Raw genomic sequence first — 57,671 nt, forward strand, 5'->3', positions numbered from 1 at the left:
CCCGATTTACCCGATCATCGAGACCACTTTTACGCGGCGCCGCCGTCGCATCTGACCGCGTTGCCCGCCAGCATCGATTTGCGCGGCCAGTGCCCGCCGGTGTACGACCAGGGCCAGCTAGGCAGTTGCACCGCCAATGGCATCGCCGGAGCCATCCAGTTCGATCGCAAAAAGCAGGGCGCCAGCAACGACTTTGTGCCGTCGCGCTTGTTTATCTATTACAACGAACGCGTGATCGAGCATTCCGTGGCGTCCGACAACGGCGCGCAAATCCGCGATGGCATCAAGAGCGTGGCCAAGCAGGGCGATTGCCCGGAAACCGAATGGCCCTATGTGGTCAGCAAATTTGCCGACAAACCATCCGCCAAGTGCTACACCGACGCCCTCAAATACAAAGCCGTGCAATACCAGCGCGTGCAACAAACCTTGGCGCAAATTAAAGGCTGCCTGGCCGAAGGCTACCCGGTGGTGGTCGGCTTTACCGTGTACGAGAGCTTTGAGAGTGACGCCGTCGCCAAGGACGGCGTGGTGCCCATGCCCACCAGCAGCGAAACCGTCATCGGCGGTCATTGCGTGTTGCTGGTGGGTTATGACGATGCCGATTCCACTTTCTGGTTCCGCAATTCCTGGGGCGATGCCTGGGGGCTGCAGGGCTACGGCAAGATGCCGTATGCCTATATGGTCGACACCAGTTTGTCTTCGGATTTCTGGACCATCCGCACGATTGCGGCGTAAGCGCAGCAGGCAGGGCGGGCTGCGTTCAGTCCCGCAAATCCGCCCATGCCAGCTCAAAACGCGCCAGATACTTGCGCAGGCGATCAGCATCGTTGGGCTGCTTTTTGCCTTCGCGCGATACGGCAAACAGCATGCGGCCCGCCTCGGACAAACTGCTGGCCCGGCGACACACGCGCACCACAGCTTCCAGCTGCGCACGGTCAAACAGGTCCAGCTGTGCGCTGCGTTCACCGAGCAAATCATCGAGCTCGGAAGCGCCGGCCGCGCTGCCCCAGCCATGCTGCAGCCGCGCAATTTCCTGCGCCACATTCTGCTCATCAATCCGGCCCGCATCGGCCAATGTGGCCATACGCGTTACCGATGCGCTCAGCTCGCGGAAATTGCCAGACCAGCGCGCCTGGGCGGAGGTGGCAAAATCCAGATAGCGGCGACGCGCTTCCACGTTAAAGCGCACTTGCTCGCCGTGCTCCCGCGCAAAGCGCGCCAGTTCGAAATCGAGGTTAGGTTCGATGTCTTCGGAGCGACCGGCCAGACCGGGCAATTCATAAGTCCACAAATTAATCCGCGCATATAAATCCTCGCGGAATTTGCCTTCGGCCACCCAGCGGCGCAAATCTCGATGCGTGCCCGCAATCAACTGAAAATCGCTTTCAACTTCGCGATCACCACCAAACGGAAAGAAGCGTTTTTCTTCAATGGCCTTGAGTAACATCGCTTGCTCATCCAGGCCCAATTCGCCGATCTCATCGAGAAACAACAAGCCGCCATCGGCTGCCCGCAGCAAGCCTGGGCGTTCGGTTTGCGCGCCGGTAAAAGCGCCTTTAACGTGGCCAAATAAAGCCGACATCGCACTATCGCCGCGCAAGGTGGCGCAATTAACTTCCACAAAACGGCCGCTGATTTGATGGCGCGCTTTTTTTAATTCATACACTTTGCGCGCCAGAAACGATTTGCCCGCGCCTGTCGGCCCCACCATCAAGATCGGCGCTTTGGAGCGCCCGGCAACATGCTCGATCTGCTCGATCACCCGATTGAAATGCGCATTGCGCGTGGCAATGCCGGACTTTAAAAACGACACCGTCTCGGCCGCATCGCGCTTGAAACGCTGCGCAATCTTGTTATAGCGCGACAAATCCAGATCGATGATGGTGTAGCTACCCGCGGCATTGCCGGTTTCGGCTTTGCGCGGCGGCGATGTCTGGATTAACCGGCCCGGCAAATAACGCGCTTCGGCCAGCAGAAACCAGCAAATTTGCGCCACGTGCGTGCCGGTGGTGATGTGGATCAGGTAGTCCTCGTTCTCGGTATCAAATGGGTAATCGTGGGCGAAATCATGCAGCGCGCTGTACACCTCCTCAAAATCCCAGGGATTACGCAGGTTGATTTCTACGCGACGGGTTTCGGTTTCGGGCGAAACGCTATGTAAATCGTTGCAGGTGCGCTCGGCCAGCCCGCGGCTGCGCTCGTCATGCAGTAATTCCAGCCGGTGCACGATCAGATCTTCTTGCTGACCCAGGCTGATGGTCGGCCGCCATTTCTCCCAGCGCTGACTACCGCGCCCGACATGGTCGAGCACGGTGCCGATAAAGCCAATGACGACGGTCTTGCGCATAGGGTTTATCCAGAAAGATAAAAAACTAGCTCAAAGTATATATAAATCACCGAGCGACTGGCCAGATTGGGTGCAATGAGTGGTGAGGTTTCCAATATTAATCCATTAAAAAACAATGATATAAATTAATTTATCGGGAGGTGGTCAGGCCTTGGCACGCCGATTGCAAAGTAGCTGGCATCAAAACGAAATCGCTGTGAGTACTGAAATGGCCAACCTGCAATTGTTCAACGCGCTGACTGCCAGCCTGCCGCAGACCAATACGCTCAACCGGAGCAACGCCGCGGCTTATGCCTATAAGCCAGAACACAAACTGGCGCAGTTGGTGATGACCGGTTGCCTGAACCAGACCTTCTATGCACAGGCCGAATTGCAACTGGCGGACGTGCTGACGTTGTGTGCTGGACTGGATGCGCGTTTTATCGCACAAGCTGCCATATATGGTCGTCAGCGTGGCCACATGAAAGACATGCCCGCGCTACTGCTGGCGGTGCTTTCACGCAAAGACGCGGCGCTGTTTGCGCAGGTGTTCGATCAGGTCATCGATAACGGCAAGATGTTGCGCAACTTTGTGCAGATCATGCGCAGCGGGGCCACCGGGCGTAAGTCGTTGGGCTCGCGTCCCAAGAAGGCAGTGCAGGCGTGGCTGAACCGTGCCACCGAAGCGCAATTGTTAAGCGCAAGCATCGGCAGCGCGCCCTCGCTGGCGGACGTCATCAAGATGGTCCACCCCAAGCCGCAAGAAGCCTGGCGCGAGGCGTTTTTTGCCTGGGTATTGGGCCAATCTTGTAATCGCGCGGCGCTGCCACCGCTGACCCAGCAATTGCTGGCCTTTCGCGCCGATACCGCGCTGGAGATGCCGAACGTGCCGTTCCAGTTATTGACCAGCTCGGCCCTGAATAGCGCGCAATGGGGGCGACTGGCCGAACGTATGGGCTGGCAAGCGTTGCGCATGAATCTGAACACGCTGGCACGGCAGGGCGTCTTTGTGCAGCCCGGCATGATCGACATGGTTGCGGCGCGCCTGGCGGACCCGGAACTCGTCGCGGCGGCGCGGGTTTATCCCTATCAGTTGCTGGCCGCATGGCGTATGACCGGGGGTGAGATTCCGGCGCAAATCAAAAACGCTTTGCAGGATGCGCTGGAAATCGCGTTGCGCAATGTGCCCGCGCTGCAAGGCCATGTGGTGGTGTGTCCGGATGTTTCGGGATCGATGTCGAGCCCGGTCACCGGTTGGCGGCCCGGCGCGACCACGGCGGTACGTTGCATTGATGTCGCCGCCTTGATGGCAGCGGCGGTGCTGCGCCAGTGCCCGCAAGCACGTGTTTTGCCATTTGAAACCAAGGTGGTGCAAGTGCGGCTGAATGCCCGCGATAGCGTGCTGACCAATGCCGAAAAACTGGCCGCAATCGGCGGCGGCGGAACGCGTTGTTCGGCTCCGCTGGCGCAGTTGGTTAAAGAAAAGGCCGTGGTCGATACCGTCATCCTGGTGTCGGATAACGAATCGTGGATTGATGCGCGCCGTCATGGCGCCACCGAGACCCTGCAACAGTGGCAGCAGATTAAACACCGCAATCCGCAAGCGCGCTTGATCTGCATCGATATGCAACCGTACGGGACGACGCAAGCGCAAGAAAGCCCGGACATCCTGAATGTGGGAGGCTTTGGCGACGCGGTGTTTGATGTGGTGGCGCAGTTTGCGGCGGGCAGTTTTGGTGCCGGGCACTGGGTCAACGCGATCAAGCGGACCCGCCTGGCCGGGGACGCCTGAAGTTGAGTAATCCGGCACGAATGTAAGACGGGTCTACATCTCCGAACCTTGCTGGAAGGTAATCCAGCCCGCACTGCGGTGCGCGCTGACTCGCTTGTTTTGTCGTGCCACTGTTTTATCCGCGCTGCTTGCGGCGTGGCCAGGTTTTTCGGCGAATGCGAACGGAACTACATCCTCTAACGATCGAGATACGGGTTCAAATCCCGTCGGCTCCAGCACTGTGGGGCCGTAGTTCAACGGTAGAACACGCCAACGTTTCGTTCATTTTGTCGCCGATCCTTTTGACCGGGTTTTGCGGTGAATGCGGTTGGAACTACATCGGGTAGAGCGCTCGCGGCAACGCGGGAGGCGCAGGTTCAAGTCCTGCTGAGTGCATCGACTGATAGATGCGCAAGATAGCTCAGTGCTTTTCTGTTTCAACGTCTTTGTCATCGCACCGTTTTTTAACCATCCATAAACATCATTTAAATGGCCCCGTCGTTAAACTGGACGGCGGGGCCGGGGGCCAGCAAAGGCCACATTAAAACGAGAGATAACAATGAGCACCAACGATTATCAAGTGCTGCAAGTCAGCGGCGGTAAGCCCATCAAACTGTGGACCAACGGCGTGCCGGTGGAAGACGCCGCGCAAAAGCAGCTGTTCCAGACCTCAAAAATGCCGTTTATTTTTGATCACATTGCAGTGATGCCGGATGTCCATCTGGGTAAGGGTTCGACCATCGGTAGCGTTATTCCCACCCAGGGCGCGATCATCCCGGCGGCGGTGGGCGTGGATATCGGCTGCGGAATGATGGCGGCGTGCACCACGCTGACGGCCAAAGACCTGCCCGATAACCTGGCGGGGTTGCGTAGCGCCATCGAAAAAGCGGTGCCGCACGGACGTACGCCGGGCGCGCGCGATAAAGGCGCGTGGTCCACGCCGCCCGAAACCGTCGATAGCATGTGGGCCGATTTGTTGCCCGGTTTCAAGCGTATTACCGATAAATATCCGCGCCTTAAAAACACCAACAACTACAAGCATCTAGGCACCTTGGGTACGGGTAACCACTTTATTGAGGTATGCCTGGATGAGGCGGACCGCGTGTGGTTCATGTTGCATAGCGGGTCGCGCGGGGTAGGTAACGCCATCGGCAACTTGTTTATCGAACTGGCGCAGGCCGATATGCGTCAGCACATCGCCAATCTGCCGGATAAGGACCTGGCGTATTTCGAAGAAGGCAGCGAGCACTTTGATGATTACGTCGAGGCCGTCGGTTGGGCGCAGGACTACGCACGCCGTAACCGCGCCGTGATGATGCAGAACGTGATCGACGCGGCGCGCACCGTGATTACCAAGCCGTTTGACGCCAGCATGGAAGCGGTAAATTGCCACCACAACTATGTGCAGAAAGAAAAGCACTTCGGCGCCGAAATTCTGGTCACGCGTAAAGGCGCGGTGTCGGCGCAAAAAGGGCAGTTGGGCATCATTCCGGGTTCGATGGGCGCCAAAAGTTTTATCGTGCGCGGGCTGGGTAACGAAGAGGCGTTCTGCTCGTGCAGCCATGGCGCAGGTCGCACCATGAGCCGTAACGAAGCCAGACGTCGCTTTACCGTGGACGACCAGATCAAAGCCACGCAACACGTTGAATGCCGCAAGGATAGCGATGTGATCGATGAAATTCCGATGGCGTACAAGGATATCGACGCGGTGATGCAAGCCCAGAACAGTCTGGTGGAAGTCGTGCACACATTGCGGCAAGTGGTGTGCGTCAAAGGATAAACGCGGTGGGCAAGGCTGCCTTGCTACAGCTTGCCCGGAGGCCATGATTAACGTTTTATCAGATCCGATCGCCCCGGCCATAGGCGCTTGCCAAGGCGGGGCAACATACAAAAGCAAAGCCAATGACAACAACAAAAACTGAATATCTGGAGCTGGATGGCTCCGTGGGCGAAGGCGGTGGGCAGATTCTGCGTACCGCGCTCACTTTATCGATGCTGACCGGCACGCCGATCCGCATCAGCAAAATCCGGGCAGGACGGCAGAAGCCGGGCTTGTTGCGCCAGCATCTCACCGCAGTGCAGGCGGCCGCGGCGATTTGTGGGGCGACGGTGGAAGGGGCCACGCCCGGATCGCAAGCGCTGACGTTTGCGCCTGGCCCGATACGCGGCGGCGATTATCGCTTTGCCATCGGTAGCGCGGGCAGTTGCACGCTGGTGCTGCAGACGGTGCTGCCGGCCTTGTGGTTTGCCGATGCGCCTGCACGCATTTGCGTGAGCGGCGGCACGCATAACCCTAAAGCGCCGCCCGCAGATTTTCTGATTGATGCATGGCTGCCGCTACTGCAGCGCATGGGCGTGCAGACGCAGATCGAGTTGGTGCGGCATGGGTTTTATCCGGCCGGTGGCGGCGAGGTGGTGGCGCACACGCAGCCGGTGCCTGCTTTGCAGCCGCTCGACTTGTCGACGCGTGGCGCGCACGTCGCCCTCAATGCCGTGGCCATGGTGGCGGGCGTGCCGGTGAGCGTTGCGCTGCGCGAGGTGGAATGCCTACGTGCGCGCTTGCCCGAGGTGACGGCTGCACACCGCGAGTTGTCAGATCGGATGGGGCCAGGCAATGCGGTGCTGGTGCGCGTACAGCACGAAAATGTCACCGAGCTATTTACCGGCTTCGGCGAAAAAGGCATCGCCGCTGAACGCGTGGCCGACCGCGTGGCGCAAGAAGCTTTGGGCTATCTGCGCCAGGACGCCGCAGTGGGCGAATATCTGGCCGACCAGTTGTTATTGCCGCTGGCGCTGGCGCGCGGCGGCACGGTGACGACCACGCATGCATCCAGCCATCTGACCACTAACGCGCAAGTGATCGAGAAATTTCTGGATGTCAGCATCCAGATTGAGCCCGAGCGGGGCGGCTATCGCATCACCGTCGCTTGATGGCTACACCGCATAACGCTGCTTGCGCTCCGCCGTATACGCCCACCAAGCCTGCGGTTCCGCGCCATCCATAAAGCGGGTCACCGAGATAAACGTATCGATCATGCATGGGTCATGGCGCGTGGCCGTGGCCGCGCACAGTTCGTCGTACAACGCGTACGGATCGCGGCCGCGCAGTTGCTCAGGCTTGTCGATGCCCAGCAAACGCAAATCTGCGGCGACCGCCGGGCCGACGTTGGGCAGATCAGTCAGTGTTTGCAGACGGCTGCGATTTACTTTGCTGGGGTGCATGGGCGGTTCCGGCGGCTTGCTGGTCAGATGCCATTAGCATAGCGCGGCCCACTGTCTGCGTTCCACTGGCCCGCGCGCCACGTGGCGTTTAGCAGGCGGTGCTGGCGCAATGCCTGTGGCATAGTCGCCATCCGGACCCACCCAACGAGCCTTTATGCGCCGCCCCTTATCTGTCCATGTCTTTCTGGTCTGCCAGCACGAGCAGCAATTGCAATATCTGATTTTGCATCGCAAACCGCGGCCGGAGCTGGATTTGCCCGCGTTCCATCAAGGCGTTTCTGGCGCGTTGGAACACGGCGAGCAGTTTGCCGATGCGGCCTTGCGTGAGGTGCGCGAGGAAACCGGTTACGCGCTGGACGAAGTATGGCCGACTGGCTATGCCCACGCGTTTGCGATCAAACCGCAATGGCGCGCGCACTACGGGCCGGGGCCGCAGCAAGTGGAAGAACACGTGTTTGTGGGTGATGTCACCGGCCGTGGCAATCCGGTGTTATCGGAGGAGCATGGCGCTTGGCAATGGCTGACGTTGCAGCAGGCACTGTCGTTGCTGGATTACGGCCATGTCCGCGAATGTCTGCTGCAGGCCGACCAATTCCTCAGCACGCAACGTGTGCCCACTGCCTGACGCATCCCCGCATTTGCTGCACCGCACGGCAGCCTGAATTGTACTTTCTCCGATACGACGGTTGCAGACAGTTAAAGTAAGCAATAGTGTTTGAATTCGTCAGGAGTAAAGGTCATGAGCAGATGCACACATTGGCTGGTACGGCTGCTGTGGTTGTCGTTGTTAATGGTCAGCACGCGGGCGATGGCCGGGCAGGTGCCACGGCAGATCAGCTTTACTTTCTTCGAGCACTTTATTAATTGCTGCCATGTGCCGGCGCCGAATCCGTCGTGGCAAGAAACCTTTGTCTCCAGCGACCCCGCCGTCGATATTCCTGCGGTGACCACCTTTGATGGCGTGGCGCGGTTTTCTTTTGATGTACAGCAAAACGACATCGTTATTCGTTTTCTCGGCGACGCGCATGACTGGCCGGTGGCTGATCAGCAATATCCCTTTATCGTGTTGTGGGGCTTGGGCTATTACAACGACATCAGCGTGACCACCAACCTGGTCGACGCGGGCAAAGACTGGATTCTGTTCAACCGCGACCCGGGTTATATGGGCATTGGTTGGGGCGGCACCACGCAGGCCGGTGACTATATCGACATCCGCTTGTTGCCCGTCCCGGAGCCAGAAACGTGGGCGCTGCTGGGTGTGGGTGTAGTGGGTTTGCTGGCGGCGCGCGGTCGGCGTAACCGTGCGATGCGGCGGCAGGCCCAGGCAGAATGGACGAGCGCCGCGATATCGTAGTTGGCAGGGCGCGGTTTCACGGCTTAAATGCCAGCATCATTCACTGCGCTCAGCCTTCAACATGCCAAACCGCCGTCTTACCCAAGCTCTTCGTCAAACCTTGCTCGCGGGTTTTTTGTCGTTAACCGTGCCGTTGGCCGCCCAGGCCGCAATGCCGAGCGCGCAGCACAGCACGCTGGCGCAGCCGGTCAAGGTGATGATCATTTCGATGTTCGGGCCGGAAGGCAAAGTGTGGCTGGACCATCTGGGCCCATGGCGCGCGGTGGCGGTGCCGGGCTTGTCGCCCGATTACCCCGAGGTGCATTGCAACGCGCAGCAAGTGTGTGTGATGACCACCGGCATGGGCCACACCAACGCGGCGGCGTCGTTGATGGCATTGACGTTCTCGGACCAGTTTGATCTGCGTCGCACTTACTTTCTGATTGCGGGCATTGCCGGCATCGACCCCGCGCAAGGCACGCTGGGCTCGGCGGCCTGGGCTAAATATCTGGTCGATTTCGGCATGCAATGGGAAATCGATGCGCGCGAGAAACCGGAAGACTGGCCCAGCGGCATGTTGGGCATCAACACGCATTCGCCGTCCGAAAAGCCGCCGCTGGACTATCGCACCGAGACATTTACCTTGAATGCCGCGCTGGCCGAACGCGCTTATACGTTGTCGCGCAACGTCAAACTGGCCGATAGCGCCGAGGCGCAAGCGGCGCGCAGCAAGTTTCCCGAAGCCCCCGCCAACCAGCCACCCAAGGTGATCCAGTGCGATACGCTGGCGGGCGATACCTGGTGGTCGGGCAAGTTGATTGGCGAGCGCGCCCGCGTGTGGACCAAACAGATGACCGATGGCAAAGGCACTTATTGCACCACGCAGCAGGAAGACAATGCCACCTACGAGGCCTTGAAGCGCGCCGCCAGCACCGGCCGCGTCGACCTGAACCGCGTGGCGGCGGTGCGTACGGGCTCGGACTTTGACCGTCCTTATCCGGGCCAGTCTGCGGCAGAAAACCTGCTGGATTACGCCAAACAAGGGGGCTTTGTCCCGGCCATCGATAATCTGTATCGCGCTGGCAATCCCCTGGTGCAGGACATCACCACGCGCTGGTCCGAATGGCGCAATGGCGTGCCGGCACAATAGCAACAAGGCGCGGCGTGCCGAAGACCGCCGCAGCGTTCAGGCGGTGGCCGTGGGGCGCGTCGGCGCGTTGGGGTGCAACCAACGCGCGGGCAACAGGCTGCCCGCGCCATATAAACCGATGCTGGCCAGCAGGCACACGCTCTTGATGCCGCCTGCAATCACGGATAGCGCCAGCCATAGATAATCCCAGCCTTGCGTTGGTACATGCGCGGCTAATGCGGTTAGCGGGATTTCGGCCACGGCGGCGAGGGCGGTGGCGGCGGGCAACCAGCCCAGCCATTGCCACATCGCGTATCCGCCGTCGCCGGGCTGGCGCAGTCCCAACCACAGGGTAAAGCCGCGCGTGCTCAGCCGCGCCAGCAAATAGGCGATGCACAGCAGGAGCAGCGGTTGTCCTAGCCAATGCCAGGTGGCGCTTTGCGCCAGCCAGCGGACGGGGTCGGCGCAGGGTAATAACAACGGCGTCCAGCTGCCAAATACGCCTTCGCTGCCGGGGCGATACGGCGTGCCGCCGGTTACGTACAGCAACAGCAAAGCCAGTACCGCCGCGATGATCAGCTTGGCGCGTGAGCGGCGGTGTTCCCAGATGCTATGGATTTCCGCGCCGAGCGGCAGCGGTTGCGGGATGACCTCAATCGGCACGCCTTGCGTGGTGCGCGGTTGCATATTGCGCGGCGTCATGCCCGCCAGCCCCCACCATGCGGTGGTGAACAGGGTGTCATGGCGCAGCCACGCGGCAGGCGGGCGTGCACGGCGCGCGGGCGTGGGCATACCGCAGGCGGCCAGCTCTTCGATCATCCAGGCGAGGGTGTAATCAGACAAGCCGGCCTCGGGCAGCGCATAGCTGCCGCCCACATCGCAATGCACGCCCGGAAACCAGCGTTGGCGCAAAGTGTGCTCGGGCGTCGTGATATCGCCGGGCTCGTCGTATAGCCGTGGCAGAAAGGTAAAGCGATGCTCATCCAGCGATAGCGCATGCCGCACGTGCCGAAAGCGTTTGCCCAGCACGGTGGGTGGGCTGGGGTTTTTTTGTGCCAGAAACGGAATCGCGCCCACGGATTCCACCGTATCCCACACGCCGATGAATTCGATCCACGCATCGCGGCTTTCACGCGTGGTGAAGTGGTCACGCACCTGGCGCGCCAGCGACTCGCGCGTGGGGGGCTCTTCCTGGCGTGCGGCGGCGGCAACGCCGGTAAGCCGCGCTGCAAACTTGCCGCGCCGCTCGGCCTGACGCAGGCGCCATTTCTGCACCAGGCCGGTAATCATGCCGCGCTCGCCGCCTGCGGGATGGGGCGCATTGGGCGCTGCGCCCGGGGCGGAGAAATAAATGTTCAGCAGCGTCGGCAACATCACATCGTGTTGCGCGCGCAATACGCCAAACAGATTGACCATGCCCGCAATGGCGCGCGCGGTAAACGCACCGCGGGAAAAGCCAAAGCAATAAATCTGATCACCCGGTTGCCAGTGCTGCATCAAAAAACGATAACCGTCGGCGATGTTGGCGTAGATGTCTTTGCCCAAGGCCAGTTGCAAGGTGCGATTGCAGGTGTCGCGCAGCCAGCCCGTCAAATCCACCGGGGGTGCGCCGCTCAGCGAACCGATGCCGGGGTCGTAATACAGCAGATAGGCCGGGTTGTCGGCTTGGGCCGTGGCAAAGCGTTCATACAGTTGCAGCACATTGGTGTCGCCATGATGCGCGGTCAGCGTGTTGTTGGTGCCGTCGCAAAACAGCATCAGATGGCGCGCGGGCGGCGGCAGGGCGGGGGCGTCCGTAACAGGGTCGAGATCAGGCATGGTGGGCTCCCGCTGGCGATATGGGCTGTCATCAGCGTAGACAGTGTGGCGCGCGCAGGCGGGCGCGCTGATAGCCGGTGGTATTGGCTGCGGCTTTATGCCACGATGCCCACGTTTACGAGGAAATCCTCACAAATCCGGAGCCTGCATGCCTACCTCATCCGATCACGCCATTGCCAGCGGCTTTGCCGGCCGCCCGCGCGCGGTGCAATGGCTGGCGCTGGTGCTGCTATCCATGCTGCTGGCGGGGGGATTGCTGCTGCTGCAACTGCCCGCTGCCTTGCTGTTGGGGCCATTGGTGGCGGGCATCATCATCAGCGTAGCCGGCGCAAAGCTGCAGGTGCCTGCTGCGGTGGGCGCGCTGTCACAGGCGCTGCTGGGCTGCATGATCGCGCACATGTTGCCGGGCTGGTCCGCCACCACTGCGCTGGCCGCGCACTGGCTGTTGTTTGTGCTGGGCGTGCTGGCGGTGATTGGCATCAGTGCGGCGTTGGGTTGGGCGCTTAGCCGGCTCGATATCCTGCCCGGCACCACAGCCTTATGGGGTCTAAGCCCCGGCGCCGCCACGGCGATGACCTTGATGGCCGAGGCCTATGGCGCCGACGTGCAGATGGTGGCGTTTATGCAATATGTGCGGGTGCTGCTGGTGGCGTTGATTGCTTCGCTGATCGCGCATAGCCTGGGTTTGAACGCCTCGCATGGATTGGCGGGCGGCGACTGGTGGGCGCCCGTGTCGTGGCTGGCGCTGGCGCAGACGCTGGCGGTTGCCGTGGTCGGCATCGTGCTGGCGCATGGGCTGCGCTGGCGCGTGGGTGCCTTGCTGCTGCCACTGATACTGGGCGCAGCCTTGTCGCAAACGGGCTGGGTGCATCTGGCGATGCCACCGTGGCTGATTGCCTTGCTGTATGCCGCGATTGGCTGGCGCATCGGCCTGCGCTTTACCTTGCCGCTGCTGCGCCATGTGGCGCGCGCGTTGCCGCGCGTATTGGCCAGTTCGCTGGCGCTGATTGCCGCGTGCGGCGGGCTGGGCATGTTGCTGGTGTGGTTTGACGGGGTCGATCCGCTGACGGCGTATCTGGCCACCAGTCCGGGCGGTGCCGATACCGCGGCGATTATCGCGGCGTCCACCTCTATCGACGTGCAGTTTGTGATGACGATGCAGATGGCGCGTTTGCTGGCGGTGCTGTTGCTGGGGCCGCCGTTGGTGCGTTTGCTGGCGGCACAGATCGAGCGGCGTCGCCACGCGCGCGCCGGTGCTGGCGCTTAAAACCGCAGGGTACCCAGTTGGCGTTGCAGATCAGTCGCAACGCCGGTGAGATGCTGCATGCCCTGCACCATACGGCTGGTGCCCTGCATGCTTTGCTGCGCACCTTGATCCACCCGTTCCAGCTGCGTACGCATCGCCGTACTGGCTTCGTCCTGCGCGCTGACGGCGTGGCTGATGGTGGTCATTTCGCTACTGACTTGCCCGGCGGCGTGGCTGATGCGGGCCAGCAAACCGGCCACGGTGCTGCCGTCATGACGACATTCCAGCACGCGTTGCGACGCAGCCTGCATTGCATCCAGCGTAACGCGGGTGCGGTCGCGGGTGGCATCCAGAATGCGGCGGATGTCCTGGGTGGATTCGCTGGTCATGCTGGACAACTTGCGCACTTCGTCGGCCACTACGGCAAAGCCGCGACCCGCCTCACCCGCGCGGGCTGCTTCGATGGCGGCATTCAGCGCCAGCAGATTGGTTTGCTGCGCGATCGCTTCAATGCCGCTGGCGGCGGCGACAATCTGGGCGATGGTGTCCGTCAGCGCGTGCAGGGCGACATCGGTGGCTTCGAATTCGGCGTTGAGCGCATCCAGCCGTTGCAGCGTGGCGTTGCCTGCGGCGTGGGCCTCGGCCACCGTGCTTTGGGTTTGGGCGGCGATGGCGCTGGCTTCCCGCGCCCGATCACCCACTTGCTGCGCCGTCTGTTGCAACACGCCGCTGCCCGCCACCATCTGCTGCAGCAAGGCGGTCTGCTGGCCCGAATCAGTATGGATGGCGTCGGCCAGCGTGGTCACTTCGGCGGCGTCCTGGCGCGAGGTTTCCGCGGCGGCGCGCGCTTGTTGCAGCGTGCGCGTCAGATGCTCCAGAAACTGGTTGAGCGCGCCGCCCAGATGGCCGATTTCATCTTCGCCGCGTGGCATACGGCTGGTCAGATCGCCTTGCTGCAATTGCGCGCTGACCCGCGCCATGGCGTGCAAGCGCCGCTGCAGCACTCGCCAGAACCACAACAAGCTGCCCATCAATACAAACGCGGTCAGCGCCAGCGGCGCCAGAATCTGCACCGACATGCGCCGGATATCACGATCAAATACCGCGGTGGCCTGTTCGCCCGCCTGGCTGGCCGCCTGGCTGATGCCATTGAGCGTTTGCAGCAGCGGTTCCAGTTCGTTATGCCAGGCTTGATCGGGTATGCCCAGCGCATCTTGCGGACTGGTGCCGGCGATCTTGACGGCGCTTTGATACTGGTTGAGAAAGTTGGCCCAGTGCCCGGCTAGCGCGGCTTGCAGCTGTTTTTGCTGCACGTCGTTCAAAGCCACCGCTTTGCTGGCCTGGCTGACGTCGTGTGCGGCTTGTTGCAGGGTTTTGTCGGCATCGGCGGCCAGGGGGTCCAGCCGTGACGCGGTCAGCATCACCGCGCGCATCTGGCCCAAGGCGGACACCGTGTGCTGCGCCTGGCGATAGCCATCAAAATCATGCGCCAGCGCATTGACCAGCGTACCAAACCAGATGCCCAGGCCCAGCAAGGCGAGGGCGGCGAAAGCACTGACAAGGCGTAATTGAGTGGCGAGTTTCATGACGGCAGGCAGGGCTGATGACGGCCGCGAATTTATGACATTGGAGTTTCAATTTCATGACGACGCGCACGCCGACGTCAGTTTGCGCACTATTTACGATATGGAATTACGGGAGAGCAAAGCATGCAGCTGACAGGACAATGCTTGTGTGGCGCGGTGCATTTCACGGTGGAGGACGCGCTTGAATACGCGGGCTATTGCCATTGCACGCGCTGCCGCAAACGCAGCGGTTCTGCCTTCAATACGTTTGGCGGAATCCGGGTCGATAAATTACAGATCACCCAAGGTGCGGCCGAAGTCTTGCGCCAGGATGAATCGGACGAAGGCTATGACGCCTTGTGTGCGCGTTGCCATTCGCCGCTGTTTGCGTTGGTGCGCAATCGCGAATACGTGCATGTGCGGCTGGGCTCGTTGATGGATAACCCCAGTCGCCAGCCCGATCACCACATCTATGTGGCCTGGAAAGCGCCGTGGTATCAGATCACCGACAATTTGCCGCAGTTTGCCGAGCTGCCTTCGGACTGACGATTACGCCGTGGTGTTGAGCACGCTGCCAGTCTGAAACCCCGGTGGCACACTGCCGCCGTTGTTGTACACGCTATAAGCGTTGTTGGCGCCGGTGACGGCATTGGCGCCATCGCCATTGGCCGCGTTCTGCACCGCCGTGGTGGCGGGCGTGGCGCTCTGCGCCGCGATATCGGTGGCGCGTGCGGCTGCGGCGGCGGTTACGCTGTTGGTGCTGTTGGTGTCGTTGTCGTTGCTGGCCGGCGCGCGGGCCACTTGTTGCTGTTGCTGCTGCAACAACTGCTGGTAATAGGCCTGGCTGGCGTTGGAATACGGGCTGACGGTTGGCATGTGAATACTCCCAAATGCGCACAATTTTGCGTGTCTAAACCCAGCCTGGCTGGCCAAGCCCTTGTCTGTCAAACAGTTACGGTCGATTTTGCGATAACTGGCAGGGCGCTCTGTACGCTAAGTATCGGCTAAGTCGGCCTCAAGACAATCGAGAATGATTCCTGTTGCCGCATAACAGGTGCAAAATACGCCCTTGGATTTCTGTCGGACTTGCTCATGTTTTCAACGATGTTGATTGTGTTTCGCGAGATTCTCGAAGCCGCGCTGGTGGTTTCGATTGTCATGGCCGCCACGCGCACCGTGCCACGCCGTGGCTTATGGGTGGGGCTGGGCGTGCTTGGCGGCACCATCGGCGCGGGCCTGGTGGCCGTGTTTGCCGAGGTCATCTCCAACTGGGCCTCGGGCATGGGCCAGGAAGTCTTTAACGCCGGCATCATGTTTGTGGCTGTGCTGATGCTGGCCTGGCATTGTATCTGGATGAGCCGCCACGGCCGCGAGATGGCGCAATCGCTGGGCTCGCTGGGTAAAGCGGTGACGGCGGGGTCTACCTCCATGACGGGTCTGGCGCTGGTGGTGGGCATCGCGCTATTGCGCGAAGGATCAGAAACCGTCCTGTTTTTATATGGCATTGCCGCCGGCCAGCAGGGCCAGGGCATGCAGATGACCATCGGCGCGCTGATTGGCCTGGCGGGCGGCATCGGCGTAGGCGCGGCGCTTTACTTTGGCTTGCTGCAGATCAACACCCGCAAGCTGTTTGCCGTAACCAATGCCTTGGTGCTGTTGCTGGCCGCCGGTATGGCCAGCCAGTGCGTCGGCTTTCTGATTGCCGCCGACTGGGTGCCGCCCTTGGGGGATGCGTTGTGGGATACCTCGTGGTTGCTCACCGACGACAGCGTCACCGGCAAGATGCTGCATGCCGTGGTGGGCTACACCGCGCGCCCGGCGGGCATCCAGTTGCTGGCCTGGGTGGGCACGCTGCTGATTATCTCGACGCTGGCTCGCACCATCGGCAAGCGTAAAGCCTGAACCGCACACTATTCCAATCAAATTCATAACGTTAACCAACCTGAGACCAAGCGCAATGCGTAAATTCATTCTGGCAAGTGCTGTCGCTGCTGTATGTCTGTCGGCCCCGTCTTTTGCGGCCGAATACCCGATCGGTAAACCGCTGCTGAAGGGCGGCATGGAAATTGGCGCGGTGTATCTGCAGCCGATCAAGATGGAACCGGAAGGCATGATGCGCAAAGCCGAAGAATCGGACATCCATCTGGAAGCCGATATCCACGCACTGAAGAACAACCCGAACGGTTTTGCCGAAGGCGAATGGATGCCGGCGTTGCTGGTCAAGTACGAAATCACCAAGGTCGGCAGCAACACCAAAATCGCGGGCGACATGATGGCCATGGTGGCAAGTGACGGCCCGCATTATGGCGACAACGTTAAACTGGCCGGCCCGGGCAAATACAAGCTGCATCTGACCATCCTGCCGCCGTCGCAAAACCCGATGGCGCATTTTGGTCGTCACGTCGACAAAGAAACCGGCGTGGGCGCATGGTGGGCGCCGATCACCAATGACTACGAATTTACCTTCGCAGGCACCGGCAAGAAGGGCGGCTACTAAGCCGTCATCCCGTGCAGTATCGCCGGGATGTGTCTACATCCCGGCTTTGTAGTTTTAAAGCAGGAAGAAACAAACAATGCGTCGATTATTGTCCGCTGTAGCCGTTGGTTTGCTGGTGGCGCTGGCTCCGCTGGCCCACGCGGAAGACCCGTACGAAGTCAAAATCGAGTTCAAGGACGGCAAAGCCAATCCGTTAAACCTGACAGTGCCTGCGGGCAAAAAAATCCGCATTGTGGTCACCAACGCCGGCACGCAACCGGTGGAATTTGAAAGCACCGATTTACGCAAAGAAAAAGTGTTGGGGCCCGGCGTGACGTCGTCGGTCATCTGCGCGCCCATGCAACCGGGCACCTACAAGTGGTTTGATGATTTCCACCCCAATACTGCCAAGGGCACCATCGTTGCACGCTAAGGACACCCCATGAGCGTCACGCTGCTGTCTTCCCGTTTTCTTGCCCGCGCCGGCGACTGGCTGGCGCGGCATCGCGGCACGCTGATCGGCCTGCAATGGCTGGTGGTGGTGTTTTACGCCAGCTTGCTGATCATCCCCACGCTGCTACCGTTGCCGGATTCGGACGCGCGCATCCTCAATAACCTGACGGTGTTTGCGCAGTTTCTGTTCTGGGGCATCTGGTGGCCGTTTGTATTGCTGAGCATGGTGTTGCTGGGCCGCGCCTGGTGTGGCGTGCTGTGTCCGGAAGGCGCGCTCAGCGAATTTACCAGCCGCTTTGGCCTTAACCGCGCGATGCCGCACTGGCTGCGCTGGTCCGGCTGGCCATTTGTGGCGTTTGCCGGCACCACCATCTACGGCCAGATGGTCAGCGTGTACCAATATCCGCAAGCGGTGCTGGTGGTGCTGGGCGGCTCTACCGTCGCTGCCATGATCATTGGCCTGATCTACGCGCGCGACCGCCGCGCCTGGTGTAAATATCTGTGCCCGGTTAACGGCGTGTTCAATCTGCTGTCGCGGCTTGCGCCGATTCATTTCCGGGTGGATGTGGATGCCTGGAAAAACAGCTACCACAGCCATAAAGTGATCCCGATTGTCTGTGCGCCGATGGTGCCGATCCGCAATATGCAAGGCAACGCCGAATGCCATATGTGCGGCCGCTGCAGCAGCCATCGCGACGCCATCACGCTAAGCCCGCGCTCGCCCAATGCCGAAATCGTGCGCGTGGGCCCGCCCAAAGAATCGATGTGGCAAACCGCGCTGCTGTTGTTTGGCATGCTCGGCATCGCCATCGGCGCCTTCCAGTGGACCGTCAGCCCGTGGATGGTCACCCTCAAACAAGCCTGTGCCGAGTGGTTGATCAACCACGACATCATGTGGCCGCTGGAAAAATCGCTGCCGTGGTACGTGTTTACCAACTATCCGCTGCACAACGATGTGTTCACCATTCTGGATGGCACGCTGGTGGTGGCCTGGATTGTGGGCGTGGGCGCGCTGATGGGCTGTGTATTGTCCGCGCTGCTGGCGCTCGGCAACGGCGCGCTGGGTAAATGGGATAACAAACGCTTTCAGCATCTGGCGCTGGCGCTGGTGCCACTGGCGGGCTGTGGCTTGTTCCTGGGCCTGTCGGCCACCACGGTTAGCCTGCTGCGCCCCGAAGGCGTCAACCTGACCTGGGTGCAACCGCTGCGCTTTACGCTGCTGGCAGGGGCCAATCTGTGGACCGGCGTGCTGGCGCTGGGCATCGTGCGGCGTTACGCCGCCGGTAACGGGCAACGAGTACTGGCGTGGCTGTCGGTGGCGATCGCCTGCGCCGTGGTGGATCTGACCTGGTGGTTGATGTTTGGCGGCTGGACCGTGGTGCAATGGGGCCACTGCATGCCGGGCGCGCGGGTGTGTTGAGCGCACGACACTGAACATCGTATTCACCGGACAAATGCCGAAGCCGCCTGGTCGCCGCTTCGGCATTTTTTTCGAATCGCTAATAAAAGCATGCCGGACAGGCAGAGCGCGAAGATTGTTTAGTTATTTGCGTTTGACAAATTAAACTGGTTTTCACTAAATTACTTTGGAAGGAGGTTTTTTTAGTGAAAAGTAAATATTTTCAGAATGTCAAGGATTCTCACCTTCGTCATATCATCGATTCACAACAGACCTTCGATTCCTTGCTCGATGCGGAGCGCGCGCTCCATTCGTACAAGGGGTCAATGCTGTGGCGTGACGTCGGACCGTACACCTATTTGATCAAACGAGACACCAAGGGAGGGCAGACTAGCCTCGGCAAGAAAAATGAAGAGACGCTCGCAATCTACGAAGCTTTCCAGCGTAACAAGGCGGAAGCAAAAGCCTCTGTGAATGACTTGACGCAGGCATTGAATGAGAGGCAACGGATTAATAAAGCGCTCGGTATCGGTCGCGCCCCCCAGATACTGGTCGATGTGCTGAATCGTATACGCGAAGCGCGTCTGGATGACCACATCCTCATCGTCGGCACCAACGCGATGTATGCCTATGAGGCGCAAGCAGGTGTGCGATTTGATGACTCAACATTGGCGACCACCGATGTGGACTTGCTGTGGGATAGTCGAAAACGGCTAAGCGTCTGGCACGCCGAAGATATTGGCGAGGACGGCTTGCTGGGTATCTTGAAGAAGGCTGACAAGTCGTTCGCCTTGATGGAAGACCAGCGATATACCGCCAGAAACGCCAGCGGCTATATGGTGGATCTAATTAAACGCAAGCGTCAGTGGCTTGAACTTGATGAGGCCGAAGAACAGCAAATAATCAAATCAGATCATGATTTTCGTGCCGCAAAAATTGAAGGGCTGACATGGCTTTTGTCGTCGCCGCGCTTTCGCGAAATGATCATCTCCGAAAAAGGCGAACTCGCATACATGGATACGATAGACCCACGCGCCTTTGCCATCCACAAGCATTGGCTGGCCTCGCGGCCCGGCCGCGATCCGCGCAAAGCGCGGCGCGACAAGATGCAATCGTTGGCAGTTCGTAGTCTTGTTGAACATTGGCTGCCCCACCTGCCGTTTAGCGGCATGCATGCCATACCCGAAAGTTTGCGTGCGGCTTTTGCAGAGGGTTAAGCCTTTGGCTGGCTGCCCGCCAGCCCCCACGCCCACCAATCGATACATGGCAACCCGCTTTAGACTACGCTCTGTTCTAAGTCCCTGTTGCGAGTTCGCCCCCTGATATGAAGCTGGCTCTACGCCCCTCCGCACCGTTGTTCTGGCCCGTCGTCGGTTTTGTCGCGGGCGTGGTGTTGACCTTGTTTGTGGCGTGGCAGGTGCAGCAGCACAACTTGCGCGCGCAGGCGCAGGCGATGCAGCAGGTGGCGAGCCAGATCAGCGACACGATGGCGGAGCGGCTGTTGCGCTATCAGTTTGGCTTGCGCGGCGCACGCGGCGCGGTGGTGACGGCGGGCGAGAACGGCATTACGCGCGATATTTTCCATCGCTATAGCCAGACGCGCGATCTGCAGCGCGAATTCCCCGGCGCGGGCGGTTTTGGCTTTGTGCGACGCGTGCCCGCCGATCAGCGGGAAGTATTCCTCGCCACCGCGCGCACTGATGATCCCGATTTCAATATCCTGCAGATGGCTCCGCACGCGGGTGATCTCTACGTCATCCAGTACGTCGAGCCGGTGGGGCGCAACCGTCAGGCGATCGGGCTGGATATCGCGTCAGAAGACAATCGCCGGGACGCGGCGCTGGCCGCATTGCAGACCGGCGAGGCGCGCTTGACCGGGCCGATTACGCTGGTGCAGGCAGCGGGCAAGCCGCATCAATCATTTCTGTTTTTGCTGCCGGTGTTTCGCGGTGACGGCACCATGCCGTTGACTCAGGCGGGCCGGGAAGCGGCGTTGTTTGGCTGGTCTTACGCGCCGTTGTCGATGGATGAGGTGTTGGTCAATCTGGGCCTTGATCCGCATGCTGCGCAATTGACCGTGGCCGACATTACGCAATCGCCGCAGGCCACGGCGTTCTACAGCACGGCGCTTGCGCCCGATGCGGGGGCGGCGGTGGACTCGATCGATCTGCAACAGGGATTTTATGGACGGCAATGGCGGCTTAGCCTGCATGTCTACCCGGCATTTGCCGACGGATTGAATTTGCTGCAGCCGGTCTGGGTCATCCTGGTGGGCGTGATGCTCTCGGTGCTGAAAGGCCTGCTGATCTGGACGTTAACGCAAAGCCGTCAGCGCAAATCTCTGCTGCGTTCCGAGCAAGCACGCCGCGCCGCCATCGTGGAAAGCTCGATCGACGCAATTATCGGCAAGGGGCTTGATGGCAAGGTCACCAGCTGGAATCAGGGAGCGGAGCGTTTGTTTGGCTATCGTGCTGCGGAGGCCATCGGTTGCAATCTGCCCGAGCGACTGGCCGAGCAAGAAGCACAAGAACTGCAGATCCAGCGCCGCGTGGTGGCGGGTGAGGCCATCCCGGCGTTCGAAACCGTGCGCCGCCATCGCGATGGCCGCATGCTGGATGTGTCCATCTCGTTGTCGCCGGTGCGCGATGCCGACGGCAAGATCATCGGCATTTCCAAAACCGTGCGTGATATCAGCGAGCAAAAAGCCACGCAAGAGCAGATCCGCCAGCTCAACAGCAATCTGGAAGCGCAGGTCAGCGTACGTACCGAGGAGCTGGCCACGGCCTTGCGCGAGCGCAATGTGCTGTTGCAAACCATTAACGAGCAGTTGTTGTATTCGGTGAGCGACCCCGACGGCCGCATTCTTGAAGTCAACCAGCGTCTATGCGAAGCCAGCGGTTATACGCGCGAAGAACTGATCGGCCAGAACCACCGTATTTTTAACTCCGGCGTGCATCCGCAAGGGTTCTGGGCCGGGTTGTGGCACACCATTTCGCACGGCCAGGCGTGGCGTGGCGAGATATGCAATGTGGCCAAAGATGGCTCTTTGCGCTGGTTTAATACCGTGATTGCGCCGTATGCCGATGCCGATGGCGTGATCGAACGCTATGTGGCGCTGCGGGTGGATGTCACCGACCGCAAGCTCAGCAATATGGAAGTGGACCGGCTGAATAACCTGCTGGGCAGCGTGCTGCGCGCGGCGTCGGAATACTCGATTATCGCCACCGATCTGGACGGCATCATCACCGTGTTTAATGAAGGCGCCGAACGCATGCTCGGCTATCGCGCCGACGAGCTGGTGGGCAAGGTAACGCCCGAGCTGCTGCACGTGCGTGAAGAAGTGGAAATGCGCCGGCACAAATACGAGCTGGAACTGGGCGTGCCTTTGCCGGGCGTGCGTACGCTGATGGCAATGGCGGGGCGCACCGACGCCGCCGAAAACGAATGGACTTACGTGCGGCGCGACGGCAGCCATATTCCGGTATCGATTGTGGTGACGGCCATCCGCGACGAACAAGGCGAAGCCACGGGCTACTTGGGCATTGCGCAAGACATCAGCCGTCGCCGCGAATTTGAAGCAGGCCTGCGCCAGGCGCGCGAGATGGCCGAAGCCGCCAGCGTGGCCAAGAGCCAGTTCCTGGCCAATATGAGCCACGAAATCCGCACGCCGATGAACGCGGTGCTGGGCATGCTGCAATTGCTGCGCCAGACCGAACTGGATACGCGCCAACTGGATTACACCAGCAAGGCGCAGACGGCGGCGACGTCGTTGCTGGGGCTGCTCAACGATATTCTCGATTTCTCCAAGATCGATGCGGGCAAATTACAGCTCGACATACATCCCTTTGAGCTGGAAGAACTACTGCGCGATCTGGCGGTGATTCTGTCGGGCAGCTATGGCAACAAAAACGTAGAGGTGATGTACCAGTTGCCGCCCACGCTGCCCGCAATGGTGCGCGGCGATCAATTGCGGCTGCAGCAGATCCTGATCAACCTGGCGGGCAACGCGCTCAAATTTACTGACCACGGCTATGTGGTGGTCGGCATCGAAGCGCTGGCGCGCAGCGCGCAGCGCATCAACTTGCGCTTTAGCGTGCGCGACACCGGCATCGGCATCGAGCCCGATCATCTACAGCGCATTTTTGATGGCTTTACCCAGGCCGAGGCGTCCACCACGCGCCGTTATGGCGGCACCGGGCTGGGCCTGGCCATCAGTAAAAAACTGGTTGATTTGATGGGTGGGCAATTGCAGGTGACCAGCACGCGCGGCGAGGGCAGCCGCTTCTGGTTTGATCTGGCCTTTGAGATTGCCGATGACGTGCCCATTGCGGTGACCCACGGCGTGCCCGATCTGCGCGTGCTGATTGTCGATGATCTGGCCAGCATCGGCGAGATTCTGGTCAACACCGTCGAAACCATCGGCTGGCAAGCGGATTACGCCGCCAGCGGCCGCGACGCCATCCAGCGCGTGGATGCCGCACGCGAACAACAGCGCCCCTATGACGTGGTGCTGATGGACTGGCGGATGCCCGGCCTTGATGGTTTGCAGGCCGCAACCGCAATACAACACGGCAGCGCCCAACCGCCGGTGGTGATTATGGTGACTGCCTATGGCCGCGAGGTGCTCGGTGACGTGGCGCACCGGGGTGATGCGCCCTTCGTTGCGTTTTTATCCAAGCCGGTGACGCCGCAACAGCTGATCGACGCCATCGAACAATCGCTGGCGCAATCGGCCGCACCCGCCGCGCCCGAAGCTGCGGTGCTGGAGCCCGAGCGCCTGGGCGGGCTGAATATTCTGGTGGTGGAAGACAACGCGCTTAACCGGCAAGTGGCGTACGAACTGCTGCGCTATGAAGGCGCCGAGGTCGAGCTGGCCGAAGGCGGTTTGCAAGGCGTCGAGATGGCGCTGACGCGGCATGCGTTGTACGACCTGGTCATCATGGACGTGCAGATGCCCGATATCGACGGCCTGACCGCCACGCGCCGCATTCGCGCCGACGCGCGCGGCGCAGATATCCCGATCCTGGCGATGACGGCCAATGTGTCCGAGGCCGATCAACAAGCTTGCCTGGAGGCGGGCATGAACGGTCATGTCGGCAAGCCGATCGACATGGAAGAAGTGGTGCAGAAAGTGCTGGCGCTCACCCGCGCGCCCGCTGCAGATGCAGCGGCGGCATCCGCGCCCCAAACCGCTGAAGCCGCCTTGATCGAACCGTATGAGTCGCTGGTGCAGCGTTTTGGTGGCCAGGTGGAGGTGTATCGCGCCGCGCTGAATCTGTTCCCGGCTGAATGCCAGCGCATGCAAGCCGAGCTGGAACGTCAGGTGGCGATGGGCGATCTGGTGGCCGCCGCCGCCACACTGCACGCGCTGAAAGGCATGGCGGGCACGATGGGCGCGGTGGCATTGGCGCAACTGGCGGCGGCGCTGGAACAGAAAGCGCGCAACGCCGCCGCCGATCGCCAGGCCGCCAGCTTAAGCTCGGCGGACATCACCCTGATTCGCGATCTGGCGGCGCATAGCGCTGATCTGCTGGGCATGGCAGCGGGCGCGCGCTAACCCTGGCGCCTGCGCCGGGGCAAGCCGCCGAGAATCGTCCGATATCAGGAAGTGTCTGAGGCACCGTATGGTCGCTGCTCCCGTCTGCCGGAGTAGCACTGTGTCGCATTCTCGATTGCGTATGGCCCGCCTTGCAGCCATCAACCTACGCGCGCTGGGCTGCGGCGCAGCGTTGTTGCTGCCTCAACTGGCATGGTGTGCGGTGCCCACGTGCAGCATTTCCAATATGCAGGACATTGATTTTGGCGTGGTGACAGTGCCCGCCAACACCCCCGTCGGCACTATCATCGGCGAGCGCCGCGCCAGTTATAGCTATAGCTGCGACAGCAACTCCAACTCTGGCAGCGAACTGACCTGGGCCGGCTTTAGCAACGAGTTTTTTCCAGTGCTGAAAGACCGCAGCGTGTCCGGCACGTTTCCGCTGGACACGGGTATACCGGGCATCGGGTTTCAACTCATCGCCACCGGCGGCAATATTTTTGATGTGGCCGATCACTGGGGCGTCGCGCCCGCCACTGCGGATATCGATATTCCGGAAAGCGGGCGCTATAGCCAGCGGCACAACGCGCGCTACCGACTGGTGGTCACCGGCAAGGTGAAAAGCGGTTCGCTGGTACGCCAGGCATGGAGCCTGTCTTATGCCAATCCCGGCGTACTCAAGGTCTATCACACCCATCGCGGTCCCACTTTGCGGATCAATGTGGTGGCCGAGCCGGTGCGGGTGCCCACCTGCAACATTGATAGCGCGGCAGCCAACCAGAGTATTCATATCGGCACCTTTGCCAGCACGGTCTTTCGCGGCATCCATAGCGTGTCCACGCCCAAACCCTTTTCGATCACGCTGACGCAATGCAACGGCGCCACGGTGTGGGTGACGGCGACGCCGAGCACGGCCGTCATCTCCGCCGCGCAAGCCACGTTCGCACCGGCCAGCGGCGGCGGCACCCAGGGTCTGGCGTTCCAGCTGCTCGACAGCGCTGGCCGCTTGCCGTTTACGCTGGGCAAGCAAACCGCCATGGGTACCGGCGGCAGCAAAACCACGCTCGGCAGCCTGACGTTGGGGTGGCAGGCGCGGGTCTATCAGACCGGAGCGGTGGTGGCGGGCGGCAAAATGAACAGCAAGCTGGTGATGACGTTTACCTACCAGTAACGGTCTATTTTGTGGGCTATTGGCACGACCTATCGTTTTCTCGCGATTTATAGCTAAAACCGCGTTTTGCCGAGAATTGTCCTATGTCGGCACGCTAGTTCCCTGGGAATAATGCAATTCCGATCTCAATCAATCAGCGTTATCTGATCTGGTCGGCATTTCCTATTGAATTATTCTCTCCAGGATTCTGAAAATGAAAAAATCAACTATCGCCACCCTGTTGGCGCTGGCGGGTATTGCTGCGCCTGCATTTGCCGACGGTGGCCGCGTCAATATCGATGGCATGCTGACCAATGAAACCTGCACCGTCACCACCAATAGTGGCGGCCCCGATGCAACGGTCACCATGAGTACATTGGCTGTTTCCAAATTGGCGGCTAATGCCGAATCCGCCGATATGGGCGGCTTTGATATCAATATCAGCAATTGCGCCAAAGTAAATGTGTATGCGTCATTTATGGCCGCCAATCCCAATCTGGCGGATCTGGCCACCAATAACCTGCGCCCCACTTTAACTACTACCTCCGCCAAAAACGTGCAAGTGGCGCTTTATAGCGACGACGGCGGCGTCATTACCAAAATGGCGGTGGGCGATCCCGCTTCGCGCATCACCAAAAAAATCGACAGCAATAAAAAAGCCAATCTGCATTTCACCACGCGCTACAAGAGTACCGGCGCGCATACCGAAGGCACGATCGCAACGGGCGCGGTTTATACGCTGGCTTACGACTGATGTGCTGAGGCGTCGTTACTGAATATTCCTGCCCGCAAGCCGGGCAGGAAACAGGAGTGCTGCAATGCGGGTTTTATTGAAAGTGGTGCTGTGCGCGGCCGCCATGGCGGCAGGCTTACCCGCCATGGCCGATGTGGTGATTGCGGGCACGCGCGCGGTGTACAACGCAACGGATCGCGAGATTACGGTGCGACTCACCAACGGCGGGCAACGCCCCTTGCTGGCGCAGTCGTGGATCGACAATGGCGTGGCTGAGCAAAGACCGGAAGAGATCAGGGTGCCGTTTACGCTGACGCCGCCGGTGGCGCGGCTGGATGCGGGCAAAGGGCAGAGTTTGCGCATTGCCTATACCCAGGAACCGTTGCCCACCGATCGCGAATCGGTGTTCTGGCTTAACGTGCTGGAAGTGCCGCCCAAAAGCAAAGAGGCGGACAGCGAAGGCAATACGTTGCAATTGGCGTTTCGCACGCGCATCAAGTTGTTTTTCCGGCCGCAAGGTCTGGTGGGCGATGCCGCCAGCGCACCCGCTACGCTGAACTGGAAGATTGTCGCCGAGCCGACCAACCCGCATGCCGTGATGTTGCAAGTGCATAACCCGTCGCCGTTTTATGTGTCTTTGTCCGGTGCGGAAATCACGGCAAATAGCGTTAGCGCCAGTATTGACAGCGGCATGGTCGAGCCATTTGCCACGCAACGATTTGCTTTGAAAGGGCTAAAGGCCATTCCGGCTGATCCAGTCACCATTGATTATCACTTTATTAACGATTTCGGCGGCGTAATTGATGGAAAAGCCAGCGCGAAATAAGCGCCGGGATGGCCCCATTTAATCGCCTTGATTATCGATTCCGAAGTGCGGGGTGAATCCGTGGGCCTGTCATTGGTTTAATCCGCGACCTTAACAAACCTGAGCAAATAAAGTGGTTAGGGCGGGCAAAAAAAATGTCGATCAAAAACGCACGCCTTGTTTATTGGCTGGCCATTGTTGCGATTGCGCCGTCCGCTGCGCCTGCAAATGAATTGGCGCCGGATGATTTGCAAAACAATGTGCCCGCAGAAAGCATTGAATTTGATGATTCATTTGTATCCGGCGCAATGATTGATTTATCGCGTTTTGCCCGCGGCAATCCAATGCCGGTCGGCACATCCACGGTGGACGTGTTGGTTAACGGAGCAGCCATGGGCAAAGAAGCCATTACGTTCAAGCGTCCGGCGCAGGGCGGCGAAGCACAACCGTGCTTGCCCGCCGCGCTGTTGCAGCGTCTGGGCGTGGACGCCGAGATGCTGCTGGCCCGCGCCGCGCCGGATGATTGCAGCGTGTTGCAGCAACTGGCGGGCGCGCAGGCCAGCTTTGACGTTAACGAGCAACGCCTGGCGCTCAGCGTGCCGCAGCTCTATCTGCAACGCGGTGCGCGCGGCGCCGTCAATCCGGCGCGTTGGGACGCTGGCATCACCGCGGCCACCTTGCAGTACGACCTTAATCTCTATCGCACCAACGGTAGCGAAAGCGCCACCCGCAGCGCCTTCCTGGGCATGCTCAGTGGGCTGAATGTGGAGGGCTGGCGCTTGCGTTATCGCTCCTCGCTAAACCGTACCGCCAATGCACCCACGCGCTGGCAGTCGCTGGAAACCTGGGCGCAGCACGATATCACCCCGTGGCGGGCGCAGTTGACCTTGGGCCAGGCCTATACCGATGGCCAGTTGTTTGATTCGTACGGCTTTCGCGGCGCGCGCATCAACCGCGATGACCGTATGTTGGGCGACGCCGAGACCGGATTTGCGCCCGTGGTGCACGGCGTGGCCACCAGCAATGCGCGCGTGAGCGTGATGCAGAACGGCAATCTGCTGTACCAGACCACCGTCGCGCCCGGGCCGTTTGCGCTGGAAGACCTGTATGCCACCGGCTATGGCGGCGATCTGGACGTCACCATCACCGAGGCGGATGGCAGCGAAAAGAAATTCAGCGTGCCCTATGCCGCCGTCGCGCAGTTGTTGCGGCCGGGGCAAAGCCGCTTCAGTTTTGTGGCCGGCAAATTGCAGGACGGCGCCAGCACCCGCCATCCCGCTCTGGGCCAGGGCACCTGGCAATATGGCCTTAACAACACGGTGACGGCGTATGGCGGCCTGGGCTTGAGCGATGGCTATGTCGCGCTATTGCTGGGCGGCGCGTTCAACACACGTTGGGGCGCGCTGGCGCTGGATGGCACGCAAAGCCGCACCACGCTACCGGGCGAAGTGGCGGAGGGCAGCAGCTGGCGCGCCAGCTATAGCAAGACTTTGCCCGGTACGCATACCGACCTGACGCTGGCGGCGTATCGCTATAACACGGCCGGCTATTACAGCCTGCGCGATGCCGAAATCGCAATCCAGAATGCGGCCAGCGGCGGCCGTTTTGGCATTGCGCGCATGCGTAATCGCGCGCAGGTGTCGCTAAGCCAGACCTTGCCCGCGCCGTATGGCTCGTTTTATGTCACCGCCAGCCACCAGAATTACTGGAACCGGCCGGAAGCCGATCTGCAATACCAGCTTGGTTATTCCAACGTCTGGGGCGTGCTTAGCTACAGCGCCAGCGTGCAGCGCTATCGGCCCGCCGATGCCGAACGCGCTTCTACGCAAGTGTTTGCCAATCTGTCGGTGCCGTTTGGTGTGGGCACGGAGCGGCCGTTGTTTAATTCGCTCTCCGCCACCTTTGCGCGCAGCAGCGACGGACATCAGAACCTGGGCGCCAGCGCTTCGGGCACGCAAGGTGATTTCAGCTACGGCTTGAATGGCTATTCGACAGCGGGCCAACAGGGCCATGACGAACTGGGCGCATATGCCAGCTATGCCACGCGCTACGGCACGCTGAACAGTTCCGCCAGCCAGGGCAAGACGGCGCAACAGTTATCTCTGGGGGCATCGGGGTCGATGGTGGCGTATCGCCACGGGCTGGTGTTCGGGCCGCCGTTGCAGACGGATAGCGCGATTGCCATTGTCGAAGCGGACGGTGCCGCCGGCGCCGCCCTGGTCAATGGCAGCGGCGCGCGCATCGATCAATCGGGCCGCGCCATCATGACCAATCTGATGCCGTATCGCAGTAACGAAATCGCGCTCGACCCCAACGGCATCAGCGCCGATATCGAACTCAAAAGCACCAGCGCCGCCGTGGTGCCACGCGCGGGGGCGGTACTGCTATTGCGCTTCGAGACCGATCTGGGGCGGTCGGTGACGCTCAATATCGAACGTGACGCTAACGCGCCCGTCATTCCGCTGGGCGCGGAGATTTTTGATGAACACGACAACAACGTCGGCGTGATGGGGCAGGGCGGGCGCGCCTATACCCGCGGCATCGCCAATGCAGGCGTCTTGCACATCCGCTGGGGCAGCACGCCGGACCGGCAATGTGCGGTGCGCTATGTTTTGCCCGACACCGCCACGCAACGCCCGCTGCCCGTGGCGCTGGAGCATATGCGATGCGATTAGCGCTTTTGCTCTGCGTGGCATGCGGACTGCTGCACGCGGCCAGCGCCCGCGCCGCCGATGCCGATAGCAGCAGCCAGCTGCAATTTACCGGGCAGGTTCATCGCGGCACTTGCCAGCTCTCGCCCGACTCGGTCGAGCGCCGGGTGCTGTTACCGCGCTTGCCGCTGGGCTTGTTCACCGGCGTGGGCGCCCTGGTGGGCGAGACTGCGTTTACGCTGGGCCTGAGCGGCTGCGACGGCATCGTGCAATCGCTGCATTTTGAATTCCAGCCGGAAGGCAATGTGTATCTGATGGGCCAGCGGCAGTGGTTTGCCAATGTGGCCACCGATTTGCCGGCCAGCGGTACCGGCGTTGCGCTGTTTACCGACGCGGGCGTCAATGTGCTGCAGTCCGATGGCAGTTCGGACGTACGCCTGCTGCCCACTGCGGACCAACGTTATGCGTTTCGGGCGCGATATGTGCAAACCGCCGCGCGGGTGCGGGCCGGCAGGGTGCAGACGAGGGTGGTGATCCATGTGCGCTATGACTAGGGCGTGGCGATGCCGGACGGCATTAATCGTGGGCGCGCTCGCCATCCCCGGCGTCGCCGTGGCCGCAACTGACGCCGAGGTCACGCTAAGCGCGCAACTGGTGCGCGCCACCTGCATGATCAGCGGCGCGGATCAACACCGTTCGATTCCCTTGGGTACGTTTCTGGAAGCCGATTTCGCGGGTGCGCAGCGCGGCCCGCCGCTACGCGATGTGACCATTCTGTTTAGCCAGTGTGGCGTCGGCGCGCTGGAGACGATGTCCATCAAAACCAGTTATGCCGCCTATCCCGGCGCGCCGCGTTTGATCGCCAACGCAGGCAGCGCCAGCGGCATCGGACTGAATGTGGTGTATGCCAGCACCGCCACGCCGGTCGAAGCCACGCGCAGCGCCACCCGCTTGATGGACGTGGCGGTGCCGGTCTACGACGCCAGCAGCAGCACGGCCACCATCCTGCTGAAAGCCAACCTGCTGCAGGCCACTAACGCGCCAGTCAGCGCGGGCAGCCTGGTGCACAACCTGTTGCTGGAGTTCAGCTATCCCTAAGCCGCTTCAATCCCGTTTTCAACTTTGCAGAGACTTGCTATGCCCCGTTTGCATCCTTTGATTTTTTCCGCTGGCGCTTGCGCATGTGTGCTGCTGGCCCCTGTCGCCGTGGCGGGCACGACCGCCGACGTGAATATCTCGGCCACGATTACCAAAAACACCTGCCAGGTAGACAGCAGCACCAGCGTCAGCCTGGCGTTTGGCACCGTCGACGCAGGCACTGCGTTTTCGGGCGGCGGCTGGAGCAACGAATCGCGCAGGGGCACCATCGTGCTCAAGGACTGCGACAGTACGGATGTCAGCACGCTCACCGTCACCACCGCGCAAACATCGGATCCGGGCAGCCCCTCGGCCTGGATCAGAAATACCGGCACGGCGACGGGCGTGGCGGTGCAGCTCAAGTCCAACAAGGCGGTGTATGTGCAGAGCGCGCAAAGCGGCATGAAACTGAATGACTTTGCCACGCTGAGCTACAACGCCAATGCGCGCACCGCCAGTTTTGGCGTCGAGGCCTGGTTACAGCAGACCGTCGTTGGCACTGCGCCCCGGCCCGGCAGCGTTATCGCCAAATCCACATTGACGTTTACGTATCAATAAACCGCCCACGCCGCGGCTATAGCCCGGCCAGCCACGCCAGAAAATCATCGCGTGGCATGGCGCGGGCAAACAGCCAACCCTGGCCGTATTGCACGCCGCGGCTGCTTAACCACAGCGCCTGGTCTTCGCTTTCCACGCCTTCGGCCACCAACTTGACGCCCAGACTGTGGCCTATCTCGACGATATGCGGCGCCACGCTGGCGGAAGCCGCTTCGGTGCCCACCGTATCGATAAAGGCCTTGTCGATCTTGAGCGTGTCCACCCGGAAATGCTGCAGATACGACAAGCTGGAATAGCCGGTGCCAAAGTCGTCAATCAGCACCGGATGGCCCGCGCTGCGCAATTTCTGAATGATTTCGTTGGCGGTATTGGCGTGCATAAAGCCGCGCTCGGTGGCTTCGATGGCGATCTGGCTGGGGGCAAACGCCACGTCGGCCATCTGGTGCGCCAGTTCGTCCGCAAAGCGGCTGCTGGCCAGATCGATGGCGGCGACATTGATCGAGATATATAGCGTCGGATTGGCCAGCAGCGTGGGGCCGAGCTCGGCGCAGACGCGTTCCAGCACCAGATCGGTCAGCGGCTGGATCAGCCCGCTTTCTTCGGCCAGCGGAATAAACAGATCGGGCCGCACCAGCTGGCCATTGCTTTGCCGCCAGCGCACCAGCGCTTCGGCGCCCACGCAGCGCCGCGTATGCAGGTCGACAATCGGTTGGTAATGCACTTCGAACTGGTTTTTGCGCACCGCCTGGCGCAACTGGCCTTCAAACGATAAATGCCGACGCACCACGCGCAAGAATCCCCATGCGGCCAGCATGCCCGACGCCAGCCCGGCGGGCAGCCAATAGCGCAGGGCGGCAGTCCAGCGCTGCAGCAATTCGTCCTCGGGCTCGCTGGCGATGACGGCCACCGGCAAGGTGGCCGAGCGCGCCACCACATGAAAGCGGCCATCTTGTAGCTCAACGCCCGGATGAAAATAGCTTTGGCGCAAGGCCTCGCGGTTGGCGTAGGGCCATGCGGAGATCACCTGGCCGTACACCAGCCCGACAATGCCCAGCGAATAGGAACTGCGATCGCTAACCACATCAATCATCGATTCGGGATCAACCAGCACGCCGTTTTGCCCCGCCGCCAGCACCACCATTTTGCGGCCCGCGCCTTCGGGATCGGGTACGCTAATCCACACCCGCACGCGCGGCCCGCGCCAGTCGGGCTTGCCCAGCAGTGGCGCAACCGCATAGGAGGTGGCCATCGAATCGCACAGCACCGTGTTTTGTTCGCTCAGCGCCATGGCCACTTGCACATAGCGATAGCGCACCACGGTATGGCGCGCGGCCTGCCGCCAGCCATCACTGCACAGCGGGTCTGGCTGTTTTTGCAACGCGTCGAGCGCTGCGATGGCGTTGTTGACCACGGTTTCAAAGTTGCGCAGGCCGCGCTCGGCGTATTGCTGCAAGGCTGCGCGTTCGCGCGCACGCACATGCTGTTCGGCCAGCCAGCTGGCGATGATGATGGGCAGCAGCACCACCAGCAACAGCAGCAACATCAGGCCCAGCGCGGTGGTGGGGGGTAAGCGCAGGCGGTCAAGTTGCAACAGGCCGTGCGGGGCGGAAGAGGGTGAGGGCGGGGCGGATTTGAACACGCGCTGGCCTGTAGAAGAAGGTCTTCTTCCACAGGTTAGCAGCGCTTATGCCAGATGCATGACAAACGGGCGGACGGCAGCATCAAGCGCGGATTGTGTCCGCGCGGCGGCCGGTTTATTTGCTCTGGTTATCGATATTCTTGTTGGTCTGGTCGTCCTGCTTTTGCACGCTGTCGCTAATGGCTTTGGCTTTATCCATGGCGTCTTTGCCACCCTGGTCTATCTTGACCGGCGGGTCTTTACGCTCACAGCCCGTCAGCACCATGGCTGACAACAGCGGTAAACACAGCGCGAATGCAAACTGGTGGATTTTCATGATCTCTTCTCCTGATGGGCGCAACGCCTGCGCGGCAGTTTGCCTGTGTATTCAGACAATTGCCACGTGCAGCGCAACACAGACAAAAAGCGATGCACAAAGGCATCGCTTTTTAGTCATCCAGTCAGGAAAGTCCTGACTCAGAGGTGCTTAGTGACGACGGGTCGAGCTGGTCTTTTCCAGTTCGTTCACTGCATCGCCCACTTTAGCTTCGGCTTTACCGGCGTTCTTTTGCACTTTGCCTGCCACTTCCTTGGCATCGTTACCGGTGATCTTGCCAGCGACTTCCTTCACGGCGCCTTTAACTTGTTCCTTGCGACCTTCCACTTGTGCCTTGTTCATGATCGAGCTCCTTGTATATGCCGTTTTGAACGGTGGCCAACATGGCCTTGCAACGGTTCCCACTTTAGGCGCATGCCCTGGCAAAGCCGATACGCAAGGCCCTGACTTTGCTGTAGGAAGAGTGCGTTGCGCCAGGTGGGCCATGCCTCACTTGCTGCGGATGGACGGTGGCGCGGCGGCAGATGGCGCGGTCAGCCGATCACCCCGGCTGGCCCGGAGTCGTGCGTGCGCAAGGGGTCGCGTAGGCCGGATTGCAGGCCGGCCATGATTTCGGCCAGCGGCGGTTCCTCCAGCGTGGCCCACGGCGGCAGCGCATCAAACGCAGCCGCCACGCGCAGGGCCGAACGCAAACCATCCTCATGTAAACCCTGGCCCAGCCATGCCCCGGCATACCAGACCCGGTTGCGGCCTTGCAGCGCTTGCAGTGCGTGTTGCGCCTGCAGCGTGGCGTTGTTCAGCACCGGCTGCGCGCTGCGAAATTGCCCGAGCGTCTGTGCTGGCGCAGGCGCCTGGCGCGGATTGAGCGTCAGGATGACCGGCGTGCGAAAGGGCAGCGGCTGCATCTGGTTAAGTAAATAGCTGATGCAAACCGGCTGGTCGGGCGCCACGTCTTTGCCGCCCAGGTAATTGCTGGCCGACCATACGCTGCGCCGTTGCGGCAGCAGGCGGGTATCGGTGTGCAGCACCGCCACGTTGTGCTGCACCTCAAACGCGCCCAGCGCGGTGCGCTCTGCCGCGCTGGCGTTATGTAACAGGCGCAGGCTGGTGGCGGCGGGCGTGGCCAGCACGACTTCATCAAATTGTTCGGCTTCGGGGCCGCTGACCACGGTGACGCCAAATCCGGTGCGATGGATTTCGCGCACGGGGCTGCAGCGGCGCACATCGTGTAATTCGCGATCAATCGGAAAGATATATTCGCGCGCACCGCCGGCCACGGTACGCCACTGCGGGCGTTCGTTGATGCGCAACAACCCTTGTTGCTGGCACAGGCGCAAAAAGCTCGCCGCCGGGATTTGCGCGGCGGCAGCCAGCGAGCAATGCCACAGCGACGCCGCCAGCGGTAGCAAATGCCAGTCGCGCAAGGCCTTGCCGTAGCCGCCTTGTTGCAGCAATTCGCCCAGGGAGGTGCCGCGGGCGCTGCACACCGTGATCTGCTCGGCCGCCTCGGCATTAAATCGCAGCAGCTCGCGCAGCATGCGCAAAAAACGCGGCGACGCCAGATTGCGCCGTTGTGCGAACACCGACAGCAAATCGGTGCTGGACCATTCCAGCGCGCCTTCATCCAGCGATACGCCCAGCGCGCGTTCGCTGTTTACGGTCTGCACGCCGAGTGCATCGAAAAAGGCATGCAGATTGGGGCTGCTGCGGTCTTCAAACACGGTAAAGCCGGTATCCACCGGATAGATCCAGCCATCCAGCCGCACGTCCACCGTATGCGCATGCCCGCCCAATACGTTGGCGGCTTCGTACAGCGTCACCTGATAGCCGCGCCGTTGCAGCAACCACGCGCTGGCCAGCCCGGCGATGCCCGCGCCGACCACGGCAATGCGCCGAGTGGAAGGCTCGGCGGCGTGTGTGGCTGCCGGCGCACCGGCCGGCGCGCCCCATCCATTGGGGTGCAAGCCACCCGCTTGATCAAATTCCTGCATATTGCCCATTCCTGCGCTTGTTAACGCCGGCGTCTACCAGGCCGGTCTGCTCAGTGATACGTAGCGCGTTGCCAGGCGGATGCAGCCCCGCCGCAACCACCGTCCTGGCGACGATCAACGGCAGCCGCTTACGACTGGCGGTCGGCGGGATGAGGGACTTGCTGTATCCTTCGCTTTTGTTTTTTCAGAGCACCACCGCAATGCGCAACGCACTGCTGTTTTATTGCCGGGCCGGTTTCGAAAACGATGTCCGCCACGAATGGGAAGCCCGCACCGGGCAAACGGGCGGTTGGGAAAGCGCGCCGGGCTATGTGTTATTCAAACCGGGCAAGGCGGGCGACCACGAAAACCCCAATGTGCCGCGCGCCAACGAGACCGTCTTTGCGCGCCAGACCATCCGCGTGATGGCCGATATCGAACTGGGCGAGAAAGACCGTCTGGGCCCGATCCTGGACGCGCTGCAAGCCAGCGGCGCCGGGCCGTTCAACGATGTGTGGCTGGAGCATCCCGATAGCGATGAAGGCAAACCACTGTCCGGTTTCTGCCGCCGCTTTGGCGATGTGCTGGGCACGGGGTTGACCGAGATGAATTTGCTGAACGAACGCGCGCCGTATCGGCTGCATGTGTTCTTCCCCAGCATGACGCGCGCCATCATCGGCACCACCGATCCGCGCCATTCCAACCCGTGGCCGATGGGCATTGCGCGCGTGCGCATGCCGACCGAAGCGCCAAGCCGTTCCACGCTGAAGTTGTCCGAAGCCTTTATGACGCTGGTGCCGGATGCCGATTCGCTGCTCAAACCTGGCATGACCGGTGTCGATCTGGGCGCTGCGCCGGGCGGCTGGACCTATCAGCTGGTGGCGCGTGGCCTGAAAGTGTTCGCCATCGATAACGGCCCGATGAAGGGCGATATGGCCATCCACCCGCACGTTAAACATTTGCGCGAGGATGGTTTCCGCTACAAACCGCAGCATCCGGTGGACTGGCTGGTGTGCGACATGATCGAACAGCCCGCGCGCATCGCCGAACTGATCAGCAAGTGGCTGGCCAACGGCATGGCGCGGCACGCGGTGTTTAACCTGAAGCTGCCGATGAAAAAGCGCTGGGCTGAAATCGAAAAATGCTTTGGCATTATCGAAGCCGCCATGGACCGCGCCGACGTGCATTACGTGCTGACGGCGCGTCATCTGTATCACGATCGCGAAGAAATCACCTGCTATCTGGGCCGACCCAAAGCGCCGGTCTCAGCGCGCAAAACCACCGAGCCGAACACGGGCGCCAAAGCGCGGCCTGCGACTAAAGCGGCGAATGCCAAACCCGTGGCGGCCAAGCCCGCAGCGGCCAAACCGGCCGCCAAGCCGCGGGTGGGTGGCCGCTCGGTAGCGCGCAATACCAGCAAAACCGGGGCGCGCACGCCGCGTAACAAACCGCGTTAATCATGCGCCAGGCGCATGCAACAGCATTGACAGGCGGCGGACGGGATGAATAACCTGTTCGCAACCTTTCAGCCAACCAACGGAGCGGTTTTTATGTTCAAGGAATTCAAAGAATTCGCCATGCGCGGCAATGTGGTCGACCTGGCGGTCGGCGTGATCATTGGCGCGGCGTTTGGCAAGATCGTGGATTCGCTGGTCAAAGACATCATCATGCCGCCGATTGGCCTGCTGCTGGGCAAGGTGGATTTTGCCAATCTGTATGTGCTGCTGAAGGAAAGCGACAAGGTGCCGGGCCCGTACCCGACACTGGAAGCCGCGCAGAAAGCGGGTGCGGTGACGCTGAACTACGGCCAGTTTCTCAATGTGGCGATCAGCTTTGTGATCGTGGCGTTTGCGGTGTTCCTGATCGTCAAGGGCATCAATAACCTCAAGCACAAAGAAGAAGCCAAGCCCGCGCCCGTGGCGGCCGAGCCGGAAGACGTCAAACTGTTGCGCGAAATCCGCGACGCATTGCAGAACCGTCAGGTGTAACAACGGCGTTTCTGGCGCAAACAAAAAACCCGGCCAGGGGCAAACCAGGCCGGGTTTTTTATCAAGCGCAAACCGCGAATATCACTGCAGCAGCGCGCGCAACATCCATGCGGTTTTTTCGTGGATTTGCAGCCGCTGCGTCAGCAGATCATCGGTGGCCTGGTCATTCACTTCGCCCACCTTGTCCAGCAGGCCACGCGCGGTGGTTACCACGGTTTCCTGGCCTTTGAGCAGGATGCGGATCATCTCGGTGGCTTCGGGGATGCCTTCGACGTCTTCCACGCGGGTAAGGGCGGCAAACTTGCTGTAAGTGCCCGGCGCCGGAAAGCCCAGCGCGCGGATGCGTTCGGCAATCAGGTCGGTGGCCAGCGCCAGTTCGTTGTATTGCGTTTCGAACATCACATGCAGCGTGTTGAACATCGGCCCGGTGACGTTCCAGTGAAAATTATGCGTCTGCAGATACAGCGTGTAGGTGTCGGCCAGCAAACGGGACAACCCGTCGGCGATGGCTTTGCGATCTTGCTCGGAAATACCCAGATGAATATCCATGGTGAACCTCCTGTGTTTGGTGCTTGTTGCGGATAACTTGCCTGACACGAGTGAAAGCAATTCTGCCCCAGCCAACCCCGCGCCGTGAAATCAATTTTTCCCGCATACGGCCATAGGCGCTGGCTAACAGCAGAGCGGCATAGCACGCCGCGCGTGGTTCTATGGCCTACATGGCTATCCGTTGTTGCCGACTCATCAAATACCGACAAGCCAGATACCTTTTCCTGTCACTGTCTTGTCAGAGCCTAGCCCCCAAAACCATGCGCCGATTCCTGCTGCCCCTGCTGTTTGCCGTTACCGCGCTGTCCGCGCAGGCCCGTCCTGCCAAAGCGCCCGTTCCCACTTCGGCTTCGGCCGCAGACCAGCTCACGCCCGCCGAGGCGCGCCAGGCGCTGGATGTGCTGTCGGATGATCGCAAGCGCAACGAGGTGATGGCCACACTGCGCACGGTAGCCAAAGCGGGCGTGGTGGTAGATGCGTCCGCAGTGGCTTCAGCCCCGGCGGCGGCATCCGCCTCGGCGGTAGCGGCATCTGCACCCGCCAAGGCCAGCGCATTTACTTCCAACAGCCTGGTGGCCGCCATCCTGGTGCAATCGCAATCGTGGTTGAAAGCCGCAGTGCGCGAAGCGCGCAATACCGCGCATGCCGCCTTGCAAATTTCAGCCATCAGCGGCTGGTTTGAAACGCTGATCAGCACGCCCAGCGGCCGCGCTGCATTAATGGATGGCTTGTGGCGGCTGGCGGCCGTACTGGTGGGCGCCTTTGCCGTGCAATGGCTGGTGCTATGGGGCTTGCGCAAACCGCGTCTTACATTGCGCAAATGGGTGGATCACCGCCTAGCCTCGGCCGAAGCCAGTGGACGCTTTCTGGCTGGCGATACGCTGATTACGTTTCTTGCGGGCGAAGCCGATATGGCCTCGGCCCGCGCTGCGGCATCCGCAGGCAAAGCCACGCCCGCCGATGCCACAGCCTCGACCGCTTCGGCAACCGCGACGGCGACCGCCGACGCCAATGCGCATCCCGGCGACGTCACGCTGCCGCCGCCCGCAGTGGATGTCACCAGCACCGAACCGATCATTCCCACGCATAACGGCACCTCGACCAGCACGCCGCTTAAAGAAGCGCCACGCCCCACGCACTGGGCGTTTTTACGCCGTTTGCCGGGCGCGATTACGCTGGCGTTGCTGGCGCTGTTGCCGATACTCGCGTTCTTTGTGGTCAGCGCCGCGCTGACCAGCTTGCTGGTTGACCCGGATGCGCCGGTGCGCCCGTTGGTGTTGCAGCTGTCGAATGCCTGGATTACCGCCAAGATCATCATGGTGGCGGGCCGCTTGTTGCTGGCGCCGCATGCGCCGGGCTTGCGCCTGCTGCCGCTGGATGACGCCAGCGCACGCTTTGCCGAAGTCTGGTTGCGCCGCATCGTGGTCTTGTTTGTGTTTGGCGGCGCGCTGGCCGATGCCGCCGCCGATTCGGGCCTGAGCACTGAAGCGCATCGCGCCTTGTTGCGTTTGTTCAGCCTGCTGGCTCATCTGGCCATGATCATGATGGTGGTGCGCTCGCGCCACGTGGTCGCCAGCTGGATCCGCGCCCCGGAAGGCAGCAAGGAGGGCGCATTGACTTCGCTGCGCAACTGGCTGGCCGATGTCTGGGTGGTGTTTGCCGTATGCCTGATCGCGGGCATGTGGTTTGTCTGGGCGCTGGGCGTAGACGACGGCTTCCAGAAGCTGGTGCATATCCTGGCCAACACCGCGCTGATCCTGATCGCGGCGCGGGTGGTCTTGATTGTCGGACTGGGCATGTTAGGCCGCACCTTGCAGCAAAATGGCGACTCGGTCTCGATCGTCAGCCAGCGTGCGCAGCACTATTATCCCTTGCTGCAAAAAGTGGTGACGTGGGGTGTTGGCATTGTCACCATCCTGGCGCTGCTGCAGGCGTGGGGCTTTGATGTGCTGGGCTGGTTGCGCCACGGCACGCTGGGCCCGCGTTTGTTCTCGGCCGCCATCAATATCGGCATCATGAGCTTGCTGGCCATGCTGATCTGGGAAGTGATCAACGTCAGCGTGGATCGCCGTATCCAGATGTGGACCGATCGCGGCGACCATATGCGCACCGTGCGTTTGCGCACCTTGCTGCCGGTGCTGCGCACCACCATGCTGATCGTGATGCTGTTGATTATCGGTTTGACCGGGCTAAACCAACTGGGCATTAACACCGCGCCGTTGCTGGCCGGCGCGTCCATCATTGGTGTGGCGCTGGGCTTTGGTTCGCAAAAGCTGGTGCAGGATTTCATCACCGGCATCTTCCTGATGCTGGAAGACGCCATGGAAGTCGGCGACTGGGTGACGGCGGCAGGCGTGTCGGGCTCGGTGGAAAAACTGTCGATCCGCACCGTGCGGCTGCGCGGCGGCGATGGCTCGCTGTATATCATTCCGTTCAGCTCGGTGACCACCGTAAACAACGTCAACCGCGGGTTGGGCAACGCCTCGGTGAAGGTCAACGTGGCCTATCCCACCGATCCCGACAAGGTGGCCGCAGTCCTCACCGAAATCGCGGCCGGTATGCGCGAGGACCCGCAGTTCAAGGACGCCATCCTCAGTGACTTCCAGCTGTGGGGCGTCGATTCAGTGGATGGCGCCACCATTACGGTGGTGGGCCAGATTCCCACCACCGACCGCGGCCGCTGGGGCGTGCAGCGCGAATTCAACCGCCGTATGTTCAAGCGCTTCCAGGAACTGGGCATCGAAATCGCCAACCCCAATCGCACAGTGATGGTGCCCAGTGCCAACGTCGGCGCGCCTGCGACACCTGCGGGGCCTTCCAATCCCCCGACAGCCGTGTGAACGCCGGGGCAAATGACATTGTCCTACGTGGTGCGTGGCCGTTTGTTAGCAAACCTATACGGTGCGCGGGTGGCGGGGTTGCAGTTTGATTACAAGTGTATGTGATTGCGCGCAATGCTTTTACGCGATCACTGACAACACCCCGCGTTACTCGCCCGACACAAAGAGCAAGCCAGCACCGACATCGCCGTCAATCGCATCAGCCTAAAGTACAGCCATGACCTGAACGGCCATTCACTCATGTCACAACCATCTGGAGAAATGCCATGAAAAAGGCTCTGATTACGCTGTGTACCGTCGCCGCAACTTTGGTTGCTGGTGCTTCTTATGCTGAAAACGGCCAGGGTGCCGGTGGCGCTGGCAACGGCGAACGCGGCTTTAAAGCCGGCTTGTACAACAACACCCCGCGTCTGGATACCTGGGATACCGACCAGGCGGCCATGACCCCGTACAACAACATGAACAACAACGACAGCTACACGTACAGCGCTGCGCAGCAAAAGCTGGACGAGCAGCAAATGCAAAACCAGGCGGCTACGCAACAGCAGAATGACGCGGTGATGCAAGACAACAGCAACACCAACAACAGCCTGAGCGCCCCGGCACCGGCTACCACCGATAGCGCGGCGCAACCGGCTGATTCGTCCAGCAATGGCGGTTGGCGTTAATTGACCGGCCTTGCGCCAGCAGGCTTCGGCAATCGGGGGTGATTACCCAAGCGGGCCAGTGCGCATAGCCTGTCATCGAACAAAAAACATCGTAGCTTGGGCTGCGATGTTTTTTTTTGCCCGTGCGCCACGCGCGCAGGCGGCATGCGCAAATCAGCGATGAGCCGACAACGCTTTGCCAGGCGCGCCGACGGTGTGGCGACGGGCTTGCTGCGAGACTGGCCACATCAACAATTACAACGTTTGCTGGAGGTTGCGATGTCTTCTTTTGCGTTGTACCTGGTCGGGATGGTGATCGCCATCGTCGGGTTGGCTTATGGCGCGCATCTGGCGCATGTGCCGGACCACTGGATTGTGGTGGGCGTGGTGGTGGCGGTGGGGTTGGGGATTGTGGGGGCGGTGAGAAGTACGCGGTTTCGTGATCCGCCGTGAGGGTTAGGCTTGCGGCGCGCTTTGGAGTGTTCTGTTTTGGCGGGATGGGCCTTTAACGATTGGGCCCGTGCGTGTTTTGGGATGTCCCGCTTTAGCGGGACAAACCTTTGACCGCTTGAGCCTGCGGCGCATTTTGGATACCCGGGGGTGCCCGGGAGCACGTCACTTTTCTTTGCTTCGCCAAAGAAAAGATAACCAAAAGAAAGGCGACCCCACTCGCGAATCCTTCGCTCGCCAGGGGGCCCGGTAGGTCAAAAGCCGAAACGGACCGTCTGTTACTTCGATGGCCCAGCTGCCGCTCCGCGGACGCGACGCTCAGTCGGAGCCCGGTAAAACTGGTCTCCTACCTTCGCGCGCTCAGGAGATGGCGCTGGTTTGCCGGGCTTGCTGCCTCGTTGCTACGCAACATCGGGTGGGCGTGGTCGCTGCGGGTAACAATGAACATCCGCACCGCCCGCTTAACGCATCCCACCCCGCACGGCCACCGCCGACTAACTTGCCACCGTTACCTCCACGAACGCTCCATAGGGTGGGTCAAGACCCACCACCCAAAGCCGCAAGCAAGAAGGCTCACTCCAATCACCCGCCAATTCACTACCGCCCGAAAGTACGCGTAGGGTGCGTTACCCGTAGGGCAACGCACATTTCCCGGAATACGCCATGCCCTCATTCCTTGCCACCATCCCGATTTCGCGGCTTTAAAGCCTCCGTGGCACAACCAAAATGTGCGTCGCCCCCGCAAGCGAGGACAAAACCCCTTGGGGTAACGTTCCCTACGCTTCGTGCATGCCTCATCGGAAGGCAAACATTTGGGCGTTTCGCCCGGATGTTGCTGCACGCCAGCTTGCTGGTGGGTTCGGAGAAGGGCGCCGAGTTCGCCCCTATGGTCGTAAGGGCCGATGCCGCGGTGGTTTCCTGGAGTGAGGCTCAGCCGAGTACAGCGAGCGTCGAAACGGCGAGTGGCCCGCGTCAGCCACCGACCGCAAACACGCGCCCGCCACCCACCACCCACACTCGCGCGCGTGCGTGCGCGGGCATGGTCCAACTGCCGGTGAATTCGCCGAAGGCGGGCAGGATGCCGCCGTGTTCGCCCATCCAGAAGCAGGCCAGGCGCATGCGTTCGCGTGCGCCGCCGCGCAGGGTGACGGCGGGGTGGACGTGGCCGCACAGGCCGTAGATGCCGCCGGGCAAGGCCACGTCCGGTTCGTGACACAAGCCGAGCGGGCCGACGATCCAGGGTTCGCTTACCACGGTCACGCGCAGGTTTTGCGGCGGGTCGCCAGCGCGAACATCGTGGTTGCCGCGCACCAGCACCAGCCGCAACGCGGGCCAACGCGCGCGCCAGGTTTCCAGCGCGCCCAGCACTTCAGGATGGCGCGATGATTTGGCGTGCAAAAAGTCGCCCAGAAACACCAACGTGTCGACGTCCTCAGCCAGCACCGCCAGCATTTCATCCAGTCGCGCCAGGTTCGCCTGGGTGGTGCCGTGCGGCACCGGTTGTCCCAGGGCGCGATAAGCCGCTGCCTTGCCAAAGTGCACATCAGCCACCAGCAACATGCGTTGCGCGGGCCAGAACAGCGCTTTTTGCGGCAGCAGCCACACCGCTTCGCCTGCGATGTGCGTGCTGATGGCGTGAGCGTTTAGCAGGCGGGTTTCCAGCGTTACGGGCAAATCAGCTTATCCACGAGTATGGCCAAACACGCGTTTGGGTCGGGCGCGACGGCCGCCGCTGCGCGCTTGTTTTTTAGGCATGTCCGGCGCCATAAACATCACCGCCGCATGGGCGTCGATCGACGGATCGGCCTCGCCACTGGCGGCGCGTTCCAGCGTCGCCACCAGCCGCGCGATGCGGTCGGCCAGTTTTTCGGACGACATGCTCTCGCGAAAGCGCTCGATCAGCAGCGGAAAACCCAGCGGCGTGGGCCGTTGCACGCGCTGGATGTTCAGGGCCTGGCCTTGCATGCGCTGCAGGCTGTCCTGCAGCCGCGTTGTTTCCAGCTCCTGGCGCAGCACTTCGGTTTGCGCCTGGGTCAGCAGCAAGTTGGACGGATCATGCTTGCGGAACACTTCATAAAACAGGCTAGACGATGCCTGCAATTGCCGCGCGCTTTTGCCGCCGCCGCTGCCCGGATGGCCCTGGAACACCAGCCCGGAAATACGCGCGATTTCACGAAAACGCCGTTGCGCCAGTTCGCCCGCATTCAGGCTATGCAACACGTCTTCCAGCAGATGCTCGTCGCTCAATAATTCGGGCGTCAGCAGCGCAGGCCAATCAACGTCGGCGCTGGTCAGCAGCTCAAAACCGTAGTCGTTGACCGCAATCGAAAACGTGGCGGGCTGATGTTGCCCCACGCGCCATCCCAGCAAAGACGCCAGACCCAGATGCACATGGCGTCCGGCAAAGGGATAAAGAAACAGATGGTTGCCTTCGCGTGAATGCCACACTTCGGCCAGCAAAGTATTGCGCGTGGGGATGGCCGACCAGTCTTGTTGCACCTGCAGCAAGGGCGCAACCGCTTGCATCTCGGGCCCGGCAAACTCGCCGGCCGCAGCCAGTTCCAGTTGCTCAACCATGGCATCGGCCAACTCGGTGGAAAACGACATGCGTCCGCCTTGCCAGCGCGGCACCGCGCCTTTGGATTTTTTGGCCAGCCGCACCAGCGCCGTCATCTCATGCACGCGGATCAGTTCCAGCATGCGGCCGCCAAATAAAAATGCATCGCCCGGCGCCAGCCGCGCGATAAAGCCTTCTTCCACCGTACCCAGCCGCGCGCCGCCCATGTATTGCACCACCATGCTGGCGTCGCTGACGATGGTGCCGATATTGCTGCGGTGGCGGCGCGCCAGCGCGGCATCGGGCACGCGCCAGATGCCGGCTTCGTCGGGTTCCACGCGTCGATATTCGGGGTAGGCGGTCAAGGCGCTGCCGCCCTGGCGCACAAAGCCCAGCGCCCATTCCCATTCTTCCGCTGTCAGCGCCTGATAGCTCCACGCGGTGCGCACTTCGGCCAGCAATTCCGGCGGGGTAAAGCCGGTGCCCAGCGCAATCGTCACCAGATGCTGCACCAACACATCCAGCGGTTTATTGGGGGGTAGACGGGTTTCGAGGTGGCCGGTGGCGATGGCGTGGCGGGCGGCGGCGGCCTCCACCAGTTCCATGCTGTGCGTGGGCACCATGGTCAGGCGCGAGGTGCGGCCAGGCTGGTGGCCCGAGCGCCCGGCGCGTTGCAGCGCCCGCGCCACGCCCTTGGGCGAGCCAATCTGCAACACGCGTTCCACCGGCACAAAATCCACGCCCAGATCCAGGCTTGATGTGCACACCACCGCTTTCAGCGTGCCCGCTTTCAGGCTGGCTTCCACCCAGTCGCGCACTTCGCGGTCTAGCGAGCCATGATGCACCGCAATCAGCCCGGCCCAATCCGGCCGCGCATTCAGCAGCGCCTGGTACCACAGTTCGGCTTGCGAGCGCGTATTCAGAAACACCAGCGTGGTGCCCGCGTCTTCGATGGCGTCGATCACTTGCGGCAACATCGCAATGCCCAGATGGCCCGCCCACGGAAAGCGTTCCAGCCTGGGCGGCAGCAGCGTATCAATCAGCAACGGTTTGCCGATATCGCCTTGCACCACGCGGCCTGGCGCGCCCGCCAACAGCACATCGCGCGCCAGATCGATATTGCCCAGCGTGGCCGACAAGCCCCATATCTGCAGCGCCGGATTGAGCTTGCGCAGCCGCGCCAGCGCCAGTTGCAATTGCACGCCGCGCTTGTTGCCGATCAGCTCGTGCCATTCGTCCACCACCACCATGCGCGCGCCCGCCAGCGCATCTTGCTGCGTGGCTTTGCTCAGCATCAGCGTCAGGCTTTCCGGCGTGGTGATCAGCGCGGTGGGCAGGCGACGTTCCTGCGCGGCGCGTTCGCTGCTGCTGGTGTCGCCGGTGCGCAGCGACAGTGTCCAGTCCAGCTGCGCGCTTTCAATCGGCTCGGCCAGCGCTTTGGCGGTGTCGGCGGCGAGGGCGCGCATCGGCGTAATCCAGATCACCGTTAGTTTGGGCGCGCTCATGCGCGTGCGTTTCAGTGGTGACGGCTCAATCTTTTTTGCGCCAAAACGCGCCAGTGCCGCCAGCCAGATGGCCCAGGTTTTGCCCGAGCCGGTGGAGGCATGCAGCAAGCCCGAATCGCCCGCGATAATGCTTTGCCACGTGGCTTGCTGAAACGGAAACGGCGTCCAGCCGCGTGAAGCAAACCAGGCGGCCGGGTCAAACGCGGAAGTGGAGGCGGGCGCGTTCATGCGATGCTCGATGGCGGCTGCGCGGGCGTCAGCAGTTCTTGCAGATCGGCCAGCGTGTTGGCTTCTTGCAGCGGTTTGTCGTGCCGCCAGCGCAAGATGCGCGGAAACCGCACCGCCACGCCGCTTTTGTGGCGCGTGCTGGCGGCGATGCCTTCAAAGCCCAGCTCGAACACCTGCGACGGCGTAATCGAGCGCACCGGGCCAAATTTCTCCACCGTGGTTTTGCGCACCAAAGCGTCCACCTGGCGGATCTCTTCGTCGGTCAGGCCCGAATACGCTTTGGCAAACGGCACCAGCATGCGGTCAGGTGCGCCCATGGGTTTGTCCCACACGGCAAAGGTGTAATCGGTGTACAGATTAGCGCGGCGACCGTGGCCGGCCTGGGCGTAGATCAGCACGGCGTCGATGCTGTACGGGTCCACTTTCCACTTCCACCACGTGCCGACATCCTTGGTGCGGCCGACGCCGTATTGCGCCGCTTGCGCCTTCAGCATCAGGCCTTCCACGCCCAGCGCGCGGCTTTGCGTGCGCAGTTCGGCGTAGGCGGGCCAGTCCGGCGCGATCAATAAGGGGCTCAGGCTCAGCGCGGGCGAATTACACGCCGCCACCACTTCCTGCAACTGGGCGCGGCGCTCGCGCTGCGGGCGCTGCCGCCAGTCCTGGCCCTGCCATTCCAGCAGGTCATACGCCAGTAACACCACGGGCGCTTGTTGCAGAATGCGCGCGGTTAAATTTTTGCGACCGATGCGTTGCTGCAGGATGGAAAACGGCGCCACGCGGTCTTGGAGCCACACCACGATTTCGCCATCAATGACCGTGCCATCGGGCAAATACATACCGGCAGCGGTCAGCTCGGGAAAGCGATCGGTCACCAGTTCTTCACCGCGCGACCATACCCACGCCTCGCCCGCACGCTTAACCAGTTGGGCGCGGATGCCATCCCATTTCCATTCCACTTGCCAGTGGTCCGACGGGCCGAGTTGTTCCGCCATCACATCCAGCGGCTGTGCGTAGGCATGCGCCAGAAAAAACGGATACGGCTGGCCGCCGCGCGCGGCACCGGTTTCGTCGGGCGGTGCAATCAGCGCCAGGTAGTGACTGGCATCGGGCGCGGCCTGGCCAGCGGTATACCCCACCAGCCGTTGCGCCACTTCTTTGGGATCGAGCTTGCCGATCTGCGCCAGCGCACGCGTCACCGTCAGCCGCGATACGCCAATGCGCAGACTGCCGGTAATCAGCTTGATGCTGACCAGGCGTTGCCAGCGGTCCATGGCCTGCCACATTTCGCGCAGTTCGGCTTGTTGTTGCGGCGGGTTGAGCAGTCGTAGCGCCAGCAATTGCGTCATCGCTTGCGCCAGCGGGATGTCCACGCTGTGGGTGGGCGGCGGCAGCACCAGCGCAATGGTCTCGGCCAGATCGCCCACGGCGTGATAACACTCGTCAAACAGCCAGTCGGGCAGGCCGGATAATTCTTGCGCCAGCTCGCGCAGCAAGCGCGTAGGCACCAGTTGGCGCGGCTTGCCGCCCGCCAGAAAATACACGGCCCAGGCGGCGTCTTCGGGCGGCGCGTTGCGCAAATAATCGACCACCGCCGCCAGCCGGGCGTTGTTGGCGGTCATGCCGTCCAGGCTTTCATACAGCGCGGCAAATTGCTTCATGACGCGTCCTCCGCCGGGCTGGCCGCATCGTCGCTGGCGGGCGGGGTATCGTCTTCATCGCCGTATTCGGTCTTGAAGATTTGCGCGTTCAGGCCTTTATCGCGCAGATAACGCACTAGCACATCGGTGGCACCGTGCGTCACATACACGTTTTGCGCGCCGGTCTGTTCGATCGCCCAGTTAAGCCCGGGCCAGTCGGCATGATCCGACAGCGCAAAGCCACGCTCGATGCCACGGCGCCGGCGGTTGCCACGCACCTGCATCCAGCCGCTGGCAAACGCTTCGGCGTAATCGGGAAAACGACGTAACCAGGTGCTGCCGCTGGCCGAGGGCGGCGCCAGAATCAAGCCGGTTTTGGCCAGTGTGCGGTCTTCCACATCGCCGGCATAACGCGTTTCCGGCAGCACCACGCCCTGCTCGCGATACATGCGGTTAAGCGGTTCAATCGCGCCGTGCATGATCAGCGGGCCGATGCTGGCGTCGATGCTGGCCAGAATCCGTTGCGCCTTGCCAAACGCGTAGCAATACAGCACCGACGGCCGACCCTGCGCGGCATTGGCGCGCCACCAGGCATTCACCTGATCAAACAATTCGGTGGGATCTTGCCAACGATAAATGGGCAGGCCAAAGGTGGATTCGGTGATAAAGGTGTCGCAGCGCACCGGCTCAAACGGCAAACAGGTGGGGTCGTACTGGGTTTTGTAATCCCCCGACGCCACCCAGACTTCGCCGTTGACTTCGAGCCGCACTTGCGCCGAGCCAAGCACATGCCCGGCCGGATGAAAACTGAGTTTGACGCCGTGATGCTCTAGCGTCTGGCCATACGGCAGCCCTTGCACATTGATATGGCCCAAGCGGGCTTTCAGGATGCCCAGGCACGGTTCCGCCGCCAGGTAATGCGCATGGCCCCAACGCGCATGGTCGGAATGGCCGTGCGTAATCACGGCGCGCTCCACCGGCCGCCATGGGTCGATATAGAAGTCGCCAGCGGGGCAGTACAAACCTTCAGGGCGTGCGATGACCAGGTTCATGAGCGGGCTCCTGCACCTGAACACAGATCACCAGAAAGTGGGGCAAACCGGGCATGCGTAGTCATGCTTGCATGCTAACCAGAACGCCGCTTGCAGCCTGACGGCTATGCGCGCAACCGGGACGCGGGATACTGCGGGAAATGGTGACGGGCGATTACCTACATAAGCCAAAAAAGCGCAGCGGCATCGGGTGGGTCGGGACCTACCCTCCAAAATGGCCGGACGCGCGTTGAGGCGCGCGCGCGAGTTGTGGCTTTGCGGGGCTCCCCTAATTGATGACGAAGAGCGGCCTACGCGGCTTGAGCAGCAAGCCTTCGCAATGCATAGAGGGCCAGCATCAAAAGTGGCATAGCGCGCAGATGTGGCATCGGCAAATGGCTTTGAGTGGTGGGTCATGACCCACCCTATGCGGCTGCCTGGCGCTCACACCGTCCAATCTTCGATTGGCTCGGGGCGGCCGAACAGGTAGCCCTGGCACACGCGGCAGCCGGTTTCGGTCAGAAAATCCAGTTGCGCCTGGTTTTCCACGCCTTCGGCAATCACCTGCAGGCCCAGCGACTGCGCGATGGCGACGATGGCGCGCACGATGGCGGCGTCGTTGGCCGAGGTCATCACGTCGCGCACAAACGACTGGTCGATCTTGATCTGGTCCAGCGGCAAACGCTTCAGGTACGACAGCGACGAGAAGCCGGTGCCAAAATCATCCAGCGAAAACGTCACCCCCAGCGCGCGAATCTGCTGCATCCGCTCAACCACCTCATCGACGTTTTCCAGCACCACGCTTTCGGTCAGTTCCAGCTGCAGCCGCGCCGGGTTGGCCCCGGATTCTTGCAGCGCTTCGCGCACGCGCTCCACGTAATCGGGCTGGTGAAACTGGCGCGCACTGACATTGATGGCGATTTTAAGATCGCGCGTGCGGGCGTCGTTGGCCCACAGGCGTAGCTGGCGGCAGGCGGTCTGCATCACCCAATAGCCCAGCGGAATGATCAGCCCGCTGTCTTCGGCCACCGGAATAAACTGCGCTGGCGACACCGCCTGATGCTGCTCGGGAAACCAGCGGATCAGCGCTTCGGCTCCGATCAAACCGGTATCCAGATTGACTTGCGGTTGGTAGAACAGCCGAAAGCCATCGCCCTGCAAACTGTGGCGTAAGGCGGCTTCCATGGCCGAGCGCGCGTTGATGGCTTCCTGCATCGCCGGGCTGAAAAAGCGCACCGCGTTGCGGCCCGCGGCTTTGGCCTGGTACAGCGCCACATCGGCCTGCTTGAGCAAAATGCTCGATTCCACCGCGTGATCGGCAAACACGGTGACGCCGATGCTGGCGGTACTGTGATGACCCACTTCTTCATCAAGGATGGAATAGGGCTGATCAAGCGCGTTACGGATTTGCTCGGCATAGCCCTTGGCTTGCGCTTCGGCGCTGGCGCGGTCGGTGCCGAGCGATTCCAGCATCACCACATATTCATCGCCGCCCAGGCGGCTGACCGTATCGCGCGGACGCAGACAGGACTGGATGCGCTGCGCCACCGCCAGCAGCAGGCGGTCGCCCACCGCGTGGCCCTGCGTGTCGTTCAGCACTTTAAAGTTGTCCAGATCCAGGATCATCAGCGCGCCCATTTCGCCGCTGGCGGCGCTGGCGGCCAGCGCTTGTTGCAGCCGGTCCATCAACAGGCGGCGATTGGGCAGGTTGGTCAGCGGATCAAAATAGGCAAGGTGGCGAATCTGTTCTTCCGCCGCCTTGCGTGCGGTGATGTCGCGTACCAGCAATTGCAGGATGGGATGGCCGTCCAGTTCCAGCGCGTTCAGCGAGATTTCGGTGGGGAAAACCAGCCCGTTATCCAGCCGTTTGAACAACCACTCAAAGCGCACGCTGCCGTCTTTAAACGCGGTTTCGACCAGCTCGCGCCCAAACTCGAACGCATCGCGGCCGTTGGCCTGCACCGGAGCCCAGTAATCGCGCTGCGTCAGTTGGCGCAGTTGTTCCACGCTGTCCGCGCCCAGCATGCGCAAGGCGGCGGCGTTGCAGTCGATGATATGGTCGCCATCGCGTAGCCACACCGCGTCGCCGGTGGCGTTGTAGAGCGTGCGAAAGCGGGTGCCGGAGCGCTCGGCGTCTTCCTTGCTGCGGCGCAGTTGTTCGATGGTGGCCAGCTCATTGCGACGCCGCCGATACGAGTTGTTGGCGGCGCCCAGCGTGATCAGCGTAAAACCGAATGCCAGCGCAAGACTGACCTCCAGCTCGCGGTACCAGCCCGCCAGATAATCCTGGGTGGCTTCCCCGACAAAAATATACAGCGGCTGTCCCTCTACGCGCCGGAACGCCATGCGGCGACGCACGCCATCCAGTTTGACCACCGTTTCGTAGGTGGCGCCCTCGGGATGCTGGCGCACCATATCGGCGGTGCTTTGCGAGACGGCGGTATTTCCGGCGTTGGGGCCGACGCCTTCGATTTCGGGAATGCGTATCCACAAATGCAGCTGCGTATCGCGCAGCGTAATCAGCCCATGCGGACCAATATCGAGCGGCAGAAACAGGCTACGAAAATAGTCGAGCGGCAAAAACCCCGACACCACGCCGGCAAACTGGCCATCAGGCGCGGTAATGCGGCGCGCCAGCACCATGCCCCACGTGTGGGTGATACGGCTGACCAGCGGCTCGGATATCACCATCGCGCCGCGCGGCGCATTGATCAGTTGCTTGAAAAACGGGCGGTCGGCCATGTTCAGGCGCGCATTGGGGCGGATGTCTTCGGCGTATTGCAGATTGCCCTGCGCGTCGGTAATGCGCATGCCGTCCAGTTCGGGGCTGAGCTGATGTTGACGCTGCACCCAGTCGTGCAGATCGGGCCAGTCCACCTGGCCGCGCGCCATTTGCGCTTCCACCTGATGCGTCACCGCATACAGGCTGACGTCGATCTTCTTGATGGTGCCTGACACGCTCAGCGCCAGCGTTTGCGCCAGGTTCTGCGTGGACAGCGTGGTCTGGCGCTCGTATTGCAAATGACTCTGATACAGCGCCGCGCCCACCAGCAGATAGACAAACGCATTCATCAGCACTACGCCCGCAACGAGTCGGAGCACAAACGAGTTGCGCGCAAAAGTCATGAGCGGCGAAAGCCTTGGGTGGTGGCAATGATGTGCTTTATAGCTGTTCTGGCCTCAGCCGGTGCGTGTTTCCTGCAGAAGCACGCACCGTGTTGCGACAAAGATGCAGATGCGCTTACTGGCCATTCAGATCGCCGCGCGTGGCGCCGCCTTCACCGGGTTGCAGTGTGGCGGGGTTGGCGCCGCCCTCAATACCATTGGTGCCGCCGTTGTTGATGGTGGGTGTGCCGCCGGTATTGCTGCGGCCGGGCACCATATTGCTGGTGTTGTCGCTATTGGCCGGGCTGACGTTGAGGTTGCTGTTGCCGTTGGTAGCGCCTGGGCTGGTGGCTGCGCCGCCGCCATTGGCGGTGCCGCCCACATTGGTATCCAGCCGTTGCTGGGTCTGGCCCGAGTTGGTGCCGGCGGTGGAGTTATTGCCAAGGCTGGCGCCATCTTGTGGGGCGGGCGGTGTGCCGGCGGCCATGGCGGTGCCGCATAACAGCGCGGCGGTACTGAGGATGGTCTTGAGTGTGGTCAGGCGTTGCATGGTGTGCTCCCTTATCCGTTGAACTGTGGGGTAGAACGTATCGCGATGCTGGCACCGGGCACGCTTGCCCTGAATAAGCGCGCGCCCGACTCGGCTGTCGGCCGATCAAAAAAACCGGCGCAAGTCCGGCGCACGCCCGGGTCAGCCGTTGCCGCGCCATTTTCCCCGCCATCACCGATACGCCCGCCGCGCGTTTAAAAGAACAGCTTATTGGCCATTTAAAACGCTTTAACCGCGTTATTAATCCGCGATTGTGTTTTAAAGCTGACATTCGATTGCAACATTCTTGATTTATCCGCCTCGTATCTGGCAATGTCAGCGCGTGATTGCGGATACAGGGACACGGGCATCAGCGGGCAATGGATAGCGCAATGAATCAAGGGGGGAGACTTGGTCATTGTGATTGCCGTTCTGGTGCGTATTTGCAATCTGGCGCACCAGATTGGACATAACAAGGGGATCAACAATGAATAAAGTGGTGATCGCAGTGGCGTTATGCGTGGCGGGTGGCGCTTATGCCTATGTCAGCAGCAAAAAGGTCTCGGAAGACGGCATTAAAGAATTCTATAAAAACGATTTTGATTATACGGTGCAAATGAAGGCCGATGCGTTATGCAATGAATATGCCGATAACTTTGAAGGGGTTTCGGTTTCCGAGCAATTTGGCCAGAAAATCAGCAAGGCGGAAACCTGCGATACGCAAAAGAAAACCTTTGAAGCAATTAAAAAGCAGCAAGATAGCGCCAATGGTGGTGGCGCAATTGCGTACAAGGTGGATATCAAAACCATTACGCTGGACCGCGATGAGCGCACGGCCACGGTGGAACTGGCGTATACGTTTAATATGAACCCGGTGATCAAATCCAGCGGCACGCGCAAGGATGTGATCCAGAAAGTGGATGGGCAATATCAGATTGTGCAATCCACCGATGCGGGGCAAACGGTTTATGGCTCCCAATAAAAGAAAGAACTGAAATAAAAACCGGCGCATTTCGTTTGATTTGCGCCGGTTTTTTATTGCTGGAACAGATTGCGTTAAAATCCGCGCAATCAGTTAATCACAAATGTGGCATCCGATTTATCCAGCGCGGGCGAGCTATTAAGAATGGGCTCGCTATACAACAACGAATTGCGATGGCGCATGAAGTTGCCCGGAAAGTTGTATGACTCGAACGAAATATTGCTCGGGTCGGCCCAACCCACGCGCGGCCGCCATGTGGCATCGGCTTTAAACAGATCGGTGCCGTCATTGGCGTCTTTCCACACTTCGCCATTGCGATGGCGCAAATACTGGCCCGGATAATTGATCGATTCAAACGACACGGCCAATGGATCAGCCAGGCCGGGCACCATACGCCATTGCGAATCGGCAGCCGGGGTCACATTTGGATCAATCCGCGCGCGCGAGTTTTGATGGCGTATGAAATTGCCCGCGATATTGCTCGCGCCAAACCGCACGCTGGCCGGTGCAAAGGCCGGGGCAATCACCGACAAGGCGCGGCGGGCCATGCTGGCGCTGGACCACGTCACGTGCATATTGGATGCGCCCGTGCCGTGCACATATTCCACCGTCACCGGGTAATTGGTGTTGGCGGTCAGCGCGATGTTGCCCTGGCTGGTGCTGCGGCCCGCGCTGGTCTTGTTGATGACCTGCACGTTGTTGATCCACACGCGCGCGATGTTGTCGCTATCGGCATATACGGTGAAGGTTTCGCTGCTGGTGGGGCGCACGGTGCCGGTCCAGCGCACCGAGTAATTGGTTTCGCTAACCCCGGCCGAGGCATCGGGCGATGCCGTGCCGCGTTCGGTATTCAGGTCAAAATCAATCAGCGGCGTAATCGAGGTTTTGATCTGGCTGCCAAAATTGCCATTGAAATACGTCACGCCAAACACCGCCATATTGGCTTGCGAACCATTCAGCGCCACTACATCCGCCACTTGCCACGGATGACCATCGGGATAAACGATGCCATGAAATGGCGTGGTCGGTTCGGCTGCGCCTTGCGGGCTGCCCCACGGAAAGCGCGTATTGGTGCGACCGATACCCAGTTCCCACATGATGTAACCGGTGCCGCGTCCGCCGTAATTGGTGACGATGCCGGGCACGCTCTGGCTGCCGCGATTCATGCTTTCCGAATTGAGCACATTGGCGCCATAGGGGCCGGGATAATCGCCGCCATAGGGGTGGAACGAAAAGAAATCGGAGAAGTAGGTCGGCTCGGACAATTGCACCGTGGGTGAGCCCACCGGAATGGCGGTGCCGGTGTCTTTGATGGCAATACGCGCATCGTTCATCAAATCGCGCGATTGATCGGGCAAATCGCCGGTGCAACCCGCTTCGTTTAATTGCTCCCAGAAAATAATGCGGTTGTCGTTCAGGTGGGCATTGACCACGTCTTGCACATACTGGCGTATTTGCGCTTTGTAACTGCCTGGATAAACGCTCTTGATAGCGCGGCCTGGCGATTGCACCCAGCGGCTGTTATGCACGCCCGGCACCGGCGCACCTTGGGCCCCCAGCGCGGGTTGGCGAATGCTGCCGTCGCCATTGGTGCCCCAGCAATCATCAAAGAAAATCGGCGAGACTTTCATGCCGCGACGATTGGCGATTTGCAGGAAGTTTTCCAGCTTGTTGAGCAAGCCGGCCTTGTCGTTTTCCCACAGCAGATAGTGCAGATAAATGGCGACCGTGTTGATGCCATAAGTCTGCGCATAAGCCAGTTCGCGGTCGACAATGGCCGAATCATACGATTGCCACCATTCGATGTAATTGACCGCATTGGTGGGTGTATACACCGCGCCTTTGACGCTGGAGAAATCCCATTTCGGTACCGCCTGGGTGCCGTTATCGGTGATGCTGACATTGCTGAAGGTGGCATTGGTGCCCATCACGCGCAAACCGGCGGAGCCCGCCAGATAAGTGTCATCGGCCGCGCTTAAAACCTGCACGTTATTGACGAACACTTCGATGCGTTTGCCAGCGGTAACCAGTTTCAGGTGATACGAGGTATTGGGATTGACCGTGTACGGATACGCGATCATTTGCGTCCAGTTATTGTTGGCGCGGCCCAGCACCACGGTGTTCTTTTGCGTATTAAGGCCAACGTAATAGCCCGAATACGCATCCGTGCCGGTGGCCAGATTGCTGGCATGAAAAATAAAGCCCGCGTCGCCATTGGCGCCCAGCGAAATATCGGCCTCCATGGTTGAGCTTTGATAGCTGGTGCCGGCTTGCACCGCTTTGTTGCCCAGGCCCGAATCGACCGTGTGCGTGGTGCCGTTGTGCGACCAGTTGCCGCCGTAGTTGGTCCACGTATCGGCGTGCGCGGGCAAGGCCAGCAGCAGCGCCGCAGCGCCGCCTGCCAGCGCTTGCAACGCGCCGTTAAATCGATTTCCCATTTTATTCTCTCCTCCAGCAGCCCGACCTGCGCCGGGCACGGTTGAATGCCAGCTTGCGGCATCCGCGGCTTGCACCATGGCGATCCTCTCTCTGGTCTGCCTTGGTGCGAGTGGAGTTAATAATATCTATAAAAATGGAAAAATATTAATGATTGGACGACCGGATGCCATGAGATTTTTTTGACGTCACGCCTGATAAATCCTGGCTTGGCTTTGATGCTATGCAGCATTATGGACTAGGCGTTGCGGCGCAGAGATAGGGTAGAAATTATTAATATTATTATCTACCGGGCGTAAAAATGCCGGGAGAGGCGGCCCGGCATGGTGCGGCGCTGCACAAACGACGTCAGCGTGCGGTCTTGCGTTGTCGCTGCCGCGCCAGCACCGCCACCGCGCCTACGCCCAGCAAAGCCCAGGTTTCGGGCTCGGGCACGGGCTGAATGTTGAGCGCGTCCAGCAGATAAGCTTCGCTCTCTCCGCTAAATGCCCGGGGCTGGAATGCCAGGGTATCGACCACCTGATCAAAACCGGCGCTGGCGTAATACCAGTGAAAATTGGGGTCGCCCGAGGCGTTGACAAAGCTGTAGGTGACCGTCGCGATTTTGACGCCATGGCGATAGCCATCGATGGTGACGCCTTGGGCCGAAAAGCCCCAGTAATTGTCGATGACCAGCGGCGCAAGTTCGGCGCTCTCAAAAATAAACGGCTTGAGTCCGCGCAAGGTTTGCGTGTCGCCACCCCAATAAAAATTGTTTTCCAACGCCTGCGTGCCGCTGGGGAAAGGCACGTAGTCCGCCGAGGCTTGCACCGCCGAGAAAAAGCCGTCGATTTCGAGGCCCTGGTAGGTGGCCGGTTGGCCCATGGTGCTGCCGGTGTTGGGCGAAACAAAATCGCTAAAGGTAATCAACTGGGCGTGAACGCTGGCGCTGGACAGCAGCGCCGCCAGCGCGGCAAGGATCAGACGTTGCATGGTTGCGCTCCCTTCAGATCGCGGCCGGTTAGGGGGCGGGCGGGGCGGCGCTGTTGACGCCAGCGTGCGCAGCTTGCGCCCAGGCCCAACAGCAGCAAGGCCCAGGTTTCAGGCTCGGGCACGGCGGCCACTTCAGTCAGCGGCACGATCGGCGTGAGCGCCAGCTTGTCGATCAGCCAGCGCTGGCCCAATCCAGCTGAGACGATGTCGAGTTGTGTGATGGGCGTACTTGCAAAGGACGACGCCAGCCAGCTAAACGACGTGCTGCTTAAATCGAAGGTGTCCGACGCGACCAGCGTATCGCCGTTGTAACCGTTGAATGTAATGGTGGAGCTGACAAATTCCGGGCCGCCATAGGCGGGGGTAAATGCCGCAGCTTCGGCACCGCCAAAATAAAAAGCGGGCAGGGGCGCAAACATGGCAGGCGGCAGCCCCTGCAGCATGAACGTGCTATCGAAATAGCGCGCATTAATGAGGGCATAGGCCGAAGATGGAAACGCCAGCGTCGCGCCAAACAGCGTCGCGTAATCGGCTTGCGAGATGGTGCTGATCTCGCTGGTATTGGTATCCCAGCCTTGCGGATTGCCGTTGTCGTCCACGCCGACCAGGCCTTGGTTGACCTGACCCAGCGGCGACCCGCCTGGCAGCATATTGGGTTGGGTGGGGAACGTCAGCGCCTGGGCATACGCGCCCACGCACCACAACGCGCCAACCATGATCTGCAACTTGAACATATAAACCTCCTCGGTGATGGCACACAGAGCGGGTGGTTTTTTTGTTCGGTGCGGCTGCTGACGACACTGTTTTAACGACGCGTATTTGCAGCAGAATTTAAGTTTGAATTAAGTTTTGGGCAAGCATAAATCTACGGGCGGTGCAGCATTTACAAGATTGATCGGTGTCGGTACGCAGTTCCCACGCTCTACCACACTGCGAGCGGGTCGGGATTTACCATCTGGTCAGCCATGCCGGTTGCATAAAA

General features: G+C 61.0%; 47 protein-coding genes (1 of these 47 running past the window's edge). 28 read left to right on the forward strand and 19 right to left on the reverse strand.

The window, feature by feature from the left end:
- Window positions 1-735 carry the 3' portion of a C1 family peptidase gene (locus tag WG78_RS03395; protein ID WP_053936375.1) on the forward strand. It extends 30 nt beyond the left edge of the window, so only the last 735 of its 765 coding nucleotides appear in the window; its start codon lies beyond the left edge, outside the window; it ends in the stop codon at window positions 733-735.
- A gap of 25 nt (window positions 736-760) precedes the next feature.
- Here WG78_RS03395 and rtcR read toward each other — a convergent pair whose 3' ends face one another.
- Complete coding sequence (gene rtcR / locus WG78_RS03400; protein ID WP_053936376.1) at window positions 761-2,347, reverse strand: RNA repair transcriptional activator RtcR; 1,587 nt, start codon at window positions 2,345-2,347, stop codon at window positions 761-763.
- A 208-nt stretch (window positions 2,348-2,555) separates the two neighbouring features.
- Between rtcR and WG78_RS03405 the strand changes: the two genes are divergently transcribed.
- From WG78_RS03405 to rtcA, 3 genes are all read left to right on the forward strand, one after another.
- Window positions 2,556-4,118 (forward strand): vWA domain-containing protein, encoded by a 1,563-nt coding sequence (locus WG78_RS03405; RefSeq protein WP_053936377.1) that lies wholly within the window; start codon window positions 2,556-2,558, stop codon window positions 4,116-4,118.
- A gap of 538 nt (window positions 4,119-4,656) precedes the next feature.
- Window positions 4,657-5,877: an RtcB family protein gene (locus WG78_RS03410; protein ID WP_053936378.1), complete on the forward strand. Its 1,221-nt coding sequence runs from the start codon at window positions 4,657-4,659 to the stop codon at window positions 5,875-5,877.
- A gap of 122 nt (window positions 5,878-5,999) precedes the next feature.
- The gene (gene rtcA, locus WG78_RS03415; RefSeq protein WP_053936379.1) at window positions 6,000-7,028 is read left to right on the forward strand and encodes an RNA 3'-terminal phosphate cyclase; all 1,029 of its coding nucleotides are present in this window, start codon (window positions 6,000-6,002) and stop codon (window positions 7,026-7,028) included.
- A 3-nt stretch (window positions 7,029-7,031) separates the two neighbouring features.
- On the opposite strand, the gene WG78_RS03420 is transcribed toward rtcA, so the two are convergent.
- Window positions 7,032-7,319 (reverse strand): helix-hairpin-helix domain-containing protein, encoded by a 288-nt coding sequence (locus tag WG78_RS03420; protein WP_053936380.1) that lies wholly within the window; start codon window positions 7,317-7,319, stop codon window positions 7,032-7,034.
- A gap of 154 nt (window positions 7,320-7,473) precedes the next feature.
- On the opposite strand from WG78_RS03420, the gene WG78_RS03425 reads away from it, so the two are divergent.
- From WG78_RS03425 to WG78_RS03435, 3 genes are all read left to right on the forward strand, one after another.
- On the forward strand, window positions 7,474-7,944 hold the full coding sequence (locus WG78_RS03425) for an NUDIX hydrolase (RefSeq protein WP_053936381.1): 471 nt from the start codon (window positions 7,474-7,476) through the stop codon (window positions 7,942-7,944).
- A 114-nt stretch (window positions 7,945-8,058) separates the two neighbouring features.
- On the forward strand, window positions 8,059-8,673 hold the full coding sequence (locus WG78_RS03430) for a PEP-CTERM sorting domain-containing protein (RefSeq protein ID WP_083458746.1): 615 nt from the start codon (window positions 8,059-8,061) through the stop codon (window positions 8,671-8,673).
- A 115-nt stretch (window positions 8,674-8,788) separates the two neighbouring features.
- Window positions 8,789-9,802 carry a purine-nucleoside phosphorylase gene (locus tag WG78_RS03435; RefSeq protein WP_201782352.1) on the forward strand — a complete coding sequence of 338 codons (1,014 nt, stop codon included), beginning with the start codon at window positions 8,789-8,791 and terminating at the stop codon, window positions 9,800-9,802.
- Window positions 9,803-9,838: 36 nt separating this feature from the next.
- Here the strand turns inward: WG78_RS03435 and WG78_RS03440 are convergent, their stop codons facing one another.
- A complete protein-coding gene (locus WG78_RS03440) occupies window positions 9,839-11,599 on the reverse strand; it encodes a T6SS phospholipase effector Tle1-like catalytic domain-containing protein (protein ID WP_053936384.1) in 1,761 nt (586 codons plus the stop codon).
- Between the two features lie 148 nt (window positions 11,600-11,747).
- Here WG78_RS03440 and WG78_RS03445 point away from each other — a divergent pair, with 148 nt between their 5' ends.
- Window positions 11,748-12,866 carry an AbrB family transcriptional regulator gene (locus tag WG78_RS03445; RefSeq protein WP_053936385.1) on the forward strand — a complete coding sequence of 373 codons (1,119 nt, stop codon included), beginning with the start codon at window positions 11,748-11,750 and terminating at the stop codon, window positions 12,864-12,866.
- Here WG78_RS03445 and WG78_RS03450 read toward each other — a convergent pair.
- Entirely contained in the window at window positions 12,863-14,431 is a 1,569-nt protein-coding gene (locus WG78_RS03450) for a methyl-accepting chemotaxis protein (protein WP_083458747.1), read from the reverse strand. The two genes, WG78_RS03445 and WG78_RS03450, sit on opposite strands and share 4 nt — an antisense overlap.
- A 123-nt stretch (window positions 14,432-14,554) precedes the next feature.
- Between WG78_RS03450 and WG78_RS03455 the strand changes: the two genes are divergently transcribed.
- Window positions 14,555-14,956, forward strand: a complete 402-nt coding sequence (locus tag WG78_RS03455; RefSeq protein WP_053936387.1) for a GFA family protein — start codon at window positions 14,555-14,557, stop codon at window positions 14,954-14,956.
- A gap of 3 nt (window positions 14,957-14,959) precedes the next feature.
- Here WG78_RS03455 and WG78_RS03460 read toward each other — a convergent pair whose 3' ends face one another.
- Window positions 14,960-15,286: a hypothetical protein gene (locus WG78_RS03460; protein WP_053936388.1), complete on the reverse strand. Its 327-nt coding sequence runs from the start codon at window positions 15,284-15,286 to the stop codon at window positions 14,960-14,962.
- 216 nt (window positions 15,287-15,502) lie between these two features.
- Between WG78_RS03460 and WG78_RS03465 the strand changes: the two genes are divergently transcribed.
- From WG78_RS03465 to WG78_RS03525, 13 genes are all read left to right on the forward strand, one after another.
- A complete protein-coding gene (locus tag WG78_RS03465) occupies window positions 15,503-16,312 on the forward strand; it encodes an FTR1 family iron permease (protein ID WP_053936389.1) in 810 nt (269 codons plus the stop codon).
- A 55-nt stretch (window positions 16,313-16,367) separates the two neighbouring features.
- The gene (locus WG78_RS03470) at window positions 16,368-16,907 is read left to right on the forward strand and encodes an iron transporter (protein ID WP_053936390.1); all 540 of its coding nucleotides are present in this window, start codon (window positions 16,368-16,370) and stop codon (window positions 16,905-16,907) included.
- A gap of 76 nt (window positions 16,908-16,983) precedes the next feature.
- The gene (locus tag WG78_RS03475; RefSeq protein WP_053936391.1) at window positions 16,984-17,319 is read left to right on the forward strand and encodes a cupredoxin domain-containing protein; all 336 of its coding nucleotides are present in this window, start codon (window positions 16,984-16,986) and stop codon (window positions 17,317-17,319) included.
- Window positions 17,320-17,328: 9 nt separating this feature from the next.
- On the forward strand, window positions 17,329-18,759 hold the full coding sequence (locus WG78_RS03480; RefSeq protein ID WP_053936392.1) for a 4Fe-4S binding protein: 1,431 nt from the start codon (window positions 17,329-17,331) through the stop codon (window positions 18,757-18,759).
- Window positions 18,760-18,944: 185 nt separating this feature from the next.
- On the forward strand, window positions 18,945-19,955 hold the full coding sequence (locus WG78_RS03485) for a GSU2403 family nucleotidyltransferase fold protein (RefSeq protein ID WP_053936393.1): 1,011 nt from the start codon (window positions 18,945-18,947) through the stop codon (window positions 19,953-19,955).
- Between the two features lie 107 nt (window positions 19,956-20,062).
- A complete protein-coding gene (locus WG78_RS03490) occupies window positions 20,063-24,295 on the forward strand; it encodes a CHASE domain-containing hybrid sensor histidine kinase/response regulator (RefSeq protein ID WP_053936394.1) in 4,233 nt (1,410 codons plus the stop codon).
- A gap of 121 nt (window positions 24,296-24,416) precedes the next feature.
- Window positions 24,417-25,445, forward strand: a complete 1,029-nt coding sequence (locus WG78_RS03495; RefSeq protein ID WP_053936395.1) for a fimbrial protein — start codon at window positions 24,417-24,419, stop codon at window positions 25,443-25,445.
- A 193-nt stretch (window positions 25,446-25,638) separates the two neighbouring features.
- Window positions 25,639-26,178, forward strand: a complete 540-nt coding sequence (locus WG78_RS03500; RefSeq protein ID WP_053936396.1) for a fimbrial protein — start codon at window positions 25,639-25,641, stop codon at window positions 26,176-26,178.
- A gap of 64 nt (window positions 26,179-26,242) precedes the next feature.
- Entirely contained in the window at window positions 26,243-26,983 is a 741-nt protein-coding gene (locus WG78_RS03505; protein WP_053936397.1) for a fimbria/pilus periplasmic chaperone, read from the forward strand.
- Between the two features lie 134 nt (window positions 26,984-27,117).
- Complete coding sequence (locus tag WG78_RS03510) at window positions 27,118-29,637, forward strand: fimbria/pilus outer membrane usher protein (RefSeq protein ID WP_053936398.1); 2,520 nt, start codon at window positions 27,118-27,120, stop codon at window positions 29,635-29,637.
- Window positions 29,628-30,167, forward strand: coding sequence for a fimbrial protein (locus WG78_RS03515; RefSeq protein ID WP_152969046.1), 540 nt, complete (start codon window positions 29,628-29,630; stop codon window positions 30,165-30,167). The genes WG78_RS03510 and WG78_RS03515 overlap by 10 nt, the downstream gene beginning before the upstream one ends.
- A 28-nt stretch (window positions 30,168-30,195) precedes the next feature.
- Window positions 30,196-30,711, forward strand: coding sequence for a fimbrial protein (locus tag WG78_RS03520; RefSeq protein WP_053936400.1), 516 nt, complete (start codon window positions 30,196-30,198; stop codon window positions 30,709-30,711).
- Between the two features lie 39 nt (window positions 30,712-30,750).
- On the forward strand, window positions 30,751-31,308 hold the full coding sequence (locus WG78_RS03525) for a fimbrial protein (RefSeq protein ID WP_053936401.1): 558 nt from the start codon (window positions 30,751-30,753) through the stop codon (window positions 31,306-31,308).
- Between the two features lie 16 nt (window positions 31,309-31,324).
- Here the strand turns inward: WG78_RS03525 and WG78_RS03530 are convergent, their stop codons facing one another.
- The 4 genes from WG78_RS03530 to WG78_RS03545 all read right to left on the reverse strand — a co-directional run bounded on the left by WG78_RS03530 (window position 31,325) and on the right by WG78_RS03545 (window position 35,254).
- A complete protein-coding gene (locus WG78_RS03530) occupies window positions 31,325-32,947 on the reverse strand; it encodes an EAL domain-containing protein (RefSeq protein WP_152969047.1) in 1,623 nt (540 codons plus the stop codon).
- 115 nt (window positions 32,948-33,062) lie between these two features.
- Entirely contained in the window at window positions 33,063-33,263 is a 201-nt protein-coding gene (locus WG78_RS03535; RefSeq protein ID WP_053936403.1) for a hypothetical protein, read from the reverse strand.
- Window positions 33,264-33,413: 150 nt separating this feature from the next.
- Window positions 33,414-33,605, reverse strand: a complete 192-nt coding sequence (locus WG78_RS03540) for a CsbD family protein (RefSeq protein ID WP_053936404.1) — start codon at window positions 33,603-33,605, stop codon at window positions 33,414-33,416.
- 191 nt (window positions 33,606-33,796) lie between these two features.
- Complete coding sequence (locus WG78_RS03545; protein ID WP_083458773.1) at window positions 33,797-35,254, reverse strand: NAD(P)/FAD-dependent oxidoreductase; 1,458 nt, start codon at window positions 35,252-35,254, stop codon at window positions 33,797-33,799.
- Window positions 35,255-35,454: 200 nt separating this feature from the next.
- On the opposite strand from WG78_RS03545, the gene rlmM reads away from it, so the two are divergent.
- Together rlmM and mscL are read left to right on the forward strand one after the other, a co-directional pair.
- On the forward strand, window positions 35,455-36,690 hold the full coding sequence (gene rlmM, locus WG78_RS03550; RefSeq protein WP_053936405.1) for a 23S rRNA (cytidine(2498)-2'-O)-methyltransferase RlmM: 1,236 nt from the start codon (window positions 35,455-35,457) through the stop codon (window positions 36,688-36,690).
- 93 nt (window positions 36,691-36,783) lie between these two features.
- The gene (mscL, locus tag WG78_RS03555) at window positions 36,784-37,221 is read left to right on the forward strand and encodes a large conductance mechanosensitive channel protein MscL (RefSeq protein ID WP_053936406.1); all 438 of its coding nucleotides are present in this window, start codon (window positions 36,784-36,786) and stop codon (window positions 37,219-37,221) included.
- Between the two features lie 81 nt (window positions 37,222-37,302).
- Here mscL and WG78_RS03560 read toward each other — a convergent pair whose 3' ends face one another.
- Window positions 37,303-37,770 carry a Dps family protein gene (locus WG78_RS03560; protein WP_053936407.1) on the reverse strand — a complete coding sequence of 156 codons (468 nt, stop codon included), beginning with the start codon at window positions 37,768-37,770 and terminating at the stop codon, window positions 37,303-37,305.
- Between the two features lie 260 nt (window positions 37,771-38,030).
- On the opposite strand from WG78_RS03560, the gene WG78_RS03565 reads away from it, so the two are divergent.
- The 3 genes from WG78_RS03565 (at window position 38,031) to WG78_RS22820 (ending at window position 41,710) form a co-directional block, all read left to right on the forward strand.
- Complete coding sequence (locus WG78_RS03565; RefSeq protein ID WP_053936408.1) at window positions 38,031-40,610, forward strand: mechanosensitive ion channel domain-containing protein; 2,580 nt, start codon at window positions 38,031-38,033, stop codon at window positions 40,608-40,610.
- A 266-nt stretch (window positions 40,611-40,876) separates the two neighbouring features.
- Complete coding sequence (locus WG78_RS03570; RefSeq protein ID WP_053936409.1) at window positions 40,877-41,278, forward strand: hypothetical protein; 402 nt, start codon at window positions 40,877-40,879, stop codon at window positions 41,276-41,278.
- Window positions 41,279-41,536: 258 nt separating this feature from the next.
- Window positions 41,537-41,710 carry a hypothetical protein gene (locus WG78_RS22820; protein ID WP_169788457.1) on the forward strand — a complete coding sequence of 58 codons (174 nt, stop codon included), beginning with the start codon at window positions 41,537-41,539 and terminating at the stop codon, window positions 41,708-41,710.
- 969 nt (window positions 41,711-42,679) lie between these two features.
- Here WG78_RS22820 and pdeM read toward each other — a convergent pair.
- From pdeM to WG78_RS03605, 6 genes are all read right to left on the reverse strand, one after another.
- Entirely contained in the window at window positions 42,680-43,381 is a 702-nt protein-coding gene (pdeM, locus tag WG78_RS03580; protein ID WP_201782353.1) for a ligase-associated DNA damage response endonuclease PdeM, read from the reverse strand.
- Between the two features lie 6 nt (window positions 43,382-43,387).
- Window positions 43,388-45,997 (reverse strand): ligase-associated DNA damage response DEXH box helicase, encoded by a 2,610-nt coding sequence (locus WG78_RS03585; protein ID WP_083458750.1) that lies wholly within the window; start codon window positions 45,995-45,997, stop codon window positions 43,388-43,390.
- A complete protein-coding gene (locus tag WG78_RS03590) occupies window positions 45,994-47,655 on the reverse strand; it encodes an ATP-dependent DNA ligase (protein WP_053936412.1) in 1,662 nt (553 codons plus the stop codon). The genes WG78_RS03585 and WG78_RS03590 overlap by 4 nt, the downstream gene beginning before the upstream one ends.
- On the reverse strand, window positions 47,652-48,686 hold the full coding sequence (locus WG78_RS03595; protein ID WP_053936413.1) for a ligase-associated DNA damage response exonuclease: 1,035 nt from the start codon (window positions 48,684-48,686) through the stop codon (window positions 47,652-47,654). The genes WG78_RS03590 and WG78_RS03595 overlap by 4 nt, the downstream gene beginning before the upstream one ends.
- A gap of 423 nt (window positions 48,687-49,109) precedes the next feature.
- Entirely contained in the window at window positions 49,110-51,767 is a 2,658-nt protein-coding gene (locus WG78_RS03600) for a bifunctional diguanylate cyclase/phosphodiesterase (RefSeq protein ID WP_161805060.1), read from the reverse strand.
- Between the two features lie 139 nt (window positions 51,768-51,906).
- Window positions 51,907-52,320 (reverse strand): hypothetical protein, encoded by a 414-nt coding sequence (locus WG78_RS03605; protein WP_053936415.1) that lies wholly within the window; start codon window positions 52,318-52,320, stop codon window positions 51,907-51,909.
- A gap of 466 nt (window positions 52,321-52,786) precedes the next feature.
- Between WG78_RS03605 and WG78_RS03610 the strand changes: the two genes are divergently transcribed.
- On the forward strand, window positions 52,787-53,281 hold the full coding sequence (locus tag WG78_RS03610) for a hypothetical protein (protein WP_053936416.1): 495 nt from the start codon (window positions 52,787-52,789) through the stop codon (window positions 53,279-53,281).
- 89 nt (window positions 53,282-53,370) lie between these two features.
- On the opposite strand, the gene WG78_RS03615 is transcribed toward WG78_RS03610, so the two are convergent.
- The 3 genes from WG78_RS03615 to WG78_RS03625 all read right to left on the reverse strand — a co-directional run bounded on the left by WG78_RS03615 (window position 53,371) and on the right by WG78_RS03625 (window position 57,423).
- Complete coding sequence (locus WG78_RS03615) at window positions 53,371-55,719, reverse strand: AbfB domain-containing protein (protein WP_053936417.1); 2,349 nt, start codon at window positions 55,717-55,719, stop codon at window positions 53,371-53,373.
- A gap of 346 nt (window positions 55,720-56,065) precedes the next feature.
- Complete coding sequence (locus WG78_RS03620; protein ID WP_053936418.1) at window positions 56,066-56,689, reverse strand: PEP-CTERM sorting domain-containing protein; 624 nt, start codon at window positions 56,687-56,689, stop codon at window positions 56,066-56,068.
- The gene (locus WG78_RS03625) at window positions 56,677-57,423 is read right to left on the reverse strand and encodes a PEP-CTERM sorting domain-containing protein (protein WP_053936419.1); all 747 of its coding nucleotides are present in this window, start codon (window positions 57,421-57,423) and stop codon (window positions 56,677-56,679) included. Before WG78_RS03625 ends, WG78_RS03620 begins: the two co-directional genes overlap by 13 nt.
- Window positions 57,424-57,671 lie beyond the last annotated feature (248 nt).

It is taken from the genome of Amantichitinum ursilacus, from assembly GCF_001294205.1.
GTDB classification, from domain to species: Bacteria; Pseudomonadota; Gammaproteobacteria; order Burkholderiales; family Chitinibacteraceae; genus Amantichitinum; species Amantichitinum ursilacus.

What these genes read in the sequence shown, in the direction of transcription:
- rtcR (WP_053936376.1), bottom strand. Translation starts at nt 2,347, where the DNA reads ATGCGCAAGACCGTCGTCATTGGCTTTATCGGCACCGTGCTCGACCAT.
- WG78_RS03405 (WP_053936377.1), top strand. Translation starts at nt 2,556, where the DNA reads ATGGCCAACCTGCAATTGTTCAACGCGCTGACTGCCAGCCTGCCGCAG.
- WG78_RS03410 (WP_053936378.1), top strand. Translation starts at nt 4,657, where the DNA reads ATGAGCACCAACGATTATCAAGTGCTGCAAGTCAGCGGCGGTAAGCCC.
- rtcA (WP_053936379.1), top strand. Translation starts at nt 6,000, where the DNA reads ATGACAACAACAAAAACTGAATATCTGGAGCTGGATGGCTCCGTGGGC.
- WG78_RS03420 (WP_053936380.1), bottom strand. Translation starts at nt 7,319, where the DNA reads ATGCACCCCAGCAAAGTAAATCGCAGCCGTCTGCAAACACTGACTGAT.
- WG78_RS03425 (WP_053936381.1), top strand. Translation starts at nt 7,474, where the DNA reads ATGCGCCGCCCCTTATCTGTCCATGTCTTTCTGGTCTGCCAGCACGAG.
- WG78_RS03430 (WP_083458746.1), top strand. Translation starts at nt 8,059, where the DNA reads ATGAGCAGATGCACACATTGGCTGGTACGGCTGCTGTGGTTGTCGTTG.
- WG78_RS03440 (WP_053936384.1), bottom strand. Translation starts at nt 11,599, where the DNA reads ATGCCTGATCTCGACCCTGTTACGGACGCCCCCGCCCTGCCGCCGCCC.
- WG78_RS03445 (WP_053936385.1), top strand. Translation starts at nt 11,748, where the DNA reads ATGCCTACCTCATCCGATCACGCCATTGCCAGCGGCTTTGCCGGCCGC.
- WG78_RS03450 (WP_083458747.1), bottom strand. Translation starts at nt 14,431, where the DNA reads ATGAAACTCGCCACTCAATTACGCCTTGTCAGTGCTTTCGCCGCCCTC.
- WG78_RS03455 (WP_053936387.1), top strand. Translation starts at nt 14,555, where the DNA reads ATGCAGCTGACAGGACAATGCTTGTGTGGCGCGGTGCATTTCACGGTG.
- WG78_RS03460 (WP_053936388.1), bottom strand. Translation starts at nt 15,286, where the DNA reads ATGCCAACCGTCAGCCCGTATTCCAACGCCAGCCAGGCCTATTACCAG.
- WG78_RS03465 (WP_053936389.1), top strand. Translation starts at nt 15,503, where the DNA reads ATGTTTTCAACGATGTTGATTGTGTTTCGCGAGATTCTCGAAGCCGCG.
- WG78_RS03470 (WP_053936390.1), top strand. Translation starts at nt 16,368, where the DNA reads ATGCGTAAATTCATTCTGGCAAGTGCTGTCGCTGCTGTATGTCTGTCG.
- WG78_RS03475 (WP_053936391.1), top strand. Translation starts at nt 16,984, where the DNA reads ATGCGTCGATTATTGTCCGCTGTAGCCGTTGGTTTGCTGGTGGCGCTG.
- WG78_RS03480 (WP_053936392.1), top strand. Translation starts at nt 17,329, where the DNA reads ATGAGCGTCACGCTGCTGTCTTCCCGTTTTCTTGCCCGCGCCGGCGAC.
- WG78_RS03490 (WP_053936394.1), top strand. Translation starts at nt 20,063, where the DNA reads ATGAAGCTGGCTCTACGCCCCTCCGCACCGTTGTTCTGGCCCGTCGTC.
- WG78_RS03495 (WP_053936395.1), top strand. Translation starts at nt 24,417, where the DNA reads ATGGCCCGCCTTGCAGCCATCAACCTACGCGCGCTGGGCTGCGGCGCA.
- WG78_RS03500 (WP_053936396.1), top strand. Translation starts at nt 25,639, where the DNA reads ATGAAAAAATCAACTATCGCCACCCTGTTGGCGCTGGCGGGTATTGCT.
- WG78_RS03505 (WP_053936397.1), top strand. Translation starts at nt 26,243, where the DNA reads ATGCGGGTTTTATTGAAAGTGGTGCTGTGCGCGGCCGCCATGGCGGCA.
- WG78_RS03510 (WP_053936398.1), top strand. Translation starts at nt 27,118, where the DNA reads ATGTCGATCAAAAACGCACGCCTTGTTTATTGGCTGGCCATTGTTGCG.
- WG78_RS03515 (WP_152969046.1), top strand. Translation starts at nt 29,628, where the DNA reads ATGCGATTAGCGCTTTTGCTCTGCGTGGCATGCGGACTGCTGCACGCG.
- WG78_RS03525 (WP_053936401.1), top strand. Translation starts at nt 30,751, where the DNA reads ATGCCCCGTTTGCATCCTTTGATTTTTTCCGCTGGCGCTTGCGCATGT.
- WG78_RS03535 (WP_053936403.1), bottom strand. Translation starts at nt 33,263, where the DNA reads ATGAAAATCCACCAGTTTGCATTCGCGCTGTGTTTACCGCTGTTGTCA.
- WG78_RS03540 (WP_053936404.1), bottom strand. Translation starts at nt 33,605, where the DNA reads ATGAACAAGGCACAAGTGGAAGGTCGCAAGGAACAAGTTAAAGGCGCC.
- WG78_RS03545 (WP_083458773.1), bottom strand. Translation starts at nt 35,254, where the DNA reads ATGCAGGAATTTGATCAAGCGGGTGGCTTGCACCCCAATGGATGGGGC.
- rlmM (WP_053936405.1), top strand. Translation starts at nt 35,455, where the DNA reads ATGCGCAACGCACTGCTGTTTTATTGCCGGGCCGGTTTCGAAAACGAT.
- mscL (WP_053936406.1), top strand. Translation starts at nt 36,784, where the DNA reads ATGTTCAAGGAATTCAAAGAATTCGCCATGCGCGGCAATGTGGTCGAC.
- WG78_RS03560 (WP_053936407.1), bottom strand. Translation starts at nt 37,770, where the DNA reads ATGGATATTCATCTGGGTATTTCCGAGCAAGATCGCAAAGCCATCGCC.
- WG78_RS03565 (WP_053936408.1), top strand. Translation starts at nt 38,031, where the DNA reads ATGCGCCGATTCCTGCTGCCCCTGCTGTTTGCCGTTACCGCGCTGTCC.
- WG78_RS03570 (WP_053936409.1), top strand. Translation starts at nt 40,877, where the DNA reads ATGAAAAAGGCTCTGATTACGCTGTGTACCGTCGCCGCAACTTTGGTT.
- WG78_RS22820 (WP_169788457.1), top strand. Translation starts at nt 41,537, where the DNA reads ATGTCTTCTTTTGCGTTGTACCTGGTCGGGATGGTGATCGCCATCGTC.
- WG78_RS03585 (WP_083458750.1), bottom strand. Translation starts at nt 45,997, where the DNA reads ATGAACGCGCCCGCCTCCACTTCCGCGTTTGACCCGGCCGCCTGGTTT.
- WG78_RS03590 (WP_053936412.1), bottom strand. Translation starts at nt 47,655, where the DNA reads ATGAAGCAATTTGCCGCGCTGTATGAAAGCCTGGACGGCATGACCGCC.
- WG78_RS03595 (WP_053936413.1), bottom strand. Translation starts at nt 48,686, where the DNA reads ATGAACCTGGTCATCGCACGCCCTGAAGGTTTGTACTGCCCCGCTGGC.
- WG78_RS03605 (WP_053936415.1), bottom strand. Translation starts at nt 52,320, where the DNA reads ATGCAACGCCTGACCACACTCAAGACCATCCTCAGTACCGCCGCGCTG.
- WG78_RS03610 (WP_053936416.1), top strand. Translation starts at nt 52,787, where the DNA reads ATGAATAAAGTGGTGATCGCAGTGGCGTTATGCGTGGCGGGTGGCGCT.
- WG78_RS03615 (WP_053936417.1), bottom strand. Translation starts at nt 55,719, where the DNA reads ATGGGAAATCGATTTAACGGCGCGTTGCAAGCGCTGGCAGGCGGCGCT.
- WG78_RS03620 (WP_053936418.1), bottom strand. Translation starts at nt 56,689, where the DNA reads ATGCAACGTCTGATCCTTGCCGCGCTGGCGGCGCTGCTGTCCAGCGCC.
- WG78_RS03625 (WP_053936419.1), bottom strand. Translation starts at nt 57,423, where the DNA reads ATGTTCAAGTTGCAGATCATGGTTGGCGCGTTGTGGTGCGTGGGCGCG.